This is a genomic window from Gilliamella sp. BG2 (assembly GCF_046635645.1).
GTDB lineage: Bacteria > Pseudomonadota > Gammaproteobacteria > Enterobacterales > Orbaceae > Gilliamella > Gilliamella bombi.
Genome location: NZ_JBIDFF010000006.1, coordinates 71,377 through 114,510, shown reverse-complemented (window position 1 = coordinate 114,510; position 43,134 = coordinate 71,377). Strand labels below are relative to the sequence as shown.

Annotated in this window: 27 protein-coding genes, 1 pseudogene, 1 CRISPR repeat array and 1 riboswitch; of the genes and pseudogenes, 12 read left to right on the top strand and 16 right to left on the bottom strand. The window is 33.7% G+C overall.

Annotation, left to right across the window (positions count from 1 at the left end; genetic code table 11):
* Positions 1-469 precede the first annotated feature (469 nt).
* A CRISPR array of direct repeats spans positions 470-1,037; the repeat unit is 28 nt; unit sequence TTTCTAAACTGCCTACACGGCAGTGAAC.
* A 360-nt stretch (positions 1,038-1,397) separates the two neighbouring features.
* Genes ACGH6Q_RS04225 through ACGH6Q_RS04205 form a run of 5 tightly spaced genes read left to right on the top strand, consistent with a single transcriptional unit; the run spans position 1,398 to position 8,583 of the window.
* Positions 1,398-2,963 (top strand): type I restriction-modification system subunit M, encoded by a 1,566-nt coding sequence (locus ACGH6Q_RS04225; RefSeq protein ID WP_411592044.1) that lies wholly within the window; start codon positions 1,398-1,400, stop codon positions 2,961-2,963.
* On the top strand, positions 2,960-4,033 hold the full coding sequence (locus ACGH6Q_RS04220; protein ID WP_296318188.1) for a restriction endonuclease subunit S: 1,074 nt from the start codon (positions 2,960-2,962) through the stop codon (positions 4,031-4,033). The genes ACGH6Q_RS04225 and ACGH6Q_RS04220 overlap by 4 nt, the downstream gene beginning before the upstream one ends.
* Positions 4,030-5,043, top strand: a complete 1,014-nt coding sequence (locus ACGH6Q_RS04215; protein ID WP_034911642.1) for a hypothetical protein — start codon at positions 4,030-4,032, stop codon at positions 5,041-5,043. Before ACGH6Q_RS04220 ends, ACGH6Q_RS04215 begins: the two co-directional genes overlap by 4 nt.
* Entirely contained in the window at positions 5,040-5,492 is a 453-nt protein-coding gene (locus ACGH6Q_RS04210) for a type II toxin-antitoxin system death-on-curing family toxin (RefSeq protein ID WP_065589930.1), read from the top strand. Before ACGH6Q_RS04215 ends, ACGH6Q_RS04210 begins: the two co-directional genes overlap by 4 nt.
* The gene (locus tag ACGH6Q_RS04205; RefSeq protein ID WP_411592042.1) at positions 5,482-8,583 is read left to right on the top strand and encodes a type I restriction endonuclease subunit R; all 3,102 of its coding nucleotides are present in this window, start codon (positions 5,482-5,484) and stop codon (positions 8,581-8,583) included. Before ACGH6Q_RS04210 ends, ACGH6Q_RS04205 begins: the two co-directional genes overlap by 11 nt.
* An 85-nt stretch (positions 8,584-8,668) precedes the next feature.
* Here ACGH6Q_RS04205 and ACGH6Q_RS04200 read toward each other — a convergent pair whose 3' ends face one another.
* Positions 8,669-9,373 carry a GntR family transcriptional regulator gene (locus ACGH6Q_RS04200; protein ID WP_296318191.1) on the bottom strand — a complete coding sequence of 235 codons (705 nt, stop codon included), beginning with the start codon at positions 9,371-9,373 and terminating at the stop codon, positions 8,669-8,671.
* A 177-nt stretch (positions 9,374-9,550) separates the two neighbouring features.
* Here ACGH6Q_RS04200 and ACGH6Q_RS04195 point away from each other — a divergent pair, with 177 nt between their 5' ends.
* Both ACGH6Q_RS04195 and ACGH6Q_RS04190 read left to right on the top strand, forming a co-directional pair.
* Positions 9,551-11,440, top strand: a complete 1,890-nt coding sequence (locus ACGH6Q_RS04195) for a beta-glucoside-specific PTS transporter subunit IIABC (protein ID WP_411592040.1) — start codon at positions 9,551-9,553, stop codon at positions 11,438-11,440.
* A gap of 13 nt (positions 11,441-11,453) precedes the next feature.
* On the top strand, positions 11,454-12,890 hold the full coding sequence (locus tag ACGH6Q_RS04190; protein WP_411592038.1) for a 6-phospho-beta-glucosidase: 1,437 nt from the start codon (positions 11,454-11,456) through the stop codon (positions 12,888-12,890).
* 79 nt (positions 12,891-12,969) lie between these two features.
* Here the strand turns inward: ACGH6Q_RS04190 and dinB are convergent, their stop codons facing one another.
* The 10 genes from dinB to rnm form a co-directional block, all read right to left on the bottom strand.
* Positions 12,970-14,025 (bottom strand): DNA polymerase IV, encoded by a 1,056-nt coding sequence (gene dinB / locus ACGH6Q_RS04185; RefSeq protein ID WP_065611232.1) that lies wholly within the window; start codon positions 14,023-14,025, stop codon positions 12,970-12,972.
* 82 nt (positions 14,026-14,107) lie between these two features.
* Positions 14,108-15,814, bottom strand: a complete 1,707-nt coding sequence (gene cptA / locus ACGH6Q_RS04180) for a phosphoethanolamine transferase CptA (RefSeq protein WP_411592037.1) — start codon at positions 15,812-15,814, stop codon at positions 14,108-14,110.
* 117 nt (positions 15,815-15,931) lie between these two features.
* Positions 15,932-16,642: a thiamine ABC transporter ATP-binding protein ThiQ gene (thiQ, locus tag ACGH6Q_RS04175; RefSeq protein ID WP_065589937.1), complete on the bottom strand. Its 711-nt coding sequence runs from the start codon at positions 16,640-16,642 to the stop codon at positions 15,932-15,934.
* Positions 16,620-18,197, bottom strand: coding sequence for a thiamine/thiamine pyrophosphate ABC transporter permease (gene thiP / locus ACGH6Q_RS04170; RefSeq protein ID WP_411592036.1), 1,578 nt, complete (start codon positions 18,195-18,197; stop codon positions 16,620-16,622). The genes thiQ and thiP overlap by 23 nt, the downstream gene beginning before the upstream one ends.
* 14 nt (positions 18,198-18,211) lie before the next feature.
* The gene (thiB, locus tag ACGH6Q_RS04165) at positions 18,212-19,207 is read right to left on the bottom strand and encodes a thiamine ABC transporter substrate binding subunit (RefSeq protein ID WP_411592034.1); all 996 of its coding nucleotides are present in this window, start codon (positions 19,205-19,207) and stop codon (positions 18,212-18,214) included.
* Positions 19,208-19,247: 40 nt separating this feature from the next.
* Positions 19,248-19,356: riboswitch (TPP riboswitch) on the bottom strand.
* A gap of 224 nt (positions 19,357-19,580) precedes the next feature.
* Positions 19,581-20,516 carry a hypothetical protein gene (locus ACGH6Q_RS04160; protein WP_143422084.1) on the bottom strand — a complete coding sequence of 312 codons (936 nt, stop codon included), beginning with the start codon at positions 20,514-20,516 and terminating at the stop codon, positions 19,581-19,583.
* Positions 20,517-21,012: 496 nt separating this feature from the next.
* Positions 21,013-22,401 (bottom strand): hypothetical protein, encoded by a 1,389-nt coding sequence (locus ACGH6Q_RS04155; protein ID WP_085165241.1) that lies wholly within the window; start codon positions 22,399-22,401, stop codon positions 21,013-21,015.
* A 271-nt stretch (positions 22,402-22,672) separates the two neighbouring features.
* Positions 22,673-23,677, bottom strand: coding sequence for a 23S rRNA pseudouridine(2605) synthase RluB (gene rluB / locus ACGH6Q_RS04150; protein WP_411592032.1), 1,005 nt, complete (start codon positions 23,675-23,677; stop codon positions 22,673-22,675).
* An 80-nt stretch (positions 23,678-23,757) separates the two neighbouring features.
* Positions 23,758-24,378 carry an L-threonylcarbamoyladenylate synthase gene (locus ACGH6Q_RS04145; RefSeq protein ID WP_411592030.1) on the bottom strand — a complete coding sequence of 207 codons (621 nt, stop codon included), beginning with the start codon at positions 24,376-24,378 and terminating at the stop codon, positions 23,758-23,760.
* A gap of 109 nt (positions 24,379-24,487) precedes the next feature.
* Positions 24,488-25,321, bottom strand: coding sequence for an RNase RNM (gene rnm, locus ACGH6Q_RS04140; protein ID WP_411592028.1), 834 nt, complete (start codon positions 25,319-25,321; stop codon positions 24,488-24,490).
* 70 nt (positions 25,322-25,391) lie between these two features.
* On the opposite strand from rnm, the gene rraB reads away from it, so the two are divergent.
* Positions 25,392-25,787, top strand: a complete 396-nt coding sequence (rraB, locus tag ACGH6Q_RS04135; protein WP_411592026.1) for a ribonuclease E inhibitor RraB — start codon at positions 25,392-25,394, stop codon at positions 25,785-25,787.
* Between the two features lie 71 nt (positions 25,788-25,858).
* Here the strand turns inward: rraB and ACGH6Q_RS04130 are convergent, their stop codons facing one another.
* The 5 genes and pseudogenes from ACGH6Q_RS04130 to prfA form a co-directional block, all read right to left on the bottom strand.
* Entirely contained in the window at positions 25,859-28,537 is a 2,679-nt protein-coding gene (locus ACGH6Q_RS04130) for a beta-N-acetylhexosaminidase (RefSeq protein WP_411592025.1), read from the bottom strand.
* 9 nt (positions 28,538-28,546) lie between these two features.
* A pseudogene (locus ACGH6Q_RS04125) lies at positions 28,547-29,961 on the bottom strand (OprD family outer membrane porin).
* A 798-nt stretch (positions 29,962-30,759) separates the two neighbouring features.
* On the bottom strand, positions 30,760-31,614 hold the full coding sequence (gene kdsA / locus ACGH6Q_RS04120) for a 3-deoxy-8-phosphooctulonate synthase (RefSeq protein ID WP_065560258.1): 855 nt from the start codon (positions 31,612-31,614) through the stop codon (positions 30,760-30,762).
* A gap of 16 nt (positions 31,615-31,630) precedes the next feature.
* Positions 31,631-32,467 carry a peptide chain release factor N(5)-glutamine methyltransferase gene (gene prmC, locus ACGH6Q_RS04115; RefSeq protein ID WP_034909809.1) on the bottom strand — a complete coding sequence of 279 codons (837 nt, stop codon included), beginning with the start codon at positions 32,465-32,467 and terminating at the stop codon, positions 31,631-31,633.
* Positions 32,464-33,549 (bottom strand): peptide chain release factor 1, encoded by a 1,086-nt coding sequence (gene prfA, locus ACGH6Q_RS04110; protein WP_065607402.1) that lies wholly within the window; start codon positions 33,547-33,549, stop codon positions 32,464-32,466. Before prfA ends, prmC begins: the two co-directional genes overlap by 4 nt.
* Before the next feature lie 584 nt (positions 33,550-34,133).
* Between prfA and ACGH6Q_RS04105 the strand changes: the two genes are divergently transcribed.
* The 4 genes from ACGH6Q_RS04105 to ACGH6Q_RS04090 are packed head-to-tail and all read left to right on the top strand — an operon-like array spanning position 34,134 to position 43,020.
* The gene (locus ACGH6Q_RS04105) at positions 34,134-37,397 is read left to right on the top strand and encodes a helicase-related protein (RefSeq protein WP_411592023.1); all 3,264 of its coding nucleotides are present in this window, start codon (positions 34,134-34,136) and stop codon (positions 37,395-37,397) included.
* Entirely contained in the window at positions 37,397-38,002 is a 606-nt protein-coding gene (locus ACGH6Q_RS04100) for a DUF4391 domain-containing protein (RefSeq protein WP_065608599.1), read from the top strand. Before ACGH6Q_RS04105 ends, ACGH6Q_RS04100 begins: the two co-directional genes overlap by 1 nt.
* Positions 38,003-39,907 (top strand): site-specific DNA-methyltransferase, encoded by a 1,905-nt coding sequence (locus tag ACGH6Q_RS04095; RefSeq protein ID WP_411592021.1) that lies wholly within the window; start codon positions 38,003-38,005, stop codon positions 39,905-39,907.
* Positions 39,907-43,020, top strand: coding sequence for a type III restriction-modification system endonuclease (locus ACGH6Q_RS04090; RefSeq protein WP_411592020.1), 3,114 nt, complete (start codon positions 39,907-39,909; stop codon positions 43,018-43,020). The genes ACGH6Q_RS04095 and ACGH6Q_RS04090 overlap by 1 nt, the downstream gene beginning before the upstream one ends.
* The last annotated feature ends 114 nt before the right edge of the window (positions 43,021-43,134 follow it).

The window sequence follows — 43,134 nt, the reverse complement described above, 5'->3', positions numbered from 1 at the left end:
CTGGTGTCTGGTGTCTGGTGTCTAAAATGATAATGCATTACGGTTCACCTGTCAAGTAAATTAATGATTTATTTTAATTTTTATGTTTATTTGATTGTTTAATGAACTATTCCTTTAAGGAGATTAAAGTATAGCTATTTTAAAAAAACTTGGCTAGTTTTTTATGCAATTTTTTAATTAGAATACGGTGTTAGGTTTTGTAAGTCTTAACTTTTGTGAAAATAATGAATATTGGTGATAATTTCTAAACTAAGGAATTAGTGAATTACCTAACAACCAATGGACATATAATCCTTACCATGTTATGGGATGTATTACGCCCATAAAATCGTTCAGGTAGAGCATTGATTTTATTTAATTTTTTATTTTCATTAAAATCAACCAGTTATACAGAAATTTCTACTTTTATACAAAATACCGCCTACACGGCAGTGAACTGCCGAAGAGCCGTTATTGTCTACCCTCGCATTTTCTAAACTGCCTACACGGCAGTGAACAGGAGCTGCTAGAACTATCAGATGAGCTGAAATTTCTAAACTGCCTACACGGCAGTGAACGGTAGACAAGACGAATTTTACATATTTCATTTTTTCTAAACTGCCTACACGGCAGTGAACTCTCGTTTTTTAGTGTTTGCTGTTGTTTTAATTTTCTAAACTGCCTACACGGCAGTGAACTAATGCTGTTAAAAGTTTTTTTAGTGACAAGTTTTCTAAACTGCCTACACGGCAGTGAACTTTGTAATTGATATGTAACCCCGTTAATTTCCTTTCTAAACTGCCTACACGGCAGTGAACTTAAATCACTTGAGCAATCAATTAGCGAAACATTTCTAAACTGCCTACACGGCAGTGAACTTTAATAGTTCGAAATACATTAAGGATAAAGTTTTCTAAACTGCCTACACGGCAGTGAACTTGATTTTACGACGCTACTATCTGCCGGGCGATTTCTAAACTGCCTACACGGCAGTGAACCGCAAAGCCTTTTCCGATAAGGCTTTCTAAGTTTTCTAAACTGCCTACACGGCAGTGAACTAGAAGCTAATATACTATCAATATAGTATGTAAAAAGGCAAATAGGTATTTAGGTTTTAAAAACCCTTTTTTTAGAGATAAATTTAATTTATTGATTTTATTAACTTTTAAAATATAGCTAAAAAAAGGGTTTTGTTTTTAGATTTTGTTGCTTTGTTATTTTTTAAGATTTCCCAACCTTAAAGTTCAAAATACCCATTGGCTGAGTTTTTAATATACGCCCCAGATGGAAAAATAATAACAAATCAGCTATGCTATAGCACCTATAACAGGTAGCTATAAAATGACTAATATGAAAGTAAAAATCAGTTACTTTCTAATTAGGCAGCACCTATTTTTTATTTAGGAATTTTGAAAAATATGACATCTAATAACGCTAAATCAATTACCGAAACGCAACAACGCGATCAACTACAACGACAAATTTGGAAAATTGCCGACGAAGTCCGTGGTGCTGTCGATGGTTGGGATTTTAAACAATATGTACTTGGTTCTTTGTTTTATCGCTTTATTAGTGAGAATTTTGCCAATTATATTGAAGGTGGCGATGAGAGTATCGATTACAGCACTTTATCCGACGATGTCATTAACGATGAAGTTAAAAAAGACGCAATAAAAACCAAAGGCTATTTTATTTATCCTAGCCAATTATTTTGTAAAATTGTAGCTGAAGCTAATACCAATCCAAGTTTAAATACTGACTTGGCAAATATTTTTAATGCGATTGAAAGCTCAGCCATTGGTTACCCTTCAGAAAGCGATATTAAAGGATTATTTGCCGATTTTGATACTACCAGTAACCGATTAGGTAATACAGTTGCCGATAAAAACAAACGGTTAGCGGCAGTACTTAATGGTGTGGCCGAACTGGATTTTGGTAATTTTGCAGACAATAAAATCGATCTGTTTGGCGATGCTTATGAGTATTTGATTTCTAATTATGCCTCGAATGCTGGTAAATCAGGAGGCGAGTTTTTTACGCCACCGAATGTGTCCAAGCTGATCTCGCAATTAGCCTTACATAATCAAAAAAAGGTCAATAAAATCTATGATCCAGCGGCAGGATCAGGCTCTTTATTGTTACAAGCGAAAAAGCAGTTTGAGGATCATATTATTGAGGATGGATTCTTCGGTCAAGAAATCAACCATACTACCTATAACCTTGCTCGAATGAATATGTTTTTACATAATATCAATTACAATAAATTCGAGATCGCACTAGGTGACACGCTAATTAACCCACATTTTGGTGATGAAAAGCCATTTGATGCAATCGTTTCTAATCCACCTTATTCAATTAAATGGATTGGTAGTGATGATCCAACCTTAATCAATGATGACCGCTATGCACCTGCTAGTGTGCTTGCGCCAAAATCCAAAGCTGATTTTGCTTTTATTATGCATGCATTAAGTTATTTGTCCGAGTGTGGGCGAGCGGCAATTGTTACCTTTCCGGGGATATTTTATCGTGGTGGTGCAGAACAAAAAATTCGTAAATATTTGGTCGATAATGATTTTGTTGAAACCGTAATCTCGCTCGCACCAAACTTATTTTATGGCACATCGATTGCGGTTAATATTTTGGTGCTTGCCAAAAATAAAACCGCCAAAACAACACAATTTATTGATGCCAGCAAACTGTTTAAAAAAGAGACCAATAATAATGTGCTCACTGATGAACATATTCAAGAAATTATGCAAGTATTTGCTAGCAAGCAAGATATCGAATATTTTGCTAAATCGGTCGATAATCAAACCATTGCGCAAAATGACTATAATCTATCCGTCAGTTCGTATGTTGAAGCCGAAGATACCCGTGAAGTGATTGATATCACCCAGCTTAATGCCGAAATAAAAGATACCGTAGCAAAAATTGAAAGCTTACGATCCCAAATTGACGCAATTGTGGCGGAGATTGAGGGATGATTAAACGTAATAATATAACTGAGTTATTAAAAGGTGTTGAGGTTGAGTGGAAGACGCTGGGGGAAGTTACTACTATACTAACAGCACAATCAAAAGTAAAAAAAGATAGATACAGCAAATCAGGAAAAATTCCTATTATTGACCAAGGTGAACAATTTATTGCTGGTTATAGTAATGAGAATATTCAACCTATTGAATCGGGAGAATATATCATTTTTGGTGATCATTCAGAACACATAAAATATGTCGATTTTTCTTTCATTCAAGGTGCTGATGGAATAAAAATTCTTAAAACTAAAAATGATAATACAAAATATATTTATTATGCATTTAAGAATTTTTATCATAAAGAGCTTTCATATAAAAGACATTGGTCTAATGCAAAAGAAACGTCTATTCCTATTCCTCCGCTTCACGTTCAAACCGAAATAGCCCGTATTTTAGACACATTCACAGCTCTCACAGCAGAGCTCACAGCAGAGCTTACTACACGAAAAAAACAATACAACTATTATCGAGATAAATTGTTGACCTTTCAAGAGGATGAGGTTGAGTGGAAGAATTTGGGAGAGATTGCGAAAATTAAAAATGGTAAAGATTGGAAAAAATTAGGTGATGGCGATATTCCTGTTTATGGTACGGGAGGAGTTATGGGCTATGTTAATACACATGCATATAATAAACCGACAGTACTAATTCCACGTAAAGGTTCAATCACAAATATTTTTTATCTTGAATCACCATTTTGGAATGTTGATACAATCTACTACACAGAAATAGATGAAGAAGAAATCATCCCTAAATTTTTTTATTATTATATGAAAACAATAGATCTAACCAAGTTAGATACAGGATCAGGTAGACCAAGTTTAACTAAAGCTATTTTAGATAATATCAATATCCCCATCCCCCCACTCAAGGAACAAGCACGTATTGTTGAAATCCTAGATAAATTTGATGTGCTCACCAACTCAATCACGGAGGGTTTACCGCGTGAGATTGAATTACGCCAAAAACAGTACGAGTACTATCGGAATTTATTACTTAACTTTTCCGTGGAGACACAATGACAAAAGATTTAACGACTTCTACGATTAGCCGGCAAAATATTTTAAATAATAACTTTGCACTGGAAAAAATAGAATCAACGCTTGCACTAGGTGGGATTTGTTGGTGCGATAAAACTTTTTTTACAAAAACACAAGTAGCGCAAATTTTAACTATTGATGAACGAACAATCGACAGATATATAGAAAGCCATAAAGATGAGCTTATAAAAAATGGCTATAAAATAATAAAAGGTAAAGAATTAAAATCATTCAAGGAGTATGTCGACGACATGAATGTCGTCGACATATCAAGAGCCCCGTCCTTAGGTATATTTTCATTTAGAACTGTCCTTAATATCGCTATGTTAGTAACAGAAAGCGAAAAAGCAAAATTAATTAGAAGTAAAATCCTTGATATTGTCCTTGACGTTATGGTTCAAAAATCAGGTGGACATACTAAATACATTAATCAACGCGATGAAGACTATTTGCCATCAGCTTACAAAGAGTATAACTATCGAAAAGAGTTTACAGAGGCTTTAAACCTCTATTTAGATGCTAATAAATGGAAATATGCTAAATACACAAATAGAATATACGAAATTGTTTTTTTAGAAAATGCAGCTGAATATAAAAAGATTTTAACCTTAACAGAAAAAGACTGTGTAAGGCAAACTATGTATGCTGAAGTACTTAATGCTATTGCGAGTTTCGAGCATGGACTAGCGATAGAAATGAAGCAGGCATCAGAAAAGCTTGAGCGAAAATTAACAACCGATGAAATGGATAAATTAATCGAAAGTGCGTCACAAAACCCTTATTTAGTGCCACATATACATGATGCTAGAGCTAAAATGGCTAGTCGCGATTTATGTTTTCGAGATGCTTTGCACAATAAACTAGAAGCCTATATTCAATCCGTACCACAAAGCGACTTTGATAAGTTTTTGGGAGAAACAAGTAAATCTCTAGAAGAGCGATTATCCGATCCTGAAACTTTAGCCGTTTTCAAAAGGTTAAAAGATAGATGAAACCATCCATATTTTATTTTGATATAAAACATGCTATTAAATTACACGATTGGATCATAGATAACAGTGGTGGAATGCCTGGACAACGTGAAATAGGATTACTTGATAGTGCGTTAGAGCATATTCAAAATGATGATTATTACCCTTCATTTGAAGAAAAACTCAAACATTTAATTTATGCTGTTAATAAATTTCACCCATTTAATGATGGTAACAAGCGCTCTAGTTTAGCTTTAGCTGCCTATTTTTTAGAATTAAACAATTATCAATACTGCGTTAAAAAATTTATTCAAGAAATGGAAGAAATTGTTGTATGGTTAGCTGAAGGAAAAATAAACGATAATTTACTACTTGAAATAATCGATTCTATTATTAATGAGAATGAATTTAGTGAATCTTTAAAACTTAACATAATTGAAACATTATGGATGAATAACTATGATAATTAGAACAACCCCCATCGCCGAAACCAATAGCTACATTATTTTAGATAACTACAACAAACTTGAAGAATCGGCTGCTGTTTATCAGACTGAAACGGATTTAGAAAATGAATTTATTCATGATTTAGCTCGACAAGGTTATGAATACTTACCAAATTTAAATACACATGAAAAGTTATTAGCCAATATTCGTGAGCAGTTGCAAACACTAAACAAAATGCAATTTACGGATGATGAATGGCAACGTTTTGTATTAGAGTATTTGGATAAACCCAATGAATCGATGATCGATAAAAGTCGCAAAATCCACCACGATCATATTTACGATTTTGTTTTTGATGACGGCCATATTCAAAATATCAAGTTGTTAGATAAAAAAGAGGTTACTAATAATAAATTACAAGTTATCCATCAATTTCAGCAAACAGGTAATTATGCAAATCGTTATGATGTGACGATTTTAGTTAATGGCTTGCCACTTGTTCAAGTTGAACTAAAAAAACGTGGTATTGCTATTCGTGAAGCCTTTAATCAAGTGCATCGCTATAGTAAAGAGAGCTTTAATCAAGACAATTCACTATTTAAATATTTACAACTGTTTGTTATTTCAAATGGTACCGATACGCGCTATTTTGCTAACACGACTAAACGTGACAAAAATAGCTTTGATTTTACAATGAATTGGGCGAATGTTAAAAACGAGCCGATAAAAGATCTAAAAGACTTTACCGCAACCTTTTTTGCTAGCCGAACGCTGTTAAATGTGTTATTGACTTATTCGGTGCTTGATGTGAATGACACATTGTTAATTATGCGCCCTTACCAAATTGCCGCCACCGAGCGTATATTATGGAAAATCATTAGCGCTTATCATGCCAAAAAGTGGAGTAGCTTACAAAGTGGTGGTTTTATTTGGCACACAACAGGTTCTGGTAAGACACTAACCAGTTTCAAAACGGCACGCCTTGCAACCGAATTAGAATTTATTGATAAAGTTTTTTTTGTGGTGGATCGTAAAGATCTGGATTATCAAACCATGAAAGAGTATCAAAAATTTTCAAAAGATAGTGTGAATGGTTCAAATAGTACCGCAGGGCTTAAGCGCAATATTGAGAAAACCGATAATAAAATTATTGTTACTACCATTCAAAAACTTAATAACTTGATCAAAAGCGACGATAACTTAGCGATCTATGATAAGCACGTTGTATTTATTTTTGACGAAGCGCACCGCTCCCAATTTGGCGAAGCTCAAAAAAACTTAAAGCGTAAATTTAAAAAATATTACCAATTTGGTTTTACTGGTACGCCGATTATGCATACTAACGCAATCGGAACGCAAACTACAGCGGATGTTTTTGGTCGTGAACTGCACGCTTATGTATTAACCGATGCAATTCGTGACGAAAAGGTACTAAAATTTAAAGTTGACTATAATGATGTGCGTCCTAATTTTAAATCGATAGAGCAAGAACAAAATCTCGAAAAACTCAGCGCTGCTGAAAATAAAAAAGCATTGCTCCACCCAAACCGTATTGAGCAAATCACACAATATATTCTGAATAATTTTAAACAAAAAACCCACCGATTAATGGGCAAAAGTAAAGGGTTCAATGCCATGTTTGCAGTGAGTAGTGTAGATGCGGCTAAACTCTATTATGAGTCATTCAAAAAATTACAAGAAGGTGCAAATCAACCGCTAAAAATAGCCACGATATTTTCTTATTCTGCTAATGAAGAACAAGATGCTCAAGGTAATTTTGCCGATGAAAGTTTTGAAATAGATGCCTTAAATCAAAGTGCTAAAGAGTTTTTAGCAATGGCTATTGATGACTATAATCAGGAATTTAAGTCAAACTATGATGTCAGCAGTGAGCAGTTTCAGAACTATTATCGCGATTTATCTTTAAAAGTAAAAAATCAAGAAGTCGATCTATTAATTGTCGTTGGCATGTTCCTTACAGGCTTTGATGCCCCAACACTTAATACCCTATTTGTTGACAAAAACCTGCGGTATCATGGGTTAATTCAAGCCTTTTCACGCACCAATCGTATCTATAATGCCACCAAAACCTTTGGTAATATTGTGGCGTTTCGTGATTTAGAACAAGCGACCATTGATGCAATAAAAACATTTGGTAAAAGTAATACTCATGAAGTAGTGTTAGAAAAAAGCTTTAAGGAATACATGGAAGGGTTTACTGATAAAGATTCAGGTAATTTCCACAATGGCTATCTAGCCATCGTTGCCGAGTTACAAGAAAAGTTCCCACGCCCTGATGAAATTATCAAAGAAAAAGATAAAAAAGAGTTTGTTAAATTATTTGGTGAGTACTTACGTGCTGACAATATATTACAAAATTATGATGAATTTGTTGCATTAAAGGATTTCCAACAATTAGATATGACAGATGCGCAGGCAGTTTTAGCGTTTAAAAATAAGCATTATGTGACTGATGAAGATCTGCAAAAAATGCAAGCAGTTAAACTACCGACTGACCGCACAATTCAAAATTATCGTTCAACTTATAATGATATTCGTGATTGGCTACGCCGAGAAAAAGAAGCCAATCAACAAGATCAGCAAAGATTTGACTGGGATGATGTGGTTTTCGAAATTGATCTATTAAAATCGCAAGAGATCAATCTGGATTATATTCTTGAGTTAATTTATGAACAAAATAAACAAGAAAAAACCAAACAGGACATTGTCGAAGATGCTAAGCGATTAATTCGATCAAGCTTAGAAAATCGAGCTAAAGAAGAGCTAGTTGTTGAGTTTATAAAACAAACTGATCTTGATACTATTCCAGATAAAGCCTCGATTATTGATGCGTTTTTCTTGTATGCACAGCAAGAGTTACAGGTAGAGCTTAATTCCTTAATTGAAGATGAAAATTTAAATGAAGCGGCAACAAAACGCTATATTGCATCATCATTAAAGCGAAAATATGCAACCGAAAACGGCACAGAGTTGAACGAGATTTTACCAAAAATGAGCCCACTGAATCCTCAATATTTAATTAAAAAGAACCGAGTCTTTGAAAAGATCGCCGCATTGGTTGAAAAGTTTAAGGGTGTTGGTGGTGAAATTTAATTGTTAACAGTTAAATTTGCTAATAATTAAAGGAAGATGAATGATCGATTTCTTATTCATCTTCCTAATAATTCATCATTCAAACTTACTTTGAGTGATTTTGTATACAAAATCTTGCATTTTCGTAATGATAAATGATTTTTGAAAAATCAAAAGGTTCACCTGACGAGGTATAAAATATTTCTTCAACACAAAGTGCAGGTTCGCCAGGTTGCAATCCTAAACATGGCGCCATTTTTTCATCAAGTTTTATTACCTGTAAATATTTATCAGAAAAACCAATATTAATATTATAATTTTCCTGAATGTAATTAAAAATTGAGTTTTCTACAATTTCTTTATTTAAATAACAAATTAACTTTTTACGGTAATATGACTGTTCTAAGCCATATAATTTATCTTCAACATAGCGCAATCTTTTAACAAAATAGACTTCTTCGTTATCATCACATTGTAGATTTTCTTTAACTTTTGCACTGGGCTTGATGATATCAACATTAAGTACTGTCGAAGAACCATAAACATCTTCTAGATCGACAGTAAAACCATGACTTTGCAAAAAATTGAGATAGCCTCTTTTTTTACGTTCACGAACAAAAATACCACTACCTTGCACTTGATAAATAACGCCCTGCCGCTCAAGACAATTAAGCGCTTTAACAATTGTACTACGACTGACCTGATATTGATTAATTAACCCGTCAATATTAGCAAGCTGAGTGCCTTTGGATAGTTTTTTTTGATAAATCATCTGTTTGATTTTTTTTGCAACTTCTTGATATTTAATCATTTGTTTATATTATTAATTTAATCAATAATTGAAGTAGTATTTTATACAGCTTATTTTTAGTTTTAAATTAAATAATATAAAAACTCGATCTAGATCACAAACAATATAATTGTTAATTAACAATTTTGAAATTGTCTATAAAATAATCTTACTGAATTGCTTTTAAGGAGTTTATGGATGTCATCAAAAATTAGAGATTATAACAAGCTAGCTGTTGATATTTTAAATGAGTTAGGTGGTGAGAAGAATATTGTTACCGTTTCTCGCTGTGCAACACGCCTTCGCCTTGTTACCCAACACACACCAGATCATGCAAAAGAAAACATTGCTAAATTGCCGGGTGTGATTACCGTTGTTGAAAAAGGCGGTCAAATCCAAGTGGTTATTGGTACACATGTTGATAAAGTCTATAACGCTTTTACTCAGCTAGTTAATACTGATAACAAAATTGAAGCAGGAAATGATAACAACATATTAAATCGCATCATTGCGACAATGTCGGCTGTATTCGCCCCGTTTGTCTATATTTTAGCCGCATCAGGAATTTTGCAAGGTATCTTGATTTTACTTAAATTAGCCTGCCCTGAGCTAGAAAAAACGGGGACTTTTGAGGTATTCAATTTCATCTCTTGGGCACCTTTTTTCTTTTTACCTATCTTTATTGCCATTACAGCTTCTCAGCATTTTCGTTGTAACTTATATATCGCTGTTGCTTGTTGTGCTGCGCTGTTATCACCGACATGGACAGAGTTTGCAAAACTAATTAGCGAAGGACAAGAAATTGATCTATTTGGTATTGCACTATCACAAACCACTTATGCTTCAACCGTTTTACCACCACTCTTTTTAGTTTGGTTACTTTCTTATTTAGAACGATTTTTAGAGCCTAGACTGCATAGCATTATAAAACCCGTTTTATTGCCATTATTTAGTCTTGTCATTATGGTACCTTTAACATTACTTGTTGTTGGTCCATTAACCGCAAATGGTGCACAATACATTGCCAACGGCTATAATTGGTTTGTCAGTCTAGCACCTTCAATAGCTGGTGGGATTATTGGAGCCGTTTGGCAAGTCTTTGTTATTTTTGGTGTACATTGGGGGATCACACCTGTTATCGTCGAAAACTTTAAGCAGTATGGTCAAGATTCTTTCCAAGCATTTCAAACCATTGCCGTTATTGGTCAAGTCGGTGCAGCATTAGGTTTTTATTTAAAAACCAAAACCCAAGAGATGAAAGGTATTTCATTATCTGCTTTTATCACTGGCTTATTTGGTATAACCGAACCTGCTATTTATGGTGTTAACTTACGCTTTAAAAAACCATTTATTTATGGTTGTATTTCTGCATCTTGTGGTGGTATTGTGGCAGGATTTTTTGCTCCTCACTATGTTGCTTACGCTGGTTTACCAGGTCCACTAACTATCGTTAATGCAATTAGCCCAAATAATCCTGGTTCATTTATTGGTGTCTTGATTGGTTCACTTATTGCTCTTTTAGGACCAGTAGTTTTGATCCAAATTTTGGGAACTGGCGAAACCATACAAGATACAGTTAATAGTCAAGAAAATATCAATATTGAAGATGATAATCCTAAGATTCTTCTTGATGAAGTTGACATCACAAGCCCGATGACAGGTCATGCTTTACCACTAAGCGAAGTGCCCGATCCTGCTTTTTCACAAAAACTCATGGGAGAAGGGATTGCAATTGAACCTACTGATAATCACGTTTATGCGCCTTTTGATGGCGAGGTAACTGCAGTATTTGAAAATTCTAAACATGCCATTGGGTTAACATTAGATAATGGCGTCGAATTGTTAATTCACGTGGGTATTGATACAGTTAATTTAACTAACAATGAGTTTGAATATCATGTTGAATTACATCAAAAAGTAAAAAAAGGTGATTTGCTAATCAGCTTCAATCCTGAGGCAATTAAGCAAGCAGGTTATCCATTAATTACCCCAATTATTATTGTTAATACCGATCAGTATCAACAAATTTCATTAACCGATAAAACACAAGTAACAGTTGATGATATCATATTTAACATTAAGCAATAACAAGGAATAAAAAATGACTAAAAAACCATTTTTATGGGGCGGTGCTTTAGCCGCTCACCAATTTGAAGGCGGTTGGAATGAAGGCGGTAAAGGCCCAAGTGTTGTTGATGTTATGACCGCAGGTGCTCATGGCGTTGCAAGACAAATCACTCAAGATATCGAAGCGGGTAAATTTTATCCAAACCATACAGCAATTGATTTTTATCATCGTTATAAAGACGATATCAAGCTTTTTGCCGAATTAGGCCTTAAATGTCTACGCACCTCGATCGCGTGGACTCGAATTTTTCCAAAGGGTGATGAACTTGAACCAAATGAAGAAGGTCTTCGCTTTTATGATGATGTTTTTGATGAACTAATAGCTCACGGCATTGAGCCAGTTATCACATTATCCCATTTTGAAATGCCTTTACATATTGCTCGTCATTATGGTGGTTTTAGAAACCGTAAGACTGTTGAATTTTTTGAGCGCTTTGCTACTGCATGTTTTGAACGTTATAAAAATAAAGTTAAATACTGGATGACATTTAACGAAATCAATAATCAAATGGATACTAGTAATCCTATCTTCTTTTGGACTAACTCTGGCGTACAAGTTAAACCTGATGAAAATCCGCAAGAAGTTCTGTACCAAGTTGCACACTATGAACTGTTAGCCAGTGCTAAAGCAGTAATAGCAGGTAAAAAAATTAATCCTGATTTTCAAATTGGTTGTATGGTATCGCATGTGCCAATTTATCCATATTCTTGTAATCCTGAAGATATGATGGCTTCAGAAATTGCCATGCATCAACGATTCTTCTTCCCTGATGTTCACGTTCGCGGCTACTATCCAGCTTATGCATTAAAAGAATTTGAGCGTGAAGGATATAAACTTGATATTACCGAAGAAGATTTAGGTTATTTGAAAAAAGGTACGGTTGATTACATTGGCTTTAGCTATTATATGTCTACTGTCGTTAAAGCTGATGCCAAAAATGATAATCGTGACAACATAGTTAACGGTGCACTACCTAATGCGGTTGAAAATCCTTATATAAAAAGCAGCGATTGGGGTTGGCCAATTGATCCTGAAGGTTTACGTTATACACTTAACCGTCTGTATGATCGATATCAATTACCGCTATTTATTGTCGAAAATGGTTTTGGTGCAATTGATGAACTCGAAAACGGTAATCAAATACACGATAAACCACGTATTGAATATTTAGGTGCCCATATCAAAGCCATGCAAACCGCTATAGATTATGATGGTGTTGATGTAATGGGTTACACTGCTTGGGGAATTATTGATGTTGTATCATTCACTACTGGCGAAATGAAAAAACGTTATGGCGTAATTTATGTTGACCGTGATAATGAAGGTAACGGTAGTATGAAACGCTATAAAAAAGACTCTTTTGAATGGTACAAAGAAGTCATTAGTACTAACGGTGCAAGTTTGAAATAATCATTATTAGCTTAGCTATCATTTGTTATGAGGATGTTTGAAGGCTTTGCCTGCATCCTCATTTTTATGGTTAAAAGGGCTAAAACTGAAAAATCAACTGCTTTTCAACTTGCGGATCGATTAACGTTACATGAAAACCAATTAACCGAACTCCACGCCCATTACGCCGTTCTAACCAAACTTTATGCGCTTGCTCAATTAAATCAGCTTTATCCAATTTAGACCAAACATGTTCTTGCGTAGTTAGCTGAAAATCGTCAAACTTAAATTTTACGCCTTGCCGAGCAATCGATAAATCAGCACGAACTTTGCTTAACCGTTTTTCCATTTCATCAAATAATGGATCGAACTGCAATAAACACTCTTCCCAACTATGAATATCATCAGTTAAAGTACGCTCTACCCCTACCGATTTACGTTGCCTGTCATTACACACTTCACGATCATCAATACCTTGACATCGCTCATATAGTATTCTTCCAAATTTACCGAATTGGGTAATTAATTTAGTTACATCATAATTAACAATATCATTGCATGTAAATAGTCCCAATTGAGCTAATTTTTTTTCCGTGACCTTACCCACACCTGGGATTTTTTTTAACGGTAGCTGCTCTATAAAACTATCAACGTTATCTGGTGTTATTACATATTGGCCATTAGGTTTATTCATATCAGAGGCTATTTTGGCAAGAAACTTAAGTGGAGCAACGCCTGCCGATGCAGTTAACTCAAGCTCCTTGTAAATTGCCTGACGGATATCTTGAGCAATTAAAGTCGCTGAACCATAACAAAGTTTGCAATCAGTTACATCAAGGTAAGCTTCGTCGAGTGATAAAGCCTCAATAGATTCAGTATATCGTTTAAATATTTGGTGGATCTGTTTGGAGACTTCTTTATAAACTGCATGCCTACCCGCTATAATTTTAAGGTTAGGACAAAGTTTTATGGCTTGAGCCATTGACATAGCACTGTGTATACCATACTGACGAGCTAAATAATTGGCAGTCGCAACCACGCCACGTTTACGAGGATCCCCCCCTACCGCAATAGGCATATTGCGATAACGGGGATTATCTCTCATTTCAACGGCGGCATAAAAACAATCCATATCGACATGAATAATTTTTCGCATAGAGGGTTTCACAATACTCAAATATAACTGTATAAATATACAATATTATACCTTAAATATTTGTGTAAACAACCTAAGGGAATTACTTAGTTAATTTATCAAAATCAATTAGACCATTCTTGTCATAAGGATCGCCAATCCAACGAATCGATTCATGAAAATTAGGATTAACAATACTTTTTTCAGGAACATATAAGTTATAACTTAACCCTGCTAAATCAGACCAAGTATGAATCAAATCTTGAGTACTAAATTTTCGATCTACATAAGCTTGATAGTTATTAGGATGCGTTGCCACCCATGTTGGCGATTGCCAAAGCATAAATGGCACAGTATACATAGTTTTAGTTGGTGCCTTCTCGTTTCGCCCTAACACATTATGCGGTGGCGTTTGATAAACATCTTCACCATGATCTGAAAAATATAACATAAAACCATTTTCTTTACTGTTTTTGAAGATATTAAACAGTGTTGTTGTGACATAATCGTTATAACTTATTGCATTATCATAACTATTATATACATCTACTTTATCGTCATCGAGAGGATATAGAATACTTTCCTTATCTTTAAAACGGTCATACTTACCGTCTTTTGGGTAACGGAACTCGTATTTCATATGTGTTCCGAGCAGATGGATAACAATAAATTTCTTTTCAGCGTTGTCATCTAGCACTTTTTTGAAAGGATCAAATACCGATTCATCATATTGTCTTGAACTTTGATTACGATCGTTATTCATATAAAACTGTTCATCGGCTTGTTTAGAAAACATAGTCAACATGGTATTACGCTTGGTCATGGTCTGCTGGTTAGTGATCCAAAATGTTTTATACCCTGCTTGCTTCATAAGATTTATTAATGAAGGAGTTTTAAGGTATAAATCGGGATGCTTCTCATCAGCAAAAGTTAACGCTTGTTGCAAAATTTCGATAGTATAAGGTCTTGATGAAACCACATCGTTAAATACAACAAAATCAACATTATCTTTTTTAAACTGCTCAATTTGAGGTGTGGTATTTCGCCCATAACCATAAATACTCATCCTATTACGTGTTGTTGATTCACCAATGACTAACACCAACGTCCTAGGCGTATTGCCGTTAGCATCTTTTAAATTTTCAACAGGAGGTAAAGTGTCTAAATGATTTAAAATATCTTCCATATTTTTAAGTTGAGATCGATAAGCTAAATAACTATTAATAAGTTGCCATGGCACAGTTGTTTCCATACGCGTTAGTAAATGAGTTCCGGCTTTTTCAATAGATGATTTTTTTATTATCACACTAATAAACACAGGCATTATGGCATAAATAGCTATTAATAGTGATACAATCCATTTAGTAGAAGTTTTAATATAAACAGGTCTGACTTTACTCCAAAGATAAATACCCACTAAACTATAAATAATCAATACTATAACTAATTTAATACTAAAATACTGCTGAACAAATTCGCTTGATTCACTATAATTTGATTCTGCCATAACAAAAAATACACTTTGTGAAAATTCTTGTCGATAAATCACAAAATAACCGACTGAAACCAAAGACAAACAGCCGATAATAAGACCAAATATAGTCGCAATCTTTCTTGTATAATTAGGAAAAATCAAAACAGGAATAAGCCAAATCAAACTATAGATAATTGAATCGCGAAGTCCAATTGCATTGGAATGCCCCGAAAGAAAAATATATAACTGTAATGCACTAGAAAAATAAGTGAAAAATAAAATATTAAAGATAAGTGCTGACCAGCTAAATTTGTTGGTTGCTTTTATGTTTAGCATAGATATTTAATTTGCTTTGTTATTGATCATAAAATGCAATATATGCTTGGTAGATTAATAAAACCTTAAGCTTTAAATATCTAAATTTAAATATATAAATTATTAAATGCTAACCTATTAATTTTTTGAGATATTTAAACCCAATATCTTTGCAATGTGATTATTTTCAGGTTGGTTTAATTGGTTTGGTAAACCATAAAAAACGATCTGTCCATTATCCACCACCAAACAACGAGAAAAATAACTAAGCGAATCATTAAGATTGTGTGAGACCATCATTAATGTCAAATCGAGCTCATCGCAAATTTGATCAACTAATGCTAACATCTCAAAGCGTAATGCTTGATCGAGAGCTGAAAATGGCTCATCTAACAATAAAATGGGTCGACGTTGAATTAAACAACGAGCTAACGCAACACGTTGACTCTGACCACCTGAAAGTTGTTCGGGATAACGATTATTAAAACCAGTTAAACCAACTTTAGCTAACATATCATCTATTGTTTGGCGTTCCGATGTATTTAGTTTTAAACAAGGCTTTATGCCTAAGCCAATATTTTGTTCAACATTTAAATGATCAAATAAATTATTATGTTGGAATAAAATTGAAACGGGCCGCTTTCCTGGTTGAGTGTGAGTCATATTTTGATGATTAAGTAAAATTTGCCCAGAATTTGGTGAAATAAATCCAGCAATCAAGCTTAACAATGAGCTTTTACCTGCACCACTTGGCCCAACAATAACCACCTTTTCTTTTGCAGTAATTTTGATATCAAAATGCATTTTAAAATTATCGTATTGACAATTAATTTGATTCAGTTCGATCATAATCTATCACAACCAGTAAACTAAAAGATAATATTAGCAATAATGCAGCAGTTACGGCACTTTCATGATAATGATAATACGATATTTGCTCATATAAATAATAAGGTAACGTTGTGACTGACTGGCCACCAAATAACGCAATAATACCAAAATCACCCAATGATAATATTGCTGAAAAGGCAAAACTTTGGATAATTAACTTTTTTAGTGCTTTATATTCAATTAAATAAAAATGCCAAAAACCAGTAATATTAAGTGACTGGCTTAAGTGCCAATAGCGAGATGTAACATCATACATTGGTGCAGCAAGGTTTTTTAATATAAATGGCAGTGCCATTAAACTGTTACAAAGCATCGTCAAAACACAAACAAAGACCGAACTATAAGCGTACGAAAATAACAATAAAAATAAACCAGACGCCAGCACCATGCTTGGAATAATTAAAATCAGCGATCCAATTAACATTAACCGATTACTCCATTTTATTTGCTGATTAATCAATAATCGGCTGTTTGTATAGAGTAATAATAAAGCTAGTAGCATAGCAATACTGGCTGCCCCAAAAGCAATTAGTAAAGAAAACATAACTGCACGTTGAAAGGCCACTGAAAAAAATGACCACTGAAAAAAATAAATACCTTTTATTAATATAGTTATGATGGGTAGCAAAATAAATAATGCACCAATAACAATAATAACAAAACTCGACAAAATTAAGCTAAACGAAACAGGTAAACGATAACTTTGCTTAACATATTGAGTGTTAAATTTATAGCTATAATTAAACTTTTGCATCAACCCCATAAAAAAAGCACAACAAACCAACTGCAAACATGCTAAAAGCACGGCTTGTATCAAATCAAATTCACGGATGGATTGATAAATGGCAACTTCAAGTGTGGTATATTTAGGTCCACCACCTAGAGCCAATACAATAGCAAAACTAGAAAAACAAAGCATAAAGATTAGCGATGCCATAGGTAGCAACTGTCGACGCAATAGTGGCCATTCCACCAATTTAAAATAAGTAAAACTCGAAAAATTCAATTGAGCAGCTAATTGTTTATGTTCGACTGGTACACTATTTAAGGTTTGATAAAACAAGCAACAAGCATAAGGGAAATTAAGAAATATATGTGCCAATAAAATACCTTTTAAACCATAAATGGATATCACAAAAGGCAAACCTAAATAATGACAAAACGACGCTAATAAACCATGTTGCCCATAAACAGATAATAACCCCGTTACCACAACCAACGTAGGAAATATAAAGGTGATAGGCATAATGCGTAGCAATAGATTTTTACCCCAAAAATTGACTATCGATAGGGCTTTAGCCATCAATATTGCCAATAACACAGATAGCAATGTTGATAACGTTGCTTGAAATATTGTTATCCAAATAACATGTAATAAATAACTATCAAAATAGACAGTTAAATTATTAGACTCAAAAGCAACTAAACAAAGCGCAAATAGTGCTGAACCTAATACAACTAAAATCAAGCTTGCAGCACTAATGCCAGGGATTAACGTTCTTAATTTCAACATTATACTGAATAAAACTATTTACTAATGGTAGATTTCCATTCACGCACCCAGCTCTTTTGATTATTTTTAACTTGCTTAGCATCAAACTCGAGTGCTTTATTGACTGGTTTAATTTGCTGAAAAGCTTCAGGCAACGTTATATTAATAATCGGATACATGAAATTTTTTTCAGCAAATTGACGTTGTACATCAGGCGTTAATAAATATTGTAAAAAAGCACGTGCCAATTCGGGATGCTGACTATACTTAGTAATACCCGCAACTTCGACTTGGCGATAATGCCCTTCGTCAAAAATAGCAGCAGCATAACGATGATCATTATCATTCATAATATGTGCAACTGGCGAAGTGCTATAACTAAGCACAAAATCAGCTTCGCCTTTTAAAAATAGGCCATAAGCTTCACCCCAACCTTTGGTCACTGTCACAGTATTTTTTGCTATTTTCTGCCATGCAGATGCAGCATCATCACCATATATATTTTTCACCCAAAATAATAAACCTAACCCAGGAGTGCTGGTTCGTGGGTCTTGATAGATAATTTTCCAGTTGACTTTATTATCTACTAACTCATGCATGCTGTGTGGTGGATTACTGATTTTTTGTTGATCATAAATAAAAGCGAAATAACCAAAATCATAAGGCATAAAATCACTATCCCACCAGTTGGTATTTAAATTATCTGGTTTATTGATTTGATGAGGTATAACTATTTTGGCTTGTTTTGCCTGTTCTAAAAGATTGTTATCTAATCCTAAAATTACATCGGCATTAGTTCTATCACCTTCAAGTCGCATTCGATTTAAAACCGCTACTCCATCGCCTAATGTAACAATCTCAAGTTCACAGTTACACTGTGCTTCAAACCCTTTCTCAATTGCTTTTCCTGGTCCCCATTCTGAAATAAAGGAATTATAACTATAAACAGTTAAGGTTGGTTTTACGTTGGCAGCATTTACAATAAAAGGTATCGAAAATACCAAAGATAATAACAATTTTTTACAAAACATTTTGCCTCCAAAATAGCAAATAAAAGACAAAAGGTTTGAGCAAGTGCAATAACTCAAATCCCTCCGCTGGCATGATCCAGTTCAGGTTCGGCGGGTTATGTTATCCTATCTAACATTCTCAGCCCTTTAGGGCACCCCGTTGAGAACATCAATTAGTTTAGAGGTTAGTATGAAGATTGTAAACATCAAAAGTGATAAAAATTTAATGTAGGAACAACTCACTTTATTTATGAAGCTTTAAAAAATGGCTATAAAGAATATACATGAAAACAAAACTAACGCCTTATCACTGACGAAAGATATGGCGCTTATATTATAAAGAAGATGTAACTATTACCGATTCGGTTAAACATTTACCTTTACTTAAATTAGTTTATTGAGTAATAAAAAAATTAAGTTGATTAGTTTCATCGAATGCCCCCTCAAGTTCTCTTGTAGCGAACTGATAGCTTTGATTTGAATCTCCTGCTTTCGTACATTCTGTTATGATGGCATGTTTCGTGTGAAAAGTTTCAGACGATGTTAACTGTTTGTATAACAAGGCCAAATCTTTACCTGTCAGAGTAAAAAGCTTATTCCAATCATTTAACTGCGTTTCAACAAATTCGCGACCTTTCTTACAAGTAATAGCATCTAGCTGAATATTTGGTATAGTATATTTTTTAAGCTCAGAAAATTTAGGATGTTCATTTATAAAATCAACTTTTTCATTAAGCCCTTCTGCTTTTAAAGCTTCAATAAAGCCATCTTCTCGGAATAATTTGATTTTTCGAGATTGAAATTGCCCTTTCCCTCGTAAAGTTACTTCATCTGGATAAGGTTCATCTACTGAATAATCCCAAAAATCTTTTTGACGCTCAATAAAAACATCATTAATAACTTTAACTGGTAGTTCAAGCTCTTGCTGTTCACCTTTAATAATTACTGGAACTGAATTTAAATATTTAGCTATCAACTTATCGTAAGTTTCATCACTCACATTTGAAGTTGTATAGAAAGTTGTTAATAAATAATAATTACTTTGAGTAGGATTAATTAATCCTGAACTATTAGTTGTTGAAGGTTTAGCTATAAAATTTAATGATTGATTACCGTAAGACAGTGTATGCTTACCGTATTCAAATGTATAATTCACACTTGATTTTGCTGGAATGGTTAATTCATTTCCATCAATAATCACTTTTATTTCATTTGGTGTTGGATTATCAATCATACGATCAACAGAGCTAGACGAAGTGGTATCTGAACCAAAACAACCGACCAATGTTATGCTGCAAACTAGCAACAAAGAATATTTTATTTTTTTCATCGTATTAATTTTTTTGTAAAGTTTTTAAAAGAAACCATATTTTATCATGAATTTGATAAAACAACTATTTTAGTTATCACTTCAATAATTGAATTGAAAAAGTATGGAGTTGATGTTCTGATAAACCAAACGTCGTTTTATTTTAGATGAAATTTAGTACTGATATAGCAACTTTTTAATTGTAGGAATTTCTAGTGTTGTTTACAGTAATTAATACTATAAACATTGCGAGAAATCATGCATCAACAAGGATTCAAGTTTCATTTAGCCGAAAACAGTGTTTACTAACCAACGCTGCCCCAAACAAACACATTTTTAATTTTTGACTAGATATGCTCTAATCTAGCCCGTACTTCTTTATACTGGACGAATTAAATCAACTCCGCAAATAAATAAAAACATTCAATTTACTCATTGGACACTCATTTATAAAAATGAGCACCAATGAGTAAGTAGTCTTTATTTAGTTAAATTTTAGTTATGACATTTATAGTAATTATAGATATGATAAATCCCGAACCATATCTTCAATATATACTTTTAATTCTGTTAATTGCTGTTCTTTTGCCGCTCGAAGCAAGCTATCTTTGGTTTGCAATGTTCCTTTACTGTAATTATGTAAATTTGATGGCACATTGCCAGAGTAGATATAATCATGTTTTGCTGACGTTTGTACAATGTTAAATGATTTACTGTAACTATAGATTCCATGAGCCTCAATTTCAGTGGTTAAGGTTAATTTATTGCTGTGAGTCACAGTTTGTAAATTAAACTGCTGATCTTTATAGGTTTTAACTTGCTTTTTATTACCGTTTTCGTCAGCGAATTCAATAAATTTATCAAATATTTTTTCGGTTTTGGTTTCATTGTTAACTGATTTACCAAGATCAGAAAATTCAACATTTGTCGTTACACGGATCGTGACATCTGCTTGTCCTGGTTGGTAGATAACAAATTCTATAAAGTCTTTACTTAATAGATCTGTTACATAAGATTTTAATTCTGAAGAATTATAATAAACTTTTATTTTCCCTTCTCTTTTATATTTATCTGCTTGGAAATCTGCATCGCGAAACGCTCCGTATTGGCGATAAGCCGAAGCAGCTGAAGCGTAATATTGGGCAACTTCTCGAAATTGATAACGACGTGTTGCTGTTCTGGCTAATTGTTGTGCTTGTTCATAAGCATTTTCTGCTTGTTGAGTACAGTGTTTTCTATCATTCTCAATAGAAAGTTTGTCACTATCTTTGTACTTGCCAAGAGGCTGATATACTTCCGAGGCATTATTAAATGCATCCGCAGCAGCTTTATAATTACCTTGCTGTGCTAACATTTTTCCTTGGTCATAATAATCTTTAGCAGCAAGTTGCATATATTTTTTATTTGCATTGTTATACAAACTTTCAATGTTTTTATAGTTGTATTGCTCAAATCCTTTTTTGTATAAATCGGCTTTTATTCTATAACTTTTACTATCGGTTCCTGTGATTGAATTACCATAGTCATAGTACTCTTTTGCGATACTCTCTTGTAATTTAGTAAAATCATATTTATTATCAAAAAAACTGATTTCTTGGCTATAAAATCGATCACTTAATCGCAGTTTCATTGCTAATAAATTTTGGTAGCATTCTATTCGTTTGGCATAATCCTGATTATTGGCATTTGATAAAGTTGTTTCATAATGTTGCATAACGTTATTGACGATATTTTGTAGTCGTTGTACGTCTTTTTGACCTAATTTTGCAGTACCCTTATCCTCAATACTATCCGCCAATAAGTTGATACTTTCTAAATATTTTCCTTCTTTATAAGCTTCTTCTGCTGTACGTGTATGACAAGCGGCTAATAAGAACATAAAAAAAACAGCTATAATTATACGCATAATTTTCCTTTCAATTCATTTTAGTTTATTTTTTTGCTTGTTCATCTTGTTATTAAGATGAAAACTGTTTAAATATAGCTTGATTAATAAGCTAGTTGGTGAGTCTATTATAAATTAGTTCTAATTTATTAACTTTTTTTGCTAAAAATTGATTAACTAGTTACTCATTATTATTGGGTGACAAGTCAGTTTATTTGAAATAGGAAAGGTGTGAATTATATTTTATGCTGATACCCTTAAATAACTAAACTATTTAAGGGCAGGGTAAAGGTTATTTTCGAGTTGCTTTTTGAGTTACTCTTTGCCGTGTTATTTTAGTCTGTTGATTAAGTTTGACTCGTTTAGGTCTTACTATTCTTTTGTCAGAAGAAGAACTTGTGGTGAAACTTTTAGATTCAGGTGGCAAACCGACTAGTTCACGTAAGTAATTGACTGAGTCAATACCAAGTTCTAGCCAAGTTCCGCGTGATAATCCTTTGGGTAAAGTGATATTGCCATAGCGAATGCGTAGCAATCGACTAACTTGCACATCAATAGCTTCCCACATTCTACGAACTTCTCGATTACGGCCTTCTGTTATAACTACATTAAACCATTGGTTAATTCCATCACCACCTTGTGCTTTAATTGATTGAAATGAGGCTGGGCCATCTTCTAGTTGCACCCCTTTACGAAGTTGGTTAATTTGTTGATCAGCCACATTACCAAATACTCGCACTGCATATTCACGCTCAATCTCGTGCCGTGGATGCATTAATCGATTAGCTAATTCACCATCAGTTGTGAATAATAATAAGCCCGATGTATTGATATCAAGTCTGCCAATGTTCACCCAACGAGCATTTTTTAATCTAGGTAAACGCTCAAAAACCGTCGCACGTCCTTGAGGATCATTCCGTGAACAAATTTCACCTTCTGGTTTATAATAAGCTAGTACTCGGCAAACTTCTTTTTCTTTACTTCTTAGCTGAACTAAATGACCATTGATACGAATTTTCGGATTGGCATTAACATCAACCCGATCGCCTAATGTGGCAATTTTTCCATCTACACTGATTTTACCTGCCACAATCATGGCTTCAATCTCTCGGCGTGATCCATTACCTAAATTAGCTAATACTTTTTGGAGTTTTTCAGTATTATCATGTACCGATGTTTTGCGTGTAATAGCTGGTACTCTTGAGGTTTTTGGTTTTTCATAGAGTTGCTTTTCCTTTGCTTTAACGCTATTTGTCTTTTTGCCAAGTTGTGGGAATGCTGATTTGCTATTTTTCATAAAATCCTCGCTGTTACCTTCTCAGGTATCAATTTTCTATTAGCTATATTGTCGATATATTGACAATAAAAAATGGACATTTATTCGAATGGCTTAGTGTCTCCACTTCCTTTGCGAATAACTGTTGGATAGTCATTAGTCAAGTCAATTACGCTGGTAGGTTGTTGACCTATATAACCACCATGCACAATCGCATCAAGCTGATAACCTATTTTATCTTCTATTTCGTCGGGATCGGATTGCGCTTGGTCATCATTAGGTAAAATTAATGTCGCAGTCATTAATGGCTGCCCTAATAATTCGAGCAACGCTAAATCAATTTTATTATCAGGAATTCTTAGTCCAATTGTTTTGCGTTTTTCATTCATCAATCGACGGGGTACTTCTTTACTTGCCTGTAAAATAAAAACATATTTACCCGGGGTATTATTTTTTAGTAACCGAAAAGTTGCGTTATCGACAAAAGCATAACTAGATAGTTCAGAAAGATCACGGCACATCAAGGTAAAATTGTGATTTTTATCAAGTTGACGAATTTGACAAATTCGATCAACACCCGATTTATTGTCTAGTAAACAACCCAGTGAATATCCTGAATCGGTCGGAAAAGCTATAACACCACCATCATTTAATATGTTGACAACTTGATTTAATAATCGAGTTTGCGGATTATCTGGATGAATATAAAAAGTTTGACTCATAATTTTCTTCTATATCAATATTATTGTTAATCAGATTTGCATGATTAAATTTTATATCGTTAACCTTATAGTGAAGCACGAATATAAATCGATTTTAAACCAGATTTATTTAGAGTTTCCAATTATGCCAAATTGGTATAACACTACCGGGTAGTGGGGTTGTTTTCCCTAAATCTAAATAGGTGTCAACACCATGAAAATCCGATCCTTGTGATGCCAATAGTTCAAATTCATTGGCTAATTTAGCTAACTTTTGTAAATCATCTTGCGTTTGCCTGCTTTGTGAAACTTCAATTGCATCACCACCACTAGATTTAAACTCACTTATTAATAATTTCAATTTAGTTAAAGTTAGATCATAGCGACTTGGATGCGCAAGTACTGCTTGCCCTCTTGCCGCATGAATGGCATTAACTGCATCTGAAATACTACACCATGTTGCAGGTACATAAGCATAACCACCTTTTCCTAAGTACGTTTTAAAGGCGCGTTTAATGTCTTTAACATAGCCGTTAGCAACTAAAAATCTTGCAAAATGAGCACGCGAAACAATGTCTCCTTTTGCAAATTGTTGTGCTTGTTGATAAGCGTTTTCAATACTAACTTTAGCTAATTTATGGTCTATAGCCAACGCTCGATCGATTCTTCCTTGTTCTTGTGATGATAGCAGTGTCGTTAACTCAGGATGTGCAATATCAATATTTAACCCAACAATATGGATTTCGTTGTTTTTCCAAGAAGTTGATATTTCAACACCACAAGCTAATTTAATAGGTAACTTTTCGTTAGCAATCGTTTTTTGAGCTTCAGGTAAACCTTTAACGGTGTCATGATCGGTAATAGCCAAAATAGCAATTTGGTTATCCACAGCTCTTTTGACAAGATCGCTAGGTGTTAAAAGACCATCCGATGCCGTAGTATGTGAATGTAAATCAACGATCATTTTTTTCTCGAAAATTATTTTGAAACGTGTAATATACCACACAATTTGCATGACCACTAAAAGGTATATTATGAAAGATCAAATTCGCCTTGCTCAACAAGATACTAGCGCAATTATTGAGGAACTATTAGAAGATGGTAGCGATCCTCATGCACTTTATATCATTGAGCATCACATTTCATCACAACATTTTGATAAATTAGAAAAAGTGGCAGTAGAAGCCTATAAATTAGGCTATGAAGCAACCGATCCCGATGAAGATATTGACGATGTAGGCAATGTGGTTATCGGTTTTGATATTGTTACCGAAAGCCCACTCAATGCCGAAATAATAAATGCACAAATTGCAGAAATCATCACACTTACTACTCAATTTGACGTCAATTATGATGGTTGGGGCACTTATTTTGAAGATGGGAATGATGACGATTTTGACGAAATGGAGCTAATGGAAACGCTTCATTAAATATCATCAACTCCCTTTCTTAGGCTTTATTCTTATCCGATAAACGGATAAGAATATTAGTGTTTTAAAGCTTAATTTAGCTTTTCTATACGACTTGTTCTTTTTTGATCTGATGAAATACTACGAATAGAGATAGTGTTATCTTTATTAATTGCCACTGGAACAGTATAAAGTTTCCAATTTTTTCCATTATTCGTTGAATATTCAATGTTTAATCCCGGAAATACAATATTGGCGTTTAATTTACCATTTACAATTTTTGCACCAGGGATAGGTAATCTATAATTTATACCCGCAAGATCAAGTTTAGCTAGCTCTCTTTGTCCAAGTAAATTAGCAAAGCGATTCCAATCATCATGTAACGCTTTGCTATCTACATAATGTGTTTCACCTTGCTGATATTGGCGATCTTTTTGATAAGCCATTTCCCAATCAGCTTGATGCCAAGCCCTTTCAGCAACCGCTAGTAAACGAGGAAAAGCCATATATTGCATTTTGTTATCACTACGGATATCTTCAGTCCAAATTTGTGCTGATAGCCCATAAGCACCTGACCAGTTCATAGTACCTTTAGCTGTAAATGGATTACCATCTCGGTCAACCGAAGTTTCATCATTTTGTGGTAAATTATTCGGTGCAAAACTAAATATTTTACGTTCATCACTAAAACGTGTTGCCCAATAGTAACCACTCTCTTTTGGATTCACTTCATATGGCATATCTAAATAAACATAGTCTGGATTAGAGATAATCACTTGATAACCTTTATTTGTCCATTCATTAACTGAATCAAATCCCCCCCAATATAATGTGTCCCAAAAGTTAACTGTAACTTTATCGACTGCAAAAGATTTGGCATTTTTAGCATGTTTCATACCATCTTGCCATGCTTGCATATGGTTTATGCCATGATCTTTAATAATGGTACTGACTTGTTGTGCAAAATAACTTGGTAGATGCTCAATATCTTTCACTTCGCCTTTTCTCACAAAAGTTTGACAAGCTTGTGATTTAGCCCATGGATGATCTTCAATACTTTGATCAATAGTACCTTTAATATTAGTTTTTTCTTTTGCTTGCAGATCTTGATAACCTGCACCTAAACGGATATTTTTAGCTTCATCACCACCAAAATGCCAAGTATTAAGCGGTTGCCCTGCTTCAATATGCATTTTTGCGATTTCATCGATAACTTTATTAACAAAGCGTTTAGATGAATCAAGACAAGGATTCAAATAGCTTAAGCGATTATAAAATTGTACCGTTGTGGTATTGGATGTATCGGTTGGATCAACTAAACGATACTCATTAGCTTGTTGCTCTTTTCCTTCATTCATTAGGCGTTTATAACGTGCTTCCATTGATACTATTGCTGCTCTGGCATGTGCAGGCATATCGATTTCAGGAATAACCTCGATAAAGCGTGCTTTTGCATATTTGACAATTTCAATGTAATCATTACGACTTAAAAATCCTGATCCACTTGTATTACTATCAGGTCCAGAACCTAATTGTGGTAATAAACAATTTTGCTCCGTGAGGTCGTGACAGCGTTTACTACCGATATCGGTTAGCTCAGGTAATCCAGGAATTTGAATTCGCCAACCTTCATCGTCACTTAAGTGAAAATGAAATTTATTCATTTTATATTTTGCCATTTGATCTAATAAACTTAATATGGCTTGTTTAGATTTAAAATTACGCCCAATATCAAGCATAATTCCTCGATAAACAAAACGTGGTGAATCAACAGCATATAGCATTGGTATTGAATTTGAATGATTTACGGGAATGATAGATAAAATGGATTGAATGGCATAAAAAATCCCTGCTTCATCATAAGCGGTGATTAATGTCTTATCATTTTTAATATCTAATTGATATGATCCTACTTTTCCTTGTTCGAATTGTTTAGGATCAATCGTTGCTTTTATTTGATAACCTTTTTCTGTCACAGCTATGTTTAATGCTTTAAATTGTGCCTTTAGAATAGCTAAACTATCTTGATTTAAACCATCAAGAATTAAATTAACGCCTTGCTGATCAATCGTAACATCCTCTTTACCTATTGTAAGTTTGCTTGGTGTTGGTAGAATTTGCCCTCGTAACGATGATTCAGATAATTTATTAATATCGGCGTTATATTCAAAACGGTTAGCAGGCGTCATTAAAATATTGTGATCATCAGCCGTTCTTTTCCATTGTTGTTTTATTGGTGCAACAAATGCCGATAAATTGTCAGAATCCGTGTTAGTGTTAGCAATAATTTTGGGTTTAGCATCACTTGAAGTTACATACCAACGTGGCATAACATCACTTTCACTTACAATCCAATATTCCCCAATAATTGGAATATTCACCGTTGTATTAGCAGGAAAACCAGTGAACTTTTCTGTTGGCTCGAGCTTATGTAAATCACCTGTAATATGGGTGATTTTAAACTGATCATTGTCTACAGCTAGAATCATTCTGATATTATCAAAATAGATAGCCCAATCTTTATTATTAATGGCTGTTCCAGTATTTTTAAGTGAAATCATTACGTTATTACAAGAAGCCCAATCAGCACCTAAAGCTGAACAGTTAACGCCATTTGCGTTTGCTTGATTGTCGACGACTTCATATTTAACATTAAGTTGAGAACTAATCAAATCAGCAATTTGTTGAGAAGCATGCACTGATTGAATCGCACATATATTTAACAAAGAAAGGATTGAAGTTGCTAATATCGTTGCCTTAATCTTTTTCATCTTTTTTACCTATTTTTGTTTAGCACTAAAAACAGTGAATGGAATTGTAACAATAAATTTAATGTCCCGTTCATCTTGAAAGATATTACCGTATCCACCACCCCAGCTCGGTATATTTGAATGGTTATTATATTTGGTATAGTGCAATTGGAAGGTTGTATCTTTTGCCCAACTTTCTTGCACGGTATAACCTAAATCAAAGTTATATGCAGATTCAATCAAACGCTGTTTTTGATTGTATTGACGATTAGTGCTAGGTTTTGCATCCCAACCATAGGCATAAGACGCACCTGTTTTCCAACCCGCTAAATAATGAGATAAGTGACTTAAATCATAAGTCACTTCAGCAAACACTGCTTTTTCACCATTAGCATTGAAGTCTGAGCGAGAATTCCACCATATATCTAAACGACCATTTGATGAAGCATAATCAGGTGTCATACGCTGTAAAAAGAATCCCTGTTCTCCATCAGCTTTAACCGAAACGCCTTCAAATCGTAGACCTATAGCACCAACTTGATAGCCTAATGTTGCTGCTTGCAACCACGCTAAGCCATCATATACATCTGTACCTTTATGCGATTGATCTTTAGCACCATAAAATTGGTAGCTCATAATCATAGGATTATCAAATACTTCCATTTTATAAGATACTTTACCAAAAAATTGGTTCATATAATTTTGTGCTTGTCCAAATGCACTTTCTAATACTAAGTCATTTTTAAAGTCATACTTCAAACCGGCAGAATGTAAATAATCAATTTTTTTACCTTTTCCCCACTGTTTAAACTCATAAAGCCGTTTATACCAAGGTGCTTTATATTTATCACTCCACATATATGACATCGACAATGCTCCAGCGCTATCAAAATCAAGCGTTGAACCTATCTCAAACCCACGATAAGTACCCGGTAATAAACTCCAATGTGGCGCAAGTAATGTTTGTCCTGATGGCTGAATATAACCTACTTTTATCCAAAATAATTCGTCAATTTTGAAATTTGCTTGTGCTTTATAAAAGCTCAATCCGCTGACATCTTTTTTCCAATCTTCACTCCAACGAGTATGTGACCCACTAAATCCAATTTCATTTGGATGACCATTACCGCCATTACTCACTTCCCAAGCGCCATAACCACCGAGTTCAATAGCCAATCTATCGGCAATATAGCCTGATTTAAAATCCAAATTAGTATTGATGAAGTGTGTCTTAGGTTTTTTTCATACTTATATGTATCAATATCTTTGCGTTCACGATCTCGATTCCAAAAAAAGACATTACCAGTTAATGAAGAATCATCGACAAAATGGTTTTCGTAGGTAGCATAAACAGGAACGGCACTATTTAAAATAGATAAGGATAAAATCAATTTAGTTAAATGATTAAATGGACGAGGTTTTATTTGTGCATTATAGGTATTCATATTGGTTTTCCTAAAATAATGAAATTATGCTATTTAACTTACAGTAAAACTTATTAACATATGATTATTATTAATAAATTGAACTTCAAAGTAACTTTTATTTTAAATATTTGAAAACTAAGCTTTATTTAGGAACATATTTAAATTCAGATATGAGGTAAATATGTATTTTTATAATGCATAAACATATTTTATCTAGCAAATTAAACACTCTAAATCGTGATCATAATCACTAAAAAGATCGATTTTTATGCTAATTTTTAGATAAAAGTCACAACTTTTTTTATTGTAAAAAATAATATGACGGACTTTTTTTAGAGTTTTTTAAACTTATGACGGTATAGAATCCTGAATATTTTTTACAAAAATATCACCAAAAATATAAACCTTTGTATAAATATCCCATTGTAAATGACCAACCCACGTACAAAATTACGTTAGTATTAATCATTAAAGTCACACTATTTAATGTGTTATGACGATTTTGGAAGATGCTAATGAATATGTTCTAAATGAACGTTTGGTGTCAATATTTAGTCTATCACCAATTTTATTTATAATATCAACACGCTACCTATGATTTAGGATATGGCATTTTTTATGTATATTTATTACTGTGGTTGAAAAATTGAAAATTAAAAAGTAAGTAATTTCTAAAGATTAATAACGTAAAATGACCACATAACCAAATAAAAAAGAGAAATCACATTTGGTTTCTCTTTTTTATTAATATGCTAAAAATACCGTTTACTTTATAATAAATAACGTTTTTTTAATCGTAGCTAAATAATTAAACTCTTAATGTTCAGTATCAATTTCATCAAAACTTTTTACTAGTTCATCAATGGCTTTCATCTGTTTTAAGAAAGGTTCCAATTTTGCTAGTGGTAACGCTGACGGTCCATCACATTTTGCATGACTTGGATCTGGGTGGGATTCTAAAAATAACCCAGCAATACCAACAGCCATACCCGAACGTGCAAGTTCTGTTACTTGACCACGACGTCCACCTGATGCTGCTCCCATAGGATCACGGCATTGAAGAGCATGAGTAACATCAAAAATAACTGGTGACCCTTTGCTTGCTTTTTTCATAATGTTAAAACCAAGCATATCAACCACTAAGTTGTCATAACCAAAACAACTACCACGATCACAAAGGATGATTTGATTGTTACCAGCCTCTTCAAATTTTTCAACAATATTGCCCATCTGCCCTGGACTAACAAATTGTGGTTTTTTGACATTAATTACTGCGCCTGTTTTAGCCATTGCAACAACTAAATCAGTTTGTCTTGCTAAAAAGGCAGGTAATTGAATTACATCAACCACATCAGCAACGGGTTGACATTGTGCTTCAGTATGTACATCAGTAATAATTTTAACGCCAAATTGTTGTTTAAGCTCTTGGAATATTTTTAGCCCTTCTTCTAATCCTGGTCCACGATAGGAATGAATTGATGAGCGATTTGCTTTATCAAAAGAGGCTTTAAAAATATAAGGAATATTTAGTTTATTGGTAACGGTGACATAATGTTCACAGATTTTCATCGCCAAATCACGAGATTCAAGCACATTCATACCACCAAATAGTACAAAGGGTAGATCATTAGCGACAGTAATGTCACCAATGTTTACTTTTTTTTGCTGCATCATAAAATTTTCCTAGTTAAGGTTTAAACCAGCGACCAAGGGTAACTCTATCATTACCACTGTAGTCGGTGAAGGTTTCTACTAATTGAAATCCGTGTTGTTTAAAAACAGTTTGCACTGCCTCGCCTTGTTTCCAACCATGTTCTATTAGTAACCACCCATATTGGTTTAAGTGCTTAGTTGCACCTTGTACAATTAGTTTAATATCAGCTAAACCATCATCTTCAGAAACTAATGCGCTTCTTGGTTCGTAGCGTACATCGCCTTGGGATAAGTGGATGTCTGTTGGCTCAATATAAGGAGGGTTACTGACAATCATTGAAAACTTTCTATTCTTTATTGGCTTGTACCAATCACCTTGTAAAAAATAAACATTATTCACCCCAATTTGGGCAGCATTTTTTTGAGCTAAGATTAGGGCATCTTTATTTTTTTCAATTGCGGTAAATAAACAGTCTTGACGTTCGGTTGCCATTGCAATAACTATCGCGCCTGTTCCCGTGCCAAGATCCAATACTTCACAAGGCACTTTAGGAAGGTACTCTAAACCTAATTCAACTAATTTTTCGGTATCTGGTCTAGGTATTAAAGTGGCATTAGAAACATTAAACTTTAAAGACCAAAACTCTTTTTCGCCAGTTATATAAGCGATAGGCTCACCATTTTTCCTGCGTTCTAAACATTCAGATAAAGCAATCAATTCATCATCAGTTAGCAATGTTTCACTGAACGCCATTAAAAATGTCCGCGTTTTTTGCGTAACAAAACTCAGTAAAATTTCAGCATCTCGCTTTGGGCTTTCACTATCTGTTAAGGTTTGAGATGCACTTTTAAGCCATTGTAAGTATGTCATTCATCTTGTTCCGATAAAGCTGCTAGTTGATCGGCTTGATATTCCTGCACAATCGGATCGATTAGCATCTCTAATTTTCCTTCCATGACTTCGTCTAAACGGTAAAGCGTTAAATTAATTCGATGATCGGTTACTCGACCTTGTGGATAATTATATGTTCTGATTCTATCTGAACGATCGCCTGAACCTAATAGATTTCGACGTGTTGAAGCCTCTTCTTGTTGGCGCTTACGTAGTTCCGCATCTTGAATTCTTGCAGCTAAAACTGACATTGCTTTGGCTCTGTTTTTATGTTGCGATCGCTCATCTTGACATTCAACAACGATACCTGTAGGAATATGGGTAATACGAATAGCAGAATCTGTTGTATTAACATGCTGACCACCTGCGCCAGATGAACGATAGGTATCAATTTTTAAATCAGCGGGGTTGATTTCAGGCATTTCTGCTTCAGGAACTTCCGGTAAAACAGCAACAGTACAAGCAGAGGTATGAATACGACCTTGAGATTCTGTTTCTGGCACACGTTGGACTCGGTGTCCACCAGATTCAAATTTTAAATTACCATAAACACCATCCCCACTAACTAACATAATAACTTCTTTATAGCCACCATGTTCACCATCATTCGCACTCATAATCTCAACACGCCAATTTTGTGATTCGGCAAATCTTGTATACATTCGAGCTAAGTCGCCAGCAAAAATAGCCGCTTCATCACCTCCAGTTCCTGCTCTAACTTCGACAAAACAATTATAATCATCATTAGGATCTTTAGGTAATAGTAAAACTTGTAGTTGCTTTTCTTGTTCTTCAACTCGACTTAATGCTTCGTTTAACTCCTCTTGTGCCATTTCACTCATTTCAGGATCAGATAGCATCATTTTAGCTGTCTCGATATCCTCTTGAGTTTGCTTCCAATCAGAAAAGCACTTAACCACCCCTGTTAATTGCGAATATTCTTTAGATAAAGTGCGAAAGCGATTTTGATCCGCAATAACCGAAGCATCAGACAATAATGCTTGAACTTCTTCATAACGCTCTTGTAGCATTTCTAATTTGTTGATAATTGAAGATTTCATAAAAATATATATTAGATGATATAAATTAATTAAATTTGTGGGGCATTATATACTTAATCACTTTTAAAATACAGTTTGAGCTAGTTATCAGGTATATATCGCATAATTACATAAATAATATATAGCAAATCGATTGAATAAATGAAATATTATATGTAAATAACCAATATATTAGAAACTTAATATTAGGTTATTTGTTGCACTATCATTTTTTCATATTTAAATTCTATTTTGATCATAAAAAATTTTCTACTTGTGAGTGTATTTTTTAGAAAGAGTTAAAAGATAATTAATTATTATTTAAACTTAACACTAACTTTTTTTGACCATGAGATATTCGCTTATGATTTTTATTTATATCAGTAAATTTTTTTCCAATTTTTATCCACTATCAACAACCATACTTTTTAGCAAAAAATAGATAAAAACATTTCTAGACAATAATTTACATTTTTACAATAATAAAAATATCACAATAAATTGCGCTGTAGTTAATCACCAATGACAATACTTTTTTGTAGAAGCTAATTTAAAATAAGGGAAGTTAGCATTAGTACAGATAATATCGCAGAGAAAATAAAACAATGGGAATCATAGATAACATAACGAAAACGCTCCAAGAAGATCTATCAGGCGAAATAAAGCAAGGGAGTAAATTAGCAATCGTTGCCGCATGCTTTTCATTTTTTGCTTTTGAAAAACTCAAAAAAGAGTTGAAAAATATAGATGAACTCCGTTTCATCTTTACTTCGCCAACCTTTATAACCGAGCAAACCCCAAAAGCACAAAGAGAATTCTACATACCACGCCTTAATCGAGAACGTAGCCTTTATGGTACCGAATTTGAAATTAAACTTCGTAACGAATTAACACAAAAAGCGATTGCTAAAGAATGTGCTGATTGGATTAGACAAAAGGTTACATTTAAATCCAACATCACTAATGAAAATATGGCTGGATTCATACATGTAGACGATAATGCTTATATACCAATCAATGGATTTACAACTATTGATCTAGGTTGTGAACGAGGAAACAATGCTTACAACATAGTACAAAAGATTCCTTCTCCAGATTCAATTAAATTTCTTTCCATTTTTAATGAACTTTGGCAAGATAAAACTAAACTTCAGGATGTAACCAATATTGTTATCGACAATATTGCCAGCGCCTACAATGAAAATTCACCTGAGTTTATCTATTTTGTTATCCTCTATAATATTTTTAATGAATTTCTTGAAGATATTTCAGAAGATGTATTGCCCAACGAAGCTACTGGATTCAAAAATAGCAAAATCTGGAATATGCTATTCAACTTTCAAAAAGATGCAGCCTTAGCAATCATCAATAAACTTGAAAAATATAATGGCTGTATTTTAGCTGACAGTGTTGGGCTGGGTAAAACATTTACTGCTTTATCAGTAATTAAATATTATGAAAACCGAAATAAGTCTGTGCTCGTTTTATGCCCTAAAAAACTGAACAATAACTGGAACACTTACAAAGCAAATTACATTAATAACCCCATCGCTGAAGATCGATTACGGTATGATGTGCTTTTTCATACCGACCTTAATCGCTCTTGTGGTAAATCAAATGGTATAGATTTAGATCGAATTCATTGGAATAATTACGACCTTGTAGTGATTGATGAATCACATAATTTCCGTAATGGTGGCAAATTATCAAGCAAAGACAACGAAAATGAAAAAGAAAATCGATATTCAAAATTACTTAATCAAGTGATCCGAAAAGGGGTCAAAACTAAAGTATTGATGCTTTCCGCAACACCTGTTAATAATCGTTTCAATGATTTAAAAAATCAATTAGCCCTTGCTTACGAAGGAAAAACCAGTCATATTGATGAAAATCTCAATACTCATCGTTCATTGGATGAGATTTTTAAGAATGCACAAAAAGCATTTAACATTTGGAGTAAACAAGATACAACTGAAAGAACAACAGAAAGCCTATTACGGATGTTGGATTTTGACTTTTTCGAAGTATTGGATTCTGTTACGATTGCTCGTTCACGCAAACACATTCAAAAATATTACGATACCGCCGATATAGGTACTTTTCCAACCAGGCTCAAGCCTATTTCAGTAAGACCTAAACTAACGGATTTAGCTAATGCAATAAGTTATAACGAAATTTTCGAACAACTAATGCTACTGAATCTATCAATTTATACCCCTACCCACTTTATCTTACAAAGTAAAATGGAAAAGTATGCAGAAATATATGAGGACAACACAATTAATGTAGGATTTACCCAAGCTAATCGAGAACAAGGAATTCGTCGTTTAATGGCAATCAACTTGATGAAACGACTGGAAAGCTCGGTATTCTCATTTAATCATACATTAGAACGTATAAAAAACTTTATTCAGCAAACAATAGCTACTATTGAATCTTATAATCAAAGTATAAAAAAAGAAATAGAGCTTACCGATATTACTAATTTCAATGATCTTGATGAAGATGAACAAAATAATGATCAGTTATTTACATTTGGCAAAAAAGTAAAAATTGCCTTAGCCGATATGGATTATCTTTCATGGAAACACTATCTTACTAAAGATTATGAAATCTTATCATTATTAACTCATATGATAAGTGATATCACCGCAAAACATGATATTAAATTACAAAATTTACTTACTATTATTAAAAATAAGCAACTAAACCCCATTAATAACAATAATAAAAAAGTGATTATATTTACCGCTTTTGCCGATACAGCAAGTTATTTGTTTGATCACGTTAGCCAGTATGTACAAAATAACTTTTCCCTACATACCGCAATGATAACAGGTTCGGTTGACGGAAGATCTACTGTACCTAAATTGCATTGTGATTTAAACACTGTTTTAACCTGCTTTTCACCCAAATCAAAAGATAAACACTTGTTAATGCCGAATAACACTCATGAGATTGATATATTAATTGCAACCGATTGCATCTCTGAAGGGCAAAACTTACAAGATTGTGATTATTTAATTAATTACGATATACATTGGAATCCGGTACGAATTATTCAGCGGTTTGGACGTATTGATCGCATAGGCAGCAAAAATCAGTCGATTCAGCTAGTTAACTTTTGGCCTGATGTTACTTTAGATGAATATATTGATCTAAAAGCTAAGGTAGAAACTCGCATGAAAATTGTCGACATGACTGCAACAGGTGATGACAATATTTTAAGTGAAGAAGAAAAATCCGATTTAGCCTATCGTAAAGCACAGCTCAAACGCTTACAAGATGAAGTGGTTGATATTGAAGATATCACTAACAGTATATCAATTATGGATTTAGGTTTAAATGAATTTAGACTTGATTTGCTAGAGTATATCAAAAACCATCCTGAGCTTGATAAAACACCGTATGGATTACATGCAGTTGTGCCAGCTTCACCAGATATACCCGCAGGAGTTATTTATATATTAAAAAATCGGGCAAACAGCATTAATATTAATAATCAAAATCGACTTCATCCGTTTTACATGGTGTATGTAGCTAATAATAGTGAAGTTATTTGTGATCATTTATCACCAAAACAATTACTCGATAAAATACGCTTACTTTGCAAAGGCAAAACAGAACCCATTGCAAAATTGTATCAGCAATTTAACAAAATCACAGCCGATGGCAGTAATATGACTCATTTTTCACAACGACTTGGTGATGCCATAAATTCAATTATTGAAGTAAAAAAACACAGTGATATTGATAATTTTTTAAGCGGTAACTCAGTTAGTTTTGTTACCGATAGTATAAAAGGTCTAGATGACTTTGAATTAATCTGTTTTTTAGTTGTCAGTGAATCAGAAAATAAGGTAGCATAATGCTTGGTTTGCCCAAAACGACAGAAATAAATCACCAGTTAGCTAAAAAAACAATCTATGCAAAGTTTCAACTGAACAATGCTACGAAAGAAAAAGTCGATGCGGATATAGCTAAAATTACCCTTGTTAACGAGGTTTCCGCAGCAAAGATAAATCTCGCAGCAGGAAACAACATTAATGCTTTTTTTGTGGCATTGGTACAACTAAAAAAAATCAATTTTAATGAAACAAGCCTTGTTTTATTATCCAAACTAATACCGCAAAATATACTATTTATTTTGCAATATGCTAAGCAGGCTAAATTGGCCGTTTTTCAACATAAATTGATACAAAGTGATTGGCAAGCTAAAGAAGAATTACACATTGAATTAAAAGGATTAAACCTTGATAATGTCTGGCAAAACATCATTCAACAAGTCGGCAAATTCAATATTGAGCAAGGCAATAGCCTTGAACAGCAGATTATCATTGCCGATAAAAGACAAAAACTGATTTTAAATATTGCACGTCTTGAAAAGCAAGCAAGAAAAGAGCTACAGCCTAAAAAAGTATTTGAATTGGTGCAAAAAATTAACCAATTGAAACAAGAGTTAAAGGATTCTTAAATGGATAAATTAAAGATGCATTCACTCAATAAAGTGGATGAAAATATCAAAAAAATCGGTGCACAATTCCCGAACTGTATTACTGAACGCAAAAACCAACAAGGTGAAGTGGAATACGCCATCGACTTTGATCTGCTCAAACAAGAACTTTCATCAGTGATTGTTGAAGGCCGAGAAGAACGTTACCAATTTACTTGGCCTGATAAAAAGAAATCAATTCTACTTGCCAATGCCCCCATAGCCAAAACCTTACGACCTTGTCGTGAAGAAAGTGTTGATTTTGATGATACCGAAAATTTATATATTGAAGGTGATAATCTTGAGGTATTAAAACTATTGCAGGAAACTTACCTTGGCAAAGTCAAAATGATCTATATCGATCCGCCTTATAATACCGGTAATGATTTTGTTTATGAAGATGATTTTGCCCAAAGCTCATCAGAATACCTTGAAAACAGTGGGCAATTTGATGATGAAGGCAACCGTTTAGTAAAAAATACAGAAACGAATGGTCGCTTTCATACCGATTGGCTGAATATGATTTATCCACGTTTAAAACTCGCCAGAGATCTATTAACTGATGATGGTGTGATTTTTATTAGTATTGATGATAATGAGGTGGCACAACTTAGAAAAATTTGTGATGAGATTTTTGGTACAGGTAATTTTGTTGCACAAATCAACTGGAAAGGACGTGGAGGCAGACAAGATAGCAAATATTATGCAGCTGTTCATGAATATATTTTATGTTATACAAAGCGTATCATTGCTTTTCAAGCAGGCGAAGAACTCAAAAGTGGTGATATATATCCAAAATATGATGAAATTAAAAAACGATACTATAAAACACAGTTACTCCGTAAATGGGGATCTAATAGCCGACGAGAAGACAGACCTAATCTCTATTACTCAATAACGGCACCAAATGGAGATAAAGTATTTCCATTTTACGAAATAGAACAACAACCATCTGTTTACCAAAAAATAGATGGTCGTTGGCGTTGGAGTGCGAACACCATGCAACAAGCAATAAAAGATAATCGTGTTGAATTTATTCAATGCGATGATGGGAATTGGATTCCTTATGAAAAAATATTTGCACCGCTTGAAGGTGAAGAAAAAACAAAAAAATATACGACATGGATTGAAGAAGCTAATAATGGTGCAAATGTCGTAAAATCACTTTTCTCAAAGGCTATTTTTGACTACCCTAAAACTCCGTCACTATTAGTTAAATTTTTAAAAATGGCTAATATTCAAGATAATGATATAATCCTCGACTTTTTCTCAGGCTCCGCCACTACCGCCCACGCTGTTATGCAACTCAATGCAGAAGACGGCGGCAACCGCAAATTTATCATGGTGCAACTGCCAGAATCAACGGATGAGAAAAGCGAAGCTTACAAAGCGGGTTATAAAAATATCTGCGAAATAGGAAAAGAACGCATTCGCCGTGCAGGCAATAAAATTGCTCAAGAAAATCCACAGGCTAAATTTGATAAAGGCTTTCGTGTATTAAAGTGCGATAGCAGTAATATGAAAGAGGTTTATTACAATCCAGCTGAATATAATACCGATCTTCTTGACGCCCTGATTGACAATATCAAAGCCGATAGAACGGCGGAAGATTTATTGTTCCAAGTTATGCTGGATTTGGGGGTATTACTTTCCAGTGATATTAAACAAACCACCATTGCCGGTAAAACCATGTTTAACGTAGCGGATAACTTTTTAATGGCTTGTTTTGATACAGACATTAATGAAGAGGTCATCACGGCTATTGCCAAACAAAAACCTTACTATTTTGTTATGCGTGATAGCTCAATGGAAAATGATAGTGTTGCCACCAATTTTGAACAAATTTTCAACACCTACAGCCCTGAAACCAAGAGGAAGGTGTTGTAATGAAATTTAATTTTAAAATTCAACAATATCAAACCGATGCAGTAAATGCAGTAGTTCAAGTTTTTAACGGGCAAGGTTATCAAAATAGCCTGCGTTATGTGCGTGATTTAGGCAATACACCTACTCAGGCAGAAATGAGTTATGAAACGGCTTCAAGCTATACATCAGATGACAGCGCAATCGATATTGGTTTTAAAAATGAAATTATTTCGTTAACCGATAACGAGTTACTCGCTAATATCAAAAAAATACAAAACGTAAACAATATTAAACAGTCGGCTGATTTAATTAAAAACTTAGGTCGGTGTAGTCTTGATATTGAAATGGAAACGGGTACTGGTAAAACTTATGTTTACCTCAAAACCATGTTTGAACTGAACAAGCATTATGGCTGGAGCAAGTTTATTGTTGTGGTACCCTCTATTGCCATTCGTGAGGGAGTAAAAAAAACCTTTGAAATAACCTCAGACCATTTTATGGAGCATTATGGTCAAAAGGCTCGCTTTTTTGTCTATGACAGTAAAAATTTAACTTTATTAGATAGTTTTGCTGCCAATTCGGGCATTAATGTTATGATCATTAACACCCAAGCTTTTGCGTCCTCGCTAAAAGAAGACGGCAAAAATAAAGAAGCACGAATTATTTACTCAAAACGCGATGAGTTTGCGTCGCGCCGGCCGATTGATGTTATAGCCGCTAATAATCCCATTATTATTTTGGATGAGCCACAAAAAATGAGTGGCGAAGTCACGCAAAAAGCTTTAAAAAATTTTAATCCATTATTTTCATTAAATTATTCTGCTACCCATAAAAAACAGAATAATCTAATTTATGTCCTTGATGCACTTGATGCATATAATAAAAGACTGGTTAAAAAAATCGAAGTAAAGGGCTTTGAAGTTAAAAATCTAAGAGGTACTGATAGCTACTTGTATCTTGAACAAATCGTCTTATCCAGTAAAAAGCCACCACTGGCAAATATTGAGCTAGAAATAAATCATAAGAATGGTATCAAACGTGAAATTCGCCATTTTACTGAGGGTGATAATCTTTATTCTGTTTCAAAACAGATGCAGCAATACAAGGGATATACAGTATCTGAGATCAATCCTTTGACTGGAATAGTCACTTTTACCAATGGTATTTCAATTAAAACCGGTGAAGTGATAGGTGATATTTCTGAAGAAAATATGCGCCGCATTCAAATTAGAGAAACCATATTATCTCACTTTGACAAAGAAGAAAAATTGTTCAATATGGGCGTTAAATCACTATCATTATTTTTTATTGATGAAGTAGCTAAATACCGCCAATATGATGAAAACAATAACGAAATATTGGGCGAATATGGACAAATATTTGAACAAGAATACCTAACGATTTTGCAACAATACTTAGACCAAGCCAGCAACACACCTTATCAACAATTTTTAAAAACTAAGTGTAATGATGCAAGCCAAGTACATAAAGGTTACTTTAGCATTGATAAAAAAACTGGCAAAAGTATTGATAGCCAATTAAAACGAGGTAGCGAATCTTCAGATGATATTTCAGCTTACGACCTGATTCTTAAAAATAAAGAACAACTGTTAAGCTTTGATGAGCCCACTCGATTTATCTTTTCGCACTCAGCACTACGTGAAGGTTGGGATAATCCCAATGTTTTCCAGATTTGTACACTAAAACACTCCGATAACCAAACAGCTAAACGGCAAGAAGTTGGTCGTGGTCTTCGTTTATGTGTTAATCAAGATGGTAATCGTATGGATATTGAAAGCTGCGGCGAACAAGTCCACGATATCAACATGTTAACCGTTATCGCTAGTGAAAGTTATAGAAACTTTGTTAATGATCTTCAAGCCGACATAAAAACAGTCATTTATGATCGACCAACTGTTGCCACCAGTGAGTACTTTTTTGGTAAATATGTAGAAGTTAATGGTGTATCAACCATTATCGATAAAGCAGTAGCTGATAAAATTGAATTTTATTTAATTAGTCATGGCTATGTTGATATCGAGCGTAAAATAACCGATAAATACCGCAACGATGTTGTAATGAACTCAGTGGCACCATTACCAGATGAATTACAACCAATGGGTGACGGAATTCATCGCCTAATTCAGACTATTTATAATGATAGCGAGTTAGACGCCATGTTTACCGATGGTCATGAAACAAAGATTAAAGATAATCCACTTAATGAGAATTTTGATAAAGCCGAATTCCAAGCATTATGGCAGCAAATTAATCAGCAATATGCCTATACTGTTGACTTTGATAGTGATGAATTAATCAATAAAGCAATTGCTCATATCAACGATAAGTTATTTGTCTCGCAGCTACAATACATTACGGCTGTCGGTCAACTTAAAGAGCAGATAACGACACAAAGTATCTATCAAAATGATGCGTTTAAAACTCAAGAAACAAAGACTACCACTTTGGAACATGCTTATTTTAAACCAATAAAATACGACTTGATTGGTCAGATTGCGCAAGAAACCACATTAACCCGCAAAACAGTAGTGGCCATATTAAAGGGGTTAGATACAAAAAAACTAGATATGTTCAAGGATAATCCAGAAGAATTTATTGCTAAAATTATTAAATTAATTAAAGAACAAAAAGCAACTACAATTATAGAACATATTACATACAATAAAACTTCAGGCAAATATGACAGTACTATTTTCACTCAGGAAAAAAGTTTACAAAGTTACGATAAAGCGTTTTTAGCGAAAAAAGCAATTCAAAATTATGTATTTACCGATGGTCTAGCCGAAAAAAGTATTGAACGGAAATTTGTTGAAGATCTTGATACGGCAGAAGAAGTCTGCGTATATGCAAAATTACCAAAAGGTTTTCATATTCCAACACCTGTTGGTAATTATTCACCCGATTGGGCAATTGCTTTTCATGTTGGGAAAGTAAAGCATATCTTTTTTATTGCTGAAACCAAAGGTACAATGGATAGTTTAAATTTAAGGCCAATTGAACAAGCAAAAATTTCGTGCGCGAAAAAGCTTTTTAACGAACTTTCGACTAGTAAGGTACGCTATCATGATGTTGATAGTTATCAAAGCCTGATGAATATAATGAATTCATTATAAAATTACTTTCATTTAAAAATATAGTTATAGATAATTTATTTTTTACTGAAACGTATAGTTACCTGAAACTTTTTGACAAAAATTATCTTATAAAAAATAAAAATGCCGTTAGTT

Bases quoted from the DNA above. Each gene is read 5' to 3' on its own strand.
- ACGH6Q_RS04130 (WP_411592025.1), bottom strand. From the start codon at position 28,537: ATGAAAAAGATTAAGGCAACGATATTAGCAACTTCAATCCTTTCTTTG.
- ACGH6Q_RS04105 (WP_411592023.1), top strand. From the start codon at position 34,134: ATGGGAATCATAGATAACATAACGAAAACGCTCCAAGAAGATCTATCA.
- ACGH6Q_RS04225 (WP_411592044.1), top strand. From the start codon at position 1,398: ATGACATCTAATAACGCTAAATCAATTACCGAAACGCAACAACGCGAT.
- ACGH6Q_RS04215 (WP_034911642.1), top strand. From the start codon at position 4,030: ATGACAAAAGATTTAACGACTTCTACGATTAGCCGGCAAAATATTTTA.
- ACGH6Q_RS04160 (WP_143422084.1), bottom strand. From the start codon at position 20,516: ATGAAAAAAATAAAATATTCTTTGTTGCTAGTTTGCAGCATAACATTG.
- thiQ (WP_065589937.1), bottom strand. From the start codon at position 16,642: ATGATCGAACTGAATCAAATTAATTGTCAATACGATAATTTTAAAATG.
- cptA (WP_411592037.1), bottom strand. From the start codon at position 15,814: ATGCTAAACATAAAAGCAACCAACAAATTTAGCTGGTCAGCACTTATC.
- ACGH6Q_RS04145 (WP_411592030.1), bottom strand. From the start codon at position 24,378: ATGAGTCAAACTTTTTATATTCATCCAGATAATCCGCAAACTCGATTA.
- dinB (WP_065611232.1), bottom strand. From the start codon at position 14,025: ATGCGAAAAATTATTCATGTCGATATGGATTGTTTTTATGCCGCCGTT.
- ACGH6Q_RS04095 (WP_411592021.1), top strand. From the start codon at position 38,003: ATGGATAAATTAAAGATGCATTCACTCAATAAAGTGGATGAAAATATC.
- rnm (WP_411592028.1), bottom strand. From the start codon at position 25,321: ATGATCGTTGATTTACATTCACATACTACGGCATCGGATGGTCTTTTA.
- prmC (WP_034909809.1), bottom strand. From the start codon at position 32,467: ATGACATACTTACAATGGCTTAAAAGTGCATCTCAAACCTTAACAGAT.
- ACGH6Q_RS04090 (WP_411592020.1), top strand. From the start codon at position 39,907: ATGAAATTTAATTTTAAAATTCAACAATATCAAACCGATGCAGTAAAT.
- thiP (WP_411592036.1), bottom strand. From the start codon at position 18,197: ATGTTGAAATTAAGAACGTTAATCCCTGGCATTAGTGCTGCAAGCTTG.
- prfA (WP_065607402.1), bottom strand. From the start codon at position 33,549: ATGAAATCTTCAATTATCAACAAATTAGAAATGCTACAAGAGCGTTAT.
- ACGH6Q_RS04210 (WP_065589930.1), top strand. From the start codon at position 5,040: ATGAAACCATCCATATTTTATTTTGATATAAAACATGCTATTAAATTA.
- ACGH6Q_RS04220 (WP_296318188.1), top strand. From the start codon at position 2,960: ATGATTAAACGTAATAATATAACTGAGTTATTAAAAGGTGTTGAGGTT.
- thiB (WP_411592034.1), bottom strand. From the start codon at position 19,207: ATGTTTTGTAAAAAATTGTTATTATCTTTGGTATTTTCGATACCTTTT.
- ACGH6Q_RS04195 (WP_411592040.1), top strand. From the start codon at position 9,551: ATGTCATCAAAAATTAGAGATTATAACAAGCTAGCTGTTGATATTTTA.
- ACGH6Q_RS04200 (WP_296318191.1), bottom strand. From the start codon at position 9,373: ATGATTAAATATCAAGAAGTTGCAAAAAAAATCAAACAGATGATTTAT.
- ACGH6Q_RS04190 (WP_411592038.1), top strand. From the start codon at position 11,454: ATGACTAAAAAACCATTTTTATGGGGCGGTGCTTTAGCCGCTCACCAA.
- ACGH6Q_RS04205 (WP_411592042.1), top strand. From the start codon at position 5,482: ATGATAATTAGAACAACCCCCATCGCCGAAACCAATAGCTACATTATT.
- kdsA (WP_065560258.1), bottom strand. From the start codon at position 31,614: ATGCAGCAAAAAAAAGTAAACATTGGTGACATTACTGTCGCTAATGAT.
- rluB (WP_411592032.1), bottom strand. From the start codon at position 23,677: ATGAAAAATAGCAAATCAGCATTCCCACAACTTGGCAAAAAGACAAAT.
- ACGH6Q_RS04155 (WP_085165241.1), bottom strand. From the start codon at position 22,401: ATGCGTATAATTATAGCTGTTTTTTTTATGTTCTTATTAGCCGCTTGT.
- ACGH6Q_RS04100 (WP_065608599.1), top strand. From the start codon at position 37,397: ATGCTTGGTTTGCCCAAAACGACAGAAATAAATCACCAGTTAGCTAAA.
- rraB (WP_411592026.1), top strand. From the start codon at position 25,392: ATGAAAGATCAAATTCGCCTTGCTCAACAAGATACTAGCGCAATTATT.